Here is a 57,671-nt window from a genome sequence, read left to right on the forward strand (position 1 = left end):
TGTCGACGATCTGCTCCGGCGAAAACGAAACTTTACCGATCGATGTGTGAACAATACCGAACTTGTCGACCTTGAAGTCGATCTTGCCGGCTTTAACTTCGCTTACAGCTTTGGCAACGTCCATCGTCACCGTACCCGTCTTGGGGTTCGGCATCAGGCCGCGGGGACCTAGAATGCGGCCCAGCGCACCCACCTTGCCCATGACGTTCGGCGTGGTGATGATGACATCCACGTCGGTCCAGCCGCCTTTGATCTTCTCGACGTATTCGTCCAGACCGACGTAATCGGCACCGGCGGCCTTGGCCTCCTCCTCCTTTTCAGGAGTGCAGAGCACCAGCACGCGCACCGTCTTACCCGTACCGTGGGGCAGCGTCACGACGCCGCGCACCATCTGATTCGCCTTGCGGGGATCGACGCCCAGACGGACGTCGATGTCGACCGAAGCATCGAATTTCGTAAAGGTAATTTCCTTCAGAAGAGCTGCGGCCTCAGCGAGCTTGTACGCCTTGTTGGGCTCGACCTTCGCGTAGGCATTTTTCTGATTTTTCGTTAACTTGCTCATGCTACGTTACTTTTTAGGAAATTCGCCTTTTACGTTGATGCCCATACTGCGAGCAGTACCGGCGACCATACGCATGGCAGCTTCGACGGTGAAGCAGTTCAGGTCGGGCATCTTGTCCCTGGCGATCGCCTCGATCTGTTCCCACGTGACCTCGCCGACCTTGTCGCGGTTGGGCTGCGCGGAACCGCTCTTGACCTTCGCGGCTTCTTTGAGCTGGATGGCTACGGGCGGCTGTTTAACAACAAAGTCGAACGACTTATCGCTATAAACCGTGATGATGACTGGAAGGACCTTCCCCGCCTTGTCCTGGGTACGTGCATTGAACTGTTTACAGAAGTCCATGATATTGACTCCCTTGGAACCCAACGCAGGACCCACTGGGGGTGAAGGATTGGCAGCACCACCTTTAATCTGCAATTTGATAAATGCAGCGACCTCTTTTGCCATAATTTTCCTTGGTTAATTATTCTTTTTCTACTTGTGTAAAGCTCAACTCCATAGGAGTCTTGCGACCGAAAATCTTCACGGAGACCGTCAGTTTCTTGCGTTCGTTGTCGACTGCCTCGATGGTACCTTGGAAGCTCGAGAAAGGACCGTCCGTAACCTTGACGGTCTCGCCGACAAAGAAGGGAACCTCGTTCTCTTCCTCCATTTCGCTGAGTTCGTCGACCCGGCCCAGAATGCGGCTCACCTCCTGTGGACGTAAGGGAGTCGCAATCATCTTCCGGCTCTCCTCCTTGGTATCGCCCAGGAAGCCCAGCACATTGGGAGTGTTGCGAATGATGATCGGAATTTGCCCTACGAAGGCCGCCTCGATGAGGACGTAGCCCGGATAGGACACTTTTTCTTTCGAAATCTTCTTACCGTTGCGGATAGTATAGACTTTTTCGGTAGGAATCAGTATCTGAGAGATGTAATCTTCGAGGTGGTTGTGGCGAATTTCGGATTCGATGTACTCCTTCACCTTATTCTCCTTACCGCCCACGGCGCGGATCACATACCATTGTTTCTTAATCTCGCTCATAGCCAGTCAGTCGCATTGAAGATTAGTGACCGATATTGCCGAGGAAACTGTATATGCCTTTCATAAGGTTCTCGAACGAAATGTCCATGACCAGCACGACCAAAGCAAAAATCAACGACGCCACCATGACGACGATCGTTGAACTCTGCAATTGTGCGAAGGTAGGCCAAGACACCTTCTCGACGAGCTCCTTGTACGATTCTTTGATGTAGTTAAGCATATTGCGAACTTTTATCTTTTAGCAGGAGCAGAGAGATTCGAACTCCCATCAACGGTTTTGGAGACCGCTATTCTACCCTTGAACTATGCTCCTAAAAAGGGGTGCGGAACCGGAATTCCGCACCTGTTATCGGTCGTATTACTCAAGAATCTTGATAATCTGACCCGCACCTACCGTACGGCCGCCCTCGCGGATAGCGAAACGCAGACCCTCGTTCAGTGCAACCGGGTAGATGAGCGTTACGGTAATGGTAACGTGGTCGCCCGGCATCACCATGTCTACACCCTCCGGCAGAGCGATCTCGCCGGTTACGTCCATCGTACGCAGGTAGAACTGGGGACGGTATTTGTTGTGGAACGGCGTGTGACGGCCACCCTCCTCCTTTTTCAGGATATAGACCTCAGCCTCGAACTTGGTGTGGGGAGTGATCGAACCCGGCTTGGCAACGACCATACCGCGCTTTACCTCCTTCTTGTCGATACCGCGCATGAGCAGACCCACGTTGTCGCCGGCCTCGCCCTCGTCGAGCAGCTTGCGGAACATCTCCACGCCCGTGCAGGTCGAGGTGAGCACCTTCTCCTCCAGACCGATGATCTCGACGGGATCGCCGACCTTGATGACACCGGTCTCGATACGGCCGGTAACCACCGTACCGCGGCCCGTGATCGAGAACACGTCCTCGACAGGCATCAGGAAGGGCTTCTCGTTCTCACGCAGCGGCAGCGGAATGTACTCGTCCACGGCATTCATCAGCTCCATGACCTTCTCCTCCCACTTCGGCTCGCCGTTGAGGGCACCCAGAGCGGAACCGCGGATGATGGGAGCGTTGTCGCCGTCGTACTCGTACTTGTTGAGCAGGTCGCGTACCTCCATCTCGACGAGGTCGAGCATTTCGGGATCGTCGACCATGTCGCACTTGTTCAGGAAAACGACAATCTTCGGCACGTTCACCTGACGGGCGAGCAGCACGTGCTCGTTGGTCTGAGGCATAGGACCGTCCGTAGCGGCAACTACGAGGATGGCACCGTCCATCTGAGCGGCACCCGTAACCATGTTCTTCACATAGTCGGCGTGTCCGGGGCAGTCCACGTGAGCGTAGTGACGGTTAGCGGTCTGATACTCGACGTGCGACGTGTTGATCGTGATACCGCGCTCCTTCTCTTCGGGTGCGTTGTCGATCGAGTCGAACGAGCGAAGCTCCGACAGACCCGCTTTTGCAAGTACGGTGGTAATTGCGGCGGTCAGCGTCGTCTTACCGTGGTCTACGTGTCCGATGGTACCGATGTTCACATGCGGTTTCGAACGGTCAAATTTCTCTTTTGCCATAGTTGTAATGTATTAGAATTCAAAAAATCTCTTAACAGCCGTTTTCTTCGCAGAACAACGGTGCGACGCATGCCGCACGACGGCTACATCACCCGTTTTCTGAATCTTGGAGCGGAAGACGAGGCTCAAACTCGCGACCCTTAGCTTGGAAGGCTAATGCTCTATCAACTGAGCTACTTCCGCAAAAATATACCGTATCAGAGTCCACCCTCCCTCCTCGCGACGAGCGCCCTGAGCCCTGCGTCGCACCGAGGTTTTGCATCCTCCAACCGGCACGCTCTTTTTAAAAGTGGGAAGTGATGGATTCGAACCACCGAAGGCGTAAGCCAGCAGATTTACAGTCTGCCCCATTTGGCCACTCTGGTAACTTCCCCTGTTGGTTTGCGATGTAGAGCCGATGGAGGGATTCGAACCCACGACCTGCTGATTACAAATCAGCTGCTCTGACCGGCTGAGCTACATCGGCATGAACCGTTTTGGATTGCAAAGATAAGAATAATATTCCGAACCGCCAAATATCGGCGCAGGATTTTCCATTCCTATCTGTCTCAAAGAACCTTGCGTCAACCGATTCCGCTTATTCGGCGAAATCGAGTGCAAAGATAGAATAGTTTTGCGAATTAAAAAATAGTCGGGCTCTTTTTTTCAAAAAATAAATGGTTTTTACCACCTCCGGCACCCGAACGGGAAGAATCGCTCCTCTTTCCGCACAGCCGATACGGAAGAGAGGATGGGTTTTAACTTGATCCGGAAGACAGCCCCCATCGCGCCGGAAGATCGCCGGCCGGCCAAAACGGAACGCAACCAAATGATCATGGTTGCGCGCAGCGCATACGATAAATGGAGACATTCTTTTTATAGTTGCGCGGAGCGCACCGCAGCTTCCGCCTTGCGAAAACGCGGGAAGAAGAACGGGCGGCGGATGCGCCGGCGAAAACGCGGGCGCGAGCTTGTCCGCGTAGCGTTTCAGGCGCAAGCCGACGGCCGTTCCCCGACGTTTTCGCCTGGCGGACACTTTTGGCACCACCTTTCGGTGACAAAAGGTGGTAAAACTGCTCCTCTCAAGAAATGCCCAATCGAAGGTCGGGATATTTCTGACATGTTCACAGTCAAATTCTGCTAAAAAGATTCGCTCTTCGGTCAAAACCCGAAGAGCGGCAGCCCGCAGCCGCCCCATGCGGAGGGCTGCATCGTCCCGCCACAGGCGGCCGACGCATCCTCCGCCGGCCGCGGACTGACAAAGAAAAATCGTACTTTGACTGCGCCGTAGATACTCCGCCTCGGCAAAACCGCAAACTCCGTTTGCTTTTGCCCGCGGCTTGTGCACTTTGCGGAAGACGAGCTTCCGCTTAGATAGGCGGCGCCTCGGCAAAGCCGCAAACTTCGTTTGCTTTTGCCCTCGGCTTGCACTATCTTTGTCCGCATGAAAACGATTCCGATCCTGCCCGGCATCGCGCTGCACGAACTCCGGACGGCCGACGCGGCCGACATCTTCGCCGCCATCGACGGCGAACGCGCCTACCTGGGACGCTGGCTGCCCTTCGTGCAGTTCACCCGCAACGAGGAGGATTCGCTGCGCTTCGTCCGCTCCGTACTCGAAGCTTCCTACCGCGAAACGGTCTTCACGATCCGCGACGGGGAGCGTTTCATCGGACTCATCGGTTTCAAGTCGACCGATCCGCTTGCCCGCACCACCGAAATCGGTTACTGGCTCCGCGAGGCGTGGCAGGGGCGCGGCATCGTCACGACGGCCGTCCGGGCGCTTTGCCGCATGGCGCGCGAGGAGCTGGCGATGCGCTGCGTCGCGATCAAATGCGCCACGGGCAACGGGCCGAGCAACCGCATCCCGCAGCGGCTCGGCTTCACGCTCGACCACGTCGAACATCGCGCCGAACTGCTCGAAGACGGCCGTTACACCGATGCGAACGTCTATCTGCTGAATCTCGCGGATCGGAACACGTCCGTTCGGCCGTGATCCGGACGGATCGCACGAAACATAAATATTAAGGTATCGAATGAATCGGGACAATTCTTCGGAACTCTTCCCCGTCGTCGACGAGACGGGACGGGTCGTCGGCTGCGCCACGCGCGGCGAATGCCACGACGGGCGGCGGTTGCTGCATCCGGTCGTACATCTGCACCTGTTCAACAGCCGGGGCGAGCTCTATTTGCAGAAACGCCCGCTGTGGAAAGATATTCAGCCCGGGCGCTGGGACACGGCCGTCGGCGGCCACGTCGACTACGGCGAGACCCCCGACGAAGCGCTGCGCCGCGAAGTACGCGAGGAGCTTGGCGTCACGGAGTTCACGCCCGAACGGCTCACGCAGTACATCTTCGACTCGGTGCGCGAGCGTGAACTGGTCTACGTCAACCGCACCGTCTACGACGGCCCCGTCACGCCGAGCGACGAGACCGACGGCGGACGGTTCTGGACGATCGGAGAGATCCTCCGCACACTGGGCACGGGTCTCTTCACGCCCAATTTCGAGAGCGAATTCCGCCGCGTCTTCCTAACGGACGACGGGATCGCCTAAACAGAAGATCTTCCCCTCGATAAAGGTCACCCACAGCCGGTTGTCGGCATCGACGAAGAAGTCGTTGGCAGCCGACGAGGCGAATTTCTCGGCCCAGAACAGCCGTCCGTCGCCGCTCACCGACGCCACGCAACCCGTGCGGTTGGCCATGTAGGCCACCCCTTCGCGCACTTCGACGGGGCAGGGGTTGTGGTCGTAGCCCCAACCGGCGTCGACCGTCCACAACTCCATGTAACAGTCGGCATCCGTCGCTACGGCCAGCAGTTCGCCGTCCATAGTCTTGGCGTAGACCGCCGAGCCGTCGGCGCTCACTCCGGTCGTCTCGCGCACCTTGCGCCGCTTGACGCGCCAGATCTCGCGGCCCGTCGCCAGGTCGAGCGCCGTCATGCAGCGGTCGGGCGCCACGATGAATACCCGCCCGCCGACGATGCGCGGCACGATGTGGCCCGGCGAGTAGAGCTTCTGCGGGCTGCCGTTGTTCCAGCTCCACAGCCGCTCGCCCGTCGCTTCGTCGAGGCAGTAGAGGTTCGTGTCCCACGCCCCGAAGACCACGCGCCCGCCGGCCACGGCAGGGCGCCCCTGCGGCTGCCCCTCGCCGAAACGGAACTCCCAGGCGATACGGCCCGTGCGCAGCTCGATCTTGGCCATCGACCCGCTGCCCAGCCCCATGTAGAGCCAGCCGTCGGCCACCAGTCCGTCGCCGATCACGGGCGTTTTCGCCGCGATCCGCCACAGACGGCGGCCCGTGGCCGCATCCAGCCCCCACACGGCCCCCGCGGCGTCGCCCGCCACGACCACGCCGCCGGCCGCGAGCGGCGTCGAGTAGACCGCATTGCCGAACTGCCGCCGCCACACCTCGCGGCGGTTCTTCACGTCATAGGCTTTCAACACACCCAGCGACGTACCGTAGAAGATCGTATCGCCCGCCACGGCGACGCCCGTATAGATCGACGCCTCGTCCTCGACCACGAGCGCCGCACCCGTCCGTTCGTAGGTGATCGGCGCAGGCTGCGGATCGCACGGCAGCGCGGTCAACGCCGCCGAATTGCCCTGCGGGATTGCGAACGAGAGCCGCGGCGCCTCGCCCAGCCGCTTCTCGTAGAGGGCGACCGAATCGCCCCACACCCGCACGAGGTTGTAACCCGCCGCAGGCTCCTGCCTGCGGTTCTTCGGGATGAGCGAACGGCCCATCAGCCCGGGAATCGAGTCAAAGTTGCAGAGACGCAGCGTATGGTAATGGCCGCACAGGTCGAAACGCACGTCGTAGCGGCGCAGCAGTTGCGTGACAGCCGTGCGGTTGGTCACGTCGTTCGTCAGCGGATAGTGGCAGAACGTGACGATCCGCTCGCCGGGACGCGCCGCCCGCATCCGCTCTTCGACCCATTGCAGATCCTCGCGCCGAACCGAACCGTCGGCCATCTTCATGTAGGGTCCCGCCGTGAAGCCGACGAAGAGGTAGCCGCCCGCACGGAACGCCAGCCGGCCGTCATTGCCGAACAGACGGCCGAAGGTCGTGCAGGCACTCTCCGACCATGTCGTCTCGTGGTTGCCGGGCACGGCGAACCACGGCTTGCGCAAACGTTTGAGGATGCCGTGCACGCAATGCAGTTCGGCGTCGCTGCCCATGTTGCAGAGATCGCCCGTGACCAGTACGAAATCGACCGCCGAGGCGTTGATCTCGGCCACGGCGGCCCGCAGCAGCGAGTCGGACTCGCCGCGGGGCGTCACGTGCACGTCGGTCAGAAAGGCGAAATTGAGCTCCGCAGCGCGGGGTACGACGTGGCGCGGAGCACGGCGGGCCAGCACGCCGGAACACAACAGCAGGGCCGCAGCGAGCAGCAGCACGATCTTTTGTTTCATATACGGAATCTTTTTCCCGCAAGATAGCCAATTTCCGGCAGACGGTCAACCCTGCGGCACAAAAAACGGACTGTTCCGCAAGGGAACAGTCCGCACCACCTAATTAAAAACTAACCTTTCCGGTAAGCGGGCGCGTAAGTCGCCCACGGACTATGCCGAACGCAGAAAAGGACCGCCGAAGGCGAACCTGTCCCGATCGGGCGAGGGTAAAAAAGGGTACCGAAAAACCGATCCTACCCTTTCGTCAGAGGCCGAAGACCTCTTTGAGTTCCTGCATCTCGGCGTCGCTCATTCCCGTGGGGACGAATCCCATCGAGCGGGCCGATTCGTAGATCTTGGCCGATTTCGACAGCACGTCGATCTGGTCGAACGCCTCGATCAGGTCGGTGCCGATGGCCAGTGCGCCGTGTTTGGTCCACATCACCACGTCGTAGTCGTCCAGCAGGGCGATCGTCCGGTCGGCCAACTCCTGCGAGCCGGGCAGCGTGTAGGGAACGATGCCCAGCCCCTTGGGACAGAAGGCGCGCGTCTCGGGGATCATGCTCCACAACAGCCGCGTGAGCACGTCTTTGCCCAGAAATTCGGGATTGTGCGTCATCGCCACCAGCTCGATGGGATGCGTATGCACCACCGCCCGCTCGGGACGCCCCGCGCCGATCAGATAGTCGTGCACCGAGAGGTGCGCGGGCAGTTCGGAGGTCGGACGCACCGGCTCGTCGGCGACGATCTCGTAGGATGCGCCGTCGGCAGCCACGCGGATCAGCGCGACGTTCGCCAGCGGCTGCGATGCCACGTAACGCATGCGGCGTCCCGTGCCCGTGACCAGAAAACAGCCGCCCGCGATGTGCGGCACCGGTTTGGGAAGGGGGTAAGGCCCGTCCAGCGCGGGCAGTTCGCAAACGGCATCGGCGCAAAGTCCGGTGACGTTGACCGAGATGTTGCCGCCGTTGCGTTCGGCCCAGCCGCGCTCCCAGAGGTAGCCGGCCACCTCGGCCACTACCCCGATCTGGCGGTCGAGCGATTCGTTATCAATCAGTTTCATCGTTTTCTCTATTTTACCAGTTGCGGATATACGGTCGAAAAGATCAGGATCAGCAGACCCGTCACGAGCACCGCCGCCGTACGGCGGTCGACGCCGCGCCACTCGTGCAACAGGATGCCCCACAGATTGCTGAACAGCACGTTGAGCGACATGAGGATGCTCCACGAGAAGGCCAGCATCAGCGGCGCCTCTGCGAAGAAGCTCTTGCCCATGCCCAGCCCGAAGAACTGCGAGTACCACAGCACGCCGGCCAGCGCGCAGAAGAGCACGTTGTTGACCCACACGCCCGCCGGTACCGAGAAGTAGTCGCGGCCCGTGCGGTTTTTCACGTTGCAGAAGATGCAGTAGGCGGCATTGGTCGCGAAACCGCCGAGCGTCACGAGCAGAATCACCGGATTCAGCGCGAAAAGCTCCTTCACGCCGGCTGCGACGGCCGCCGCCTGAATGGCCGCGCCGCTTTCGAGGCCCAGACTGAAACAGGCGCTCATCGCACCGGCCAGCAGCGCCACCAGCAACCCCTTGGTCAGCGCGAAATCCTTCACCGCCGCACGGCGCTCCTCGTCGCTGAGCAGACGCGAACGCAGCGAACCGGCATAGCCGATCACGGCGATGCCCGCCAGCGTGATGCAGACGCCCAGCAACAGCGCCAGCCCCTCGCCGCGGAAGAGATTCTGCCCCGCCAGCAGCGCGGGGAAGAGCGTGCCGAACGCTGCGCAGGTACCCAGTGCGATCGACTGTCCGAGCGCCACGCCCAGATAGCGCATCGACAGGCCGAAGGTCAGTCCCCCGACACCCCACAGCACGCCGTAGAAGACCGACTGCCAGGCGCCGCCCGCCGCCCACAGCGCACCGAGCGTCACCCCTTCGGGCAGCGCCAGACTCGCACCCAGCCACGGGAAGACGATCCATGCGAAGATGCCCTGCACCAGCCAGAAGCTCTCCCACGACCAGTCGCGCACCTTGCGGATCGGCACGTAGGAGCTCGACTGTCCGAAGCTCCCGACGGCGATAATCAACAATCCGATCAGAATTTCCATGTCAATAGGCGATATGGTACAACCGCTCGATCTCCTCGACGGACGTCGGACGGGGATTGCCGCCCGTGCAGACGTCGTTGAACGCAGCCACCGCCAGCGCCGGAATATCCTCCTCGCGCACGCCCAGCTCGTGCAGACGCTGCGGGATGCGGATGCTCAGCGAGAGGGCTTTCACCGCGTCGACGGCAGCGCGCACCCCCTCGTCGACGCTCATGCCGTCGGTCTTCACGCCCATGGCGCGGGCGATATCGAGGTATTTTGCACGCGACGGCGACTCGGCGTTGTACTCCATGACGTAGGGCAGCAACGTGGCGTTGGCCACGCCGTGCGGCGTGTCGTAGAAGGCTCCCAGCGGGTGAGCCATCGAGTGGACGATGCCCAGCCCCACATTCGAAAAGCCCATGCCGGCGATATACTGCGCCTCGGCCATGCCCGCGCGGGCCGTCTCGTCGCTGCCGTCGTCGACGGCGTTTTTCAGGTGTCGCGCGATCAGCTCGATCGCCTTCAATTCGAACATGTCGCTCATCGTCCACGCCCCCGGCGTGAGGTAGCCCTCGACGGCGTGCGTCAGCGCATCCATACCCGTGGCGGCGGTCAGCCCCTTGGGCATCGAGTACATCAGTTCGCAGTCGATCACGGCGCACATCGGGATGTCGTTGGGATCGACGCAGACCATCTTGCGCTTGGCCTCCTCGTCGGTGATGACGTAGTTGATCGTCACCTCGGCCGCCGTACCCGCCGTCGTGGGGACGGCGAAGGTCGGCACGGCGCGGTGCTTGGTCGCCGCCGTCCCTTCGAGCGAGCGCACGTCGGCGAATTCGGGGTTGTTGACGATGATCCCCACGGCTTTGGCCGTGTCGATCGACGAGCCGCCGCCCAGCGCGACCATGAAGTCGGCGCCCGAACGCTTGAAGGCCTCGACGCCCTGCTGCACGTTGCGGATCGTGGGGTTGGCCTTGATCTCGCTGTAAATCTCATAGGGGATGCCCGCATCGGCGAGCACGCGCTCGATCTTTTCGGCCACGCCGAAACGGATCAGATCCTTGTCCGTGACCAGCAGCGCCTTGCGGAAGCCGCGCTTGCGAACCTCCTCGGCGATCACCGAGCGGCAACCCGCACCGTAGTAGGAGGTTTCGTTCAATACGATTCTGTACATGGCTCTATCGTTTGGAGGTTACTTCGGCTTCGTAGCGCTGGACGTCGGCGATGAACTCCTCGCCCACCGGCACGTCGTTTTTCAGGCAGAACATGTCCCACACGGCGTTCCACGGCAGCGACTTCGACTCTTCGAGCAGCGCCAGACGCTCGAAGCCCTGTCCGTCGGCCTCGTACGCACGCAGCTTGGCCAGCGGTTCCAGCAACGCCTGCATCATGCACTTCTGCGTGGCGCGCGAACCGATCACGTAGGCGCCGATGCGGTTGATCGAAGCGTCGAAATAGTCCAGACCGATGTGCACCCTATCGAGCGCGTCGCAGCGCACGATCTCCTTGCACAGCTCCAACGTATCGTCGTTCATGATCGTCACGTGGTCCGAATCCCAGCGCACGGGACGCGAGACGTGGAGCATCACCTCGGGCGTGAAGAGCAGCAGCGACGAGAGTTTGTCGGCCACCAGCTCCGTGGGGTGGAAGTGGCCCGTGTCGAGCGTGACGATCTTGCCGCGGCTGGCGCCGTAGCCGATGTAGAAATCGTTGCTGCCCACCGTATAGCTCTCCAAACCGATGCCGAAGACCTTCGACTCGATGCAGTCCTTCATGTGGTCGTACTTCTGCTCGAAGATCCGGTCGAGCGAGTCGCGCAGCAGTTCGCGGTAGAGCATCCGATTCACCGTCAGGTCTTTCGACCCGTCGTGAACCCACAGGTTCATGATACAGGGATCGCCCTGCGCCTCGCCCATCGCTTCGGCGATGGCGCGGCAGCGCCTGGTGTGCTCGATCCAGAACTCGCGGATCTCGGGATCGGGGTTGGAGAGCGAAAGCGAGCCGCTCTTGGGGTGCGAGAACGACGTGGAGTTGAAGTCGAGCTTCATGCCGTGGGCGCGCGCCCACTCGATCCATCCCGCGAAATGTTTCACCTCCACCTCGTTGCGGTCGACCTTCTCGCCGCCGAACTCGCCGTAGATCTCGTGCAGGTTCAGACGGTGCGTGCCGGGAATGTAACTGGCGGCTTTGAGGATGTCGGCGCGCAGCTCCTCGACGTTGCGTGCCTTGCCCGGATAGTTGCCCGTAGCCTGAATGCCGCCCGTCAGCTCGCCGCCCCGATTCTCGAATCCGGTGACGTCGTCCGCCTGCCAGCAGTGCAGCGACAGGCTGACGCGCTGCAATTTTTCCAGGGCTTCGTCGGTATCGACTCCGACGGCCGCATACCGCTCGCGAGCGATGCGGTAAGCCTCTTCGATCAATTGGGTCTTCATCGTTTCAATGTATTTTTAGTTAAGATTCATTTCGTTCGCGGCAGAAACTCCCTGACCTCCACCGAGCGGCGGATGTAGTCGCGCATCCGGGCGAGCGACCCCACCAGCCCCAGCGCACGCGCCTGCACCATGACGTTGCCAATGGCCGTCGCCTCCGACGGGCCGGCCACGACGGGAATCCCGCAGGCGTCGGCCGTAAGCTGGTTCAGCAAATCGTTCTGCGCGCCGCCGCCGATCACGTGCAACCGCTCGATGGCGAAGGGCGCCACGCCGCGCAAGTTGCCCAGCACCTCGCCGTAGCGGGCGGCCAGGCTCTCGAAGATGCAGCGCACGAGCGCCGCATCGTCCGCCGGCGGGACCTTGCCCCGGCCGCGGCACCAGTCGCGGATCGCCGCCGGCATGTCGGCCGGATGCGCGAAGGCCTCGTCGTCGGGATCGATGCGCGTCCGGCCCGGCTCGGCGGCGGCAGCCATGGCCATGATCTCGGCGTAGGTATAGGTACGCCCCTCCTTCGCCCAGATGCGGCGGCACTCCTCCAACAACCACATGCCGGTGATGTTTTTCAGGAACCGCGTCGTACCGTCCACGCCGCCCTCGTTGGTGAAGTTCATCGCGCACGACTCCTCCGTGATGACCGGAGCGGGCAACTCGATGCCCATGAGCGACCACGTGCCCGACGAGAGATAGGCGAAGCGCTCGTCGGCAGCGGGCACGGCGGCGATGGCCGAAGCGGTATCGTGTCCCGCCACGGCGAAGACCTCCACACGCCCCAGTCCCGTGCGGCGAGCCACCTCGTCGCGCAGCACGCCGACACGCTCGCCGGGCATCACCCGTCGGGCGAACAGCGATGCGTCGACGCCGGCCGCACGCAACAGCTCCCCGTCCAGCTCCCGCGTGCGGGGATTCATCAGCTGCGAGGTGGAGAGGATCGTATATTCGCACACCTGTTCGCCCGTAAGCAGGTACGACAGCGCATCGGGCATGAAGAGCACATGCTCGGCGGCCGCCAGCGCGGGGTTGTGCTCGCGGTTGAGTGCGTAGAGTTGGTAGAGCGAATTGAAATTCATCACCTGAATGCCCGTCTTCGCATAGACGCTTTCGCGAGGCACCGTACGGAAAAACTCTTCCGGCACTCCGTCGGTATAGGGATCGCGGTAGGCGCGCGGAAGCCCCAGCAGATCGCCGTCGGGATCCACGCAGGCGAAATCGACGCCCCACGTATCGATGCCGATCGAGTCGATCCGTTCGCCGCGGCCGCCCGCGACGCTCAATCCCCTCAGAATCTCCTCGTAGAGGGCGTGAATGTCCCAATAGAAGCGGCCGTCGATCTCCCGCATACGGTTCGGGAAACGGTGCAGCTCCTCCATTCGGAGCCGGTCGCCCCCCGCACGGGCCAGAATCACCCGGCCGCTGGTAGCGCCCAGGTCGACACCGATTATATTTTTTTGCATAACGTGAAAAAGCGGTTTGAGGTTAGAGTCTTTATTTGATACAAAAATACCGAAGAAAGTATTATCTTTGTTATAACATTTGACAAATTACTTTTCAAATCTGACACGTTATGGGCTCTTTCCCGCAAAGCATCGTCCACTACCTGCCCGTCACCGACCACGACGAGCGGTGGGGCATCGTCTGCACCACGGCGGGGTACCAGAACGTTCCGCCCGGCAGCCCCTATCCCCTGACGCAGCATCCCGACAGCTACTCGTTCACCCGCTCGCGGGGGCGCGTGCTCGGCGAATACCAACTGCTCTACATCGTCTCGGGACAGGGCGAATTCCGCTCGGCCTCCTCGCCCGCCGCGCCCGTGAAAGCCGGCACGGTGGTGATGCTCTTCCCCGACGAATGGCACACCTACGCACCCGACCCCGAAACGGGCTGGGAGGAGTGGTGGGTGGGATTCCGCGGCGAAAACATCGACCGCCGCGTGGCGGAAGGCTTCTTTTCGCCGAAGACGCCGCTGCTGCATATCGGCCACAGCGCCGGCATCGTGAGCTGTTATCAGGAGATCATCCGCTCGGCCGAGGAGGAGCGCAAAGGCTTCCAGCAGCTCGTCACGGGCATCGTGCTTCACCTGCTGGGTTCGGTGCTCTTCAAACGCGACAACCTGCAATACCTCGACAACCCGATCGTCGAGAAGATCAACCGCGCCCGCGAAATGATGCGCCGCCACATCGGCGACAACCTCCCGCCCGAAGAGATCGCGCGGCGGCTCAACATCGGCTACACGTGGTTCCGCCGTACGTTCCGCGCCTACGTGGGCATCGCCCCGGCGCAATACCAGTTGCAACTGCGCCACAACAAGGCCCGGGAGCTGCTCACCACGACCGACCGCACCGTTTCGGAGATCGCCGCCGAGCTGGGATTCGAGAACGTCAGCCAGTTTTCGGCCTTCTTCCGGCAGCGCGAAAAGATCACCGCCACGCAGTACCGCAGCAAATACGGATTCTGACCGCAGCAGGCGACCGCTTTTCGGCAAGCGCATCTCAGCACCTTCCGTCGAAAAGGGGTACCGAAGACCGCGAGGCGAAAATGCGCGGGAATTCGCCGCGCACCTCGCAGAACGATCACGAAAGACTGCGCCGTTGCGGCGCAAAGGATTGCGCAGCTTCGACTACGGCGGCTCGGAAAAGTCCGCGAACGGCCTCTGCGCTCGCCTGCTGAACGTCGTTTTGCGCCCGCTCAGTGAGAACCGCTGTCCGATCCCGACGGAGGTGCCCTGCGGACACTTTTGGCACCGCCTTTCGGTGACAAAAGGCGGTAAATGCGATCGGCTGCAATCGAAGAGCGGCCGCGGACTGACAAAGGAAAATCGTACTTTGGCTGCGCCGTAGATACTCCGTCTCGGCAAAAAGCAAATAAAATTTGCTTTTGCCCTCGGCTTAATCGTATCTTTGCCGCATGAAAAGCATCAAAGAACTCTATCGTATCGGCACCGGCCCTTCGAGCAGCCACACCATGGCGCCCCGCCGCGCCGCCGAACAGTTCCTCGCACGCCATCCCGAAGCGGCGGCGTTCCGCGTGACGCTCTACGGAAGCCTCGCCGCGACGGGCCGCGGCCACATGACCGACCGTGCCATTATCGACACGCTGCTGCCGACCGCCCCCGTCGACATCGTGTGGCAGGCACGCGAGTTCCTTCCCTTCCATCCCAACGGAATGCGTTTCCAGGCGCTCGACACCGCCGGCACCCCCACCGACACATGGACGGTTTACAGCATCGGCGGCGGCGAGCTGGCCGAAGAGGGCGTACCGCCGCGGCAGGCGGAGGAGATTTACGAAATGAACACGCTCGACGAAATCCTCGCCTGGTGCCGCCGCACGGGCCGCACCTATTGGGAATATGTCGAGGAGTGCGAGTCGGACGACATCTGGGACTACCTGGCCGAAATCTGGCAGGCGATGCGCGAAAGCGTCGAGCGGGGGCTTGACCACGAAGGCGTCCTGCCCGGTCCGCTGCACCTCACGCGCCGCGCCGCGACCTACCACGTGCGCGCTTCGGGCTACAAGCAGAGCCTTCAATCGCGCGGTCTGGTCTTCGCCTACGCATTGGCCGTAGCCGAAGAGAACGCTTCGGGCGGACGGATCGTAACGGCCCCGACCTGCGGGTCGAGCGGTGTGGTGCCGGCCGTGTTGTACCATCTTCAAAAGAGCCGCGGTTTCTCCGACGCACGCATCTACCGCGCGTTGGCCACGGCCGGCCTGTTCGGCAACGTCGTCAAACACAACGCCTCGATCTCGGGCGCCGAGGTGGGTTGCCAGGGCGAGGTGGGCGTCGCCTGCGCCATGGCGGCCGCCGCAGCCAACCAGCTTTTCGGAGGCAGCCCCTCGCAGATCGAGTATGCCGCCGAAATGGGGCTCGAACACCATCTGGGCATGACCTGCGATCCCGTATGCGGACTGGTGCAGATCCCCTGCATCGAACGCAACGCCTACGCTGCGGCCCGCGCGCTCGACGCCAACCTCTATTCGGCCTTCACCGACGGCGGACACCGCGTCTCGTTCGACCGCGTGGTCGAGGTGATGAAACAGACGGGGCACGACCTTCCCTCGATCTACAAGGAGACGGGCGAGGGCGGACTGGCACGGGAGTACGATCCCGACAAGTAACAATGCGGGGCGGAACTCTCGACAGAGTTCCGCCCTGCTGCCTTGTCCGAAAAAATCAATCCTTTCCGGGGAAATACTTCATGTACTGCACGCGCTGGAAAAACTCCGAGTCGCTCTTGCCGAAACCGAGCCGGCCCTTGAATTCGTCGAGCGCCGTGATGCCGTGACGCGCCGCCCAGGCGTCGATCCACTCATTCATGCGCGCGATCACATCGAAACCTTCGCGGTGGATCGCCGTGCAGACCTCGACGGCCGCAGCACCGCAAAGAAGCGCCTTGACCGCCGCCTCGCCGTCGTGCACGCCCGTCGAAACGGCGAAATCCATACGCGGCAGCGCACCGACGCAGATCGCCGTCGTGCGCAATACGTTGCGCAACTCCGACGCTTCGCTGTAAGGCGACCCTTCGACGAAGGTCATCCGCTCGACATCCACGTCCGGTTCGAAGAAACGGTTGAACAGCACCGCACCCTTCACCCCGACGCTCTCCAACGCGGCAGCCATCGCCACGACGTTCGTGAAACGCATCGCGAGTTTGACCGAAACGGGAATCTTCACCTCGGCGCAGACACGCTGGGCGATCGTCACATAGAGCCGTTCGAGCTCCTGCGACGAACGTGCGGCGTCGACGGGCTGGATGAAGATGTTCAGTTCGAGCGCCGAGGCTCCGGCCCGAGCCATCGCGGCGGCGTATTCGATCCACTCTTCGCCCGCGGCCACGCAGTTGATGCTGGCGATGACGGGAATCCGCGTCGCACGCCGCGCATCGGCGATCAGTTGCAGAAATCCCGCTTTGTAATCCTCGCCCAGATAACGTTGCAGATAGTCGCCCGCATCGCCGTAGGGCGAATCGGAATATTGTTCGAGCGAAGCGGCGTGGTGCAGGATCTGCTCCTCGAAGATCGATTTCAGAACCACCGCGCCCGCTCCGGCGGCGGCGCACTTCTCGATATTGGCGAGCGTCGCCGTATAGGGCGAACTGCTCACGACGATCGGGCTGTCGAGTTCCAGTCCGAGATAGGTAGCTTTCATGGGCTTATGCTGTTGCTGTTTGATTTCGACCCTCCAAAGGTAGCGATTCGCCCCCGCATTTCCAAATACCACCTCTAAAAACCGCGGCAGCCAGCCGATGTTCCGTATCGACATGTTCAGCAGGCACGCTCCTGAGTCGGTCCGACTGCGACCGGACAAATACCTTCCCCCGAAAACAGCACTACACGCTGATTCCGGGGGAGGCCGGGTGTTGGAGCCCGAGAAAAGAAGATTAGAGAGAGAGTATTGTTTAACCAAACAGTTCGTTGAGCACCTTAGCCAGCCGGTACGAAGCCTTGATGAGCTGGTGATCCAACAAACCGATCGCTTTGTTGCAGAAGGACAGGCCCAACTTGTCGCCGGGTGCGGCCCAGTCGTAGATGACCGCACACTCGCGCCGGCTCTCGGCGAACCAGTCGTCGGGCGTACCGGCAGCCAATGCTTCCCGCTCCCGCCGTGAATAACGGTCGAGCTGGTGTTTGTATTCCATGTAGCCCCAGCGGTGCTTGCGGTCGAGGATACCGCCGTCGAAGAGTGCATGGTACTGCGTATCGACGCCGTAGAAGAGCACGCGCATACGGCTCTGCTGGTAGTTGACGTGCGACGGACAGTGCATGTCGCCTACCAGATGGATCACGTAGCGCAGGTTGACCACGACGGTCGAATCGTCGAGATTACGGTAATCCCTCAACCGTTCGATCGCACGGTTCAGTTCACGCAGCACATTGGGTTCGAGTGGGTTGCCGGCGGCATCCTTCGTGGGTTCGCCCTTGCCGTAATCCACGTGCCACCAGTTGGTCATCTCGTAACCGGGTTCGGCACGGTAGTCGTCCATCCACGACGCGTCGTAGACGATCGAATGGCCCAGATACCGTTCGATCACGGCTTTCGCACGTTTGGTCAGATGCGTCTCGGCGATGTAGGCCACGGCGTCGTGGCCCGACTTGCCCCACGCCAGCGCACTCTGCACGAAGCAGAGCGCCGCAAACGCGAGCAACAACGTTTTTTTCATAACGGGGTTCTTCATAGTTATCGGTTATCGTTCTTCACCCCGCCCGCCGCCGTTCTCCGACGGCGGCGCGGGCAGGACAAAGATTAGGAAAAGTCGAATACAGAAGCAGCTAAGGCAAAGATAGCAAAAGTCGAGCGCAGAAGCAAGCGTCAGCTTGATTATGCCGAGACGAAGTATCTAAGGCCAAGCCAAAAATAGCAAAATGTCGCAGCCGACCGCTATTCGACGTCGCATTCGTATTGCAGGATCGACGCCAGTCGGTTGCCCGACGCAGCTGACGTATGGGTCGCAATGCCCAGATAGAGCTTCCGCCCCTGTTTGAGCTGCATCCCCTCGCCTTCGCAATAGCAGTTCTTCGCATCGAGCAACGTGCTCAGGCTCGGGAAGTCGGAGCAGGCGGCCACCCGCGTGCGGGGGCAGACCAGTTTGCCGGTATAGTCGAACACGGCCACATAGGCCACCGAACCGTCGTACAACTCGCCCGTCTGCTGGATCGCCTGTCCTTCGTACCAATAAACGTAGTCGCCCCACACGGCCTGTCCCTGGTGGCTGTACGAATAGACCTGGTGCGTCTGGCCCGTATTGAGATAGCTGGGCAGACGGAACGATCCGAGCGGCGTCAGGCGGTTGAGATTGCGTACCTCGACCGAGGTCGTCTCGGTCTTCTTCTCGGTGACGCCCTCGGCAGCCGTTTCACCACCCCACGTGCGGGTGATCTCTACCGTCTCCTTGCCGAGCGCCAGCACGGCGTCGAGGTCGTAGATCACATTGTGGCGCATGTCCGTCGTGCGGCAGCCGATAAGCAGACGGCGGTTCACAAAGTCGATCGAAGGTTGCACGTCGCGCACCGTCCACGTCGTACCCGCGGCGTCGACATACTCGCTCATGTAGAACGTGTCGCCGGCGTAGTGGCTCAGCACCGCGCCCTTCTGGTAGCGGATGCGCGAGAAGGTGAGGTTGTTGGTGTAGTCCGTTCCCGAAAGCGTACCGTTGGAGTTCACCCACACGTAGTCGCCGTCGTCGGCCCGCTCGGCCACGAGCAGCGTGCCATGACCGAACCATTGGAGTTTCATGTAGTCGTCCGACGGGGCTTCGTTGCGTTTCTGGCGTCCCAGCGCCACCATCCACCTGTTGCCGGTCTTCGTGTCGCCGACGCTCTGCGTGTAATAGATGTAGCCGTTCTCGTCGTAAAAGTCGAAGCACTGCATGATCGTTCCCTTGTAGGGCAGCTGATTGCTCGAAAAGATCATCTGCTGCGACAGCCCCTCCGACAGGGCCGCCGTCGGATCGGGCAGCGACGAGGTGCTCTCCACCACCGAAACCAGGCACCGCGCCAACCGGTTGTCGCCGTAGAAGGCGCGTACCTCGGTCGAACCGGCACTGACGCCCGTCACCACTCCCGACTGGTCGACGGTGGCCACCCGTTCGTCGACCGATTTCCATTCGTATTGTACGTCGTCGTAGAAGGGATCGGAGATCGGCACGAGACGGTAGCTCTTCCCGATACCGAGCGTGATGCTGTTGGGTTCGAAACGCAGGGAGTACATCACGAGCTCCTTGTCGTCGTCGCTGCAACCGATCGCTGCGAAGAGCGTCGCCAGCAGCAAAACCATGCGATTGATCGTTTTCATCGTTTTATATCTGGTTTTTTCATTCGACGTTACCGGACGGAGCGGAACCGGTCCGCTCCGCCCGGACGTTTGTTATTCGGGAAGCGACACCTTGACGATCCCTTTGAGCCGTTCGGAGCCTGTCTTGGAGATGGTGTAAGTAGTGGCCGAAGCGTTCAGGCGAATGTCGAGCGAGACGCGCAGACGCACGTAGAACAGGCCGTCGGTCACGGAACACCCTTCGACGGGGAAGGTATAGCTGGCCCAACCGCATGCAGGCGTCTTGTCGTTGGGAAGCGCCTGGTCGGTCATCACCGTATAGTGCGCCGGCCCCGTCGACCCGTCGACTCCCGTGACGGTTTCGGCGCCTTCGGCCAGGAACCAGTTCGTCCCGTCGGCCGAATACTCCAACGCATAGTAGCGTGCGCCCGACCCCGAACAGCCGACGGCCGCCTCGAAAGCGATGCGCGTTCCCTCTTTGAGGTTCTTCACAGGGAAGGCCATGAGCCAATAGTCGTCCTTCTGCAACCCCTTCATGTAGCAGTGGCCTTCGCCGTAGCCCCAACCGCTGGCCGTCGAGCAGACGACGGTGAGATAGCCGCCGCGATCGCTCCAATCGAGATACTTGTGGTCGGTCGAAGGGGCAGAATCCTCGCAGGGATACTGCGAACCGGCTCCCCAACTGTAATTGTGCGGATCCGCCATCAACGTCGGTTTGCTCTCGGACGAAAAATCCCACCAGACGGGGAATCCGCCGACGATCGACGAGGGATCGGCCACGACGGTACTCTTGACCGTGCCTTTCGACTCGCCGTCGACGAGCAGTTCGAAGAAGACTTCGCCCGTCTGCGCCGGCACGCCGGTCACAGGCATCGTAATCGTGCCGCTGCCCTTCTGGAACTTATCGAACGTGCAGTCGGCCGCCACGAGTCCCTCCGAAGCGCCCGTCATCCGGCAGCTCAGAGCAACGGATTCGTCGCCGTTGGCGTTCGCATAAGCGAGGATCAGCGTGAAATCGCTCTCGACACCCCGCACCAGCGTGCCCGCCGACGAGAGTGCTCCGTAGGCGAAGTCGCAGGCACCCTGCGTGATATGGATAGGATAGGCGTGTCCGGCGAAATCGATATAGATCGTACCCGTGCGCTCGCCGCCCCGGTTGTAGGCCACGCCGACCGTAATGAAGTCCAATTCGCCGTTGCCGACGCCGCTGTCGGGCGTGACGGCGATCCAGTCGTCGTTGCCGTCGTAGTCGATGCTCCACGCGCCGTCGCATTGGAGGCTCTGCTCGACCGTCTGTTCGTTACAGTCGAAAGTAAGGTAATCGTTCTCGCGGGCGAAAAAGGGATCGTCGTCGGAAGAACACGCCGCAAAGAACGCAGCCGAAGCGGCGACCGCCAGCCCGATTTTATGGAATAGGTTCATGGATGTTCGGTTTTAAGGATTAAACGCAGACTACCATTCGGGGTTTTGCGTGAGGTTGGGATTCTCCTGCAAAGCGGTAGTCGGAATCGGTTTTACATACTTATAGTCGTGCCACTTGCGCTCGATGGCCGTAGCGGGCAGAATATTGCCCGACGTACCCTGCGAAAGCTTGTGCCCCGCTTCGGAAGCGCCGTCGATGAAAAGGATTTTGAGCGGCGACTTGTTGTTGGGGTCCGACGTGACGATGCAGTCGTTGACGCCGTCGCCGTTGAGGTCGATCGGTGTCTCCGACGCCGCGATCCAGATGCCTTTCCACGGCCGCGCGAACAACTCGCCCTGATGCCAACGGATGATGTCGTCGTAACGTACGTTTTCCATCGTAAGTTCGATGCCCCGTTCGCGGCGCACCTCCAGGATGAAAGGATCGGTCACCTGATTCTGGAAATACTCGACCATGTAGGGATCGGCCGTCGTGGGATAGATGCTCGTCACTCCCGCACGTTCGCGCAGCGGCTTGATCGTCTTGTTCCACACTTCCTCCGACATTTCGTTCAGTTCGGCCTTCGCTTCGGCATAGTTGAGCAGCACCTCGGCGTAGCGCATCAACGGCACGTCGTTGTCGCACTTGGAGGTGTTCGTATCCTTCGACGAATCGTCGGTGAGCCACTTGATCGGTTGATAGCCCGTTTTCGAGAAGGTCACGTCGGGAGCCCACTGCGTCGTGCCGCCGTCGCGCGTGAAACCCGGCGTGCGGATCGTCTGCGCGAGACGGTAGTCGCGGCCGCTACACTCGGTCGTGAAATCGACGCTGTCGTAATCGGGATATTTGTCGGTGAACGGCGTACCGTCGGTCATCAGATAGGTGTTGATGAACTGCCGCGTGAAGGCGTAGTTGGCATACTGTTGATTGATGAAATAGGAGTTCATGTAATGGGTCACGTTCAGCTCCGAATCGTAGTTGCGCGCCCAGATGATCTCGTTGGCGTAGGCCGTCGTGGCGTTGCTCTCGATGAACATCGCACGGTACTGCGTGCGGCGGTCGGCGGCATTGTCGGTCAAATGGTAGACGCCGTCGCCTATGATCGCCTCGCACGCCTTGACGCACTCGCCGAGGTACATCGCACTCTCGTCCGACTGCCACGGCCGGCCCGTCGAGGGATCGAGCGTGTGGTATTTGCGCATCGTCCCCTCGTAGAGGCAGAAACGCGCTTTGAGCGCGAGGGCCACGTAACGATGGATGTACGACGCCTGGTTGCGGTAGGAAGCCGCCGTCGAGCAGTAGGTGCAGGCGTAGTCGAGATCTGCGAGAATCTTGCGGCAGACGTATTCGCGGTTGTCGCGATCCTTGAAGAGCGCCTCCTGGTCGGTCGCCTCGATCGATTTCTCGTACCAGGGCACGGCACCGAAGGTACGCACCTTGGCGTAATAGAACAGCGCGCGGAAGAAACGCCCCACACCCTCGTAGTGGTTCAACACAGCTTCCGGTGCGTCGGCCTTGCGCATATTGTCGAGATAGAAGTTGATCGAACGCAGCTGCGACCAGTTGCTCGTCCCCCAGTTCGACGCATCGGAGGCCGAATAGTTGTCCTTGAAATAGGCCGCCGCACCGTCCCATGCGTGTGTATCGGCGTTCTTGTCGCCGTTGACGAAGTTCTTGATGCCCGTGGCGAAACTCCGCGTCAGACCGTTGGCATAGATTTCCAGCGACGATTCGTCTTTGAAGTAGTATTCGCTCTCGATCTTGTTGGGGTTCTCCTGTGTCAGGAAATCCTCGCACGCGCAGAACAAAACGCATGCGAACAGGATTGCAATGTATTTTTTCATAATGCTCTTCCTCCCTAATTAGAATGTGATGTTGACGCCCAGCGTCACGCTTTTGAGCACGGGATAGGTATATCCGTCGCCGGCCGTCGAAGAGAAATCGGTGTCGTATCCCAGTGCTTCGGGGTCGAAGTTGGGGGCGTATTTATGCAGCGGCGTGAAGGTGAAGAGATTCTCGCCCGACAGGTAAATCTTCAACCCGCCCAAACGGATCTTCTGGCACAGCGCCTTAGGGAAGGTGTAGTCGACCTGGATATTCTTCACGCGCAGGTAGGCCGCGTTTTGCTTGTAACGGGTATTGGGAATTTCGAGCAGTTTGGTCCACGAATAGGAACTGTTCGACTGGTAGGTCGTCATGCGCGGCCAATAAGCCGTATCCCAGTTGTTCTTCTCCTCGCTGTACATGTCGTCCGTATAATTGTGAATGCCCAGTACCCACATGAACGGACGGGCGTACTTGCCCCAGAAATAACCCGAATCGGGCGAGGGGTACCAGTCACGCTTCATCACGCCTTGCAGGAAGACCGACAGTCCGATGCCGTTCCAGTTGGCCGCCAGATTGACGCCGAACATGTAGTGCGGATTGATGTTGCCGATGATCGACAGGTCGCCGTGATCGTCGGCGGTGAAAGCGCCGGGATCGATGTTGCCGTTATGATCGAGATCGGCGATCTTGACCTGCCCGGGGCGCGTCACCTTGTCCGACGCCTGCGTGAAGTCGTGCGTGGCCGAGGAGTCGATGTCGGCCTGATCGCGGAACAGCCCGGCTACGGTATACCCCCACATCTCGCCCAGCTCCATGCCTTCGTAGAAGTCCGAGGGCGAACCGCCGTTCTGGATATAGCCTTTGAGCGTACCGAGCGAACGGGTGGCATTCTCGTACTTGGTCACCACCGTACGGTTGTCCCACACCATCGCCTTGATGCTGTAATCGAACGGCTTGCCGCCCAGCTTGAACGAGTCGCGCCATGTGAACGACAGCTCCCAGCCCGTAGTGCGCAGTTCGGCGTTGTTGCCCTTGGGCGACGTGGTGCCGTAGACCGACGGCAGCGAAATGCTGGGCGTGTACATGTCGGTGGTGTAGCGGCGGTAGTAGTCGCCGCTGAACGAGAGACGGTTGTTCAGGAAATCAAGGTCGAGCCCCAGGTCGTAGGTCGTCGACTTCTCCCACGTCAGCGACACGGGCACCGTACTGCCGACCGTCGTATAGGAGGGCAGCCCTCCGCCGAGCACGATGTCCGAAGCGGTAACCACGGTCATCTCCGACGTGTAGGAGTAGGGATCGACGTTGCCGTTGCCCATCGAACCGGCCGAAAGGCGGATCTTGAAGTTGTCGAGCCACTCCTCCGACCACTTCATCCACGGCTCCTCCGACACGCGCCACGCCACCGATGCCGAGGGGAAGAATCCCCATTTGGAGTTGGTCGGGAACTTCGACGAACCGTCGTAGCGGCCGCTCACCTCGGCCAGGTACTTGCCCTTGTAACCGTAATTGAGCCGAAAGAAAGCGCCCACGTAAGACCAGATGTATCCACCGACGGTCGGGTCGGTCGTCGTACCGTTCATCAGTCCGAACGACGGTTTGGAAGCGGTGACGAACCCTTCGCGTTTGATCGTCAGCGTCTCGTATTTCTGTTTCTCGATATTCCAGCCTGCGAGCGCCTTGAACGTGTGGTCGTCGCCCAGCTTGGGCGACCAGTTCAGGTAGGCGTTGGCCGACTGATAGCGCGTCTGGTATTCGACGCTTTGGAGATTGGAGCCCGCAGCCTCCGACTCGTAGAGAATCTCGCCCGGCTTTTTCGAGTATTCGATCACCGTCTGGGCGTCCATGCGCTTGCGGTTGGTGTAGTTGTAGGAGTAGTCGGCCGAAGCGGTCAGCACGTCCTTCACCAGATCGATGTTCACGTCGAACTTGTTGCGCAGGTAGACATAGTCGTTCGTGCGCCACGAAGTCCCCTCCGAGAAGGCGGCATAGCCCGATTTGGCTGCCGCGGCCGTCCACGTACCGTCGGGGTTCTTCACCGGCGAAAGCGGCATAGCCGTGTGGTTGATCAGACGCGGGATCTGCGAGTTGTTCTTCTGATGCTTGGGTTCGTAGGCATCGATCACCGAGACCGACATGTTGTTGGTCAGACGCAGCCACGGACGCACTTTAAGCGTTCCCTTGGCGCGCACGTCGTACTTCTTGTAGCTGTCGTTGCCCACCTTGTAGATGCCGTCCATATCGTAGAAACGGCCCGAAATATAGTAGTCGGCCTGGTCGCCGCCACCCGAAATCGAGAGGTTGTGCTCGGTCGACCAGTTGTAGTCCTTGTAGAAGAGCGAATGCCAGTCGGTCGAGTCGTAATAGGCCCACCCGAACTGGTCGTGCCCCGAAAGCGCCGTCGTGCGCGCCAGCGAAGGGTCCTGCGAACGGCGGATCAACTCCTGATAGATCGTCTCGGTATAGGGAATCGTCGAATCGACATGGTTCAGGAGCGCCTTCGAACCGTTGTAATAACCGTTGTAGCAATCCTTCCACCAGTTGATCCACGTCAGACCGTCGGTCACCACATCGGGCGTCACCGTGCGGCGGTTGATCGTCACCGAACCGTTGTAATTGATGACGGGCGTCCCTTTCTTGGCGCTCTTGGTCGTAATCAGCACGACGCCGAAAGCACCGCGTGCACCGTACACCGCCGACGACGAAGCGTCTTTGAGCACCGAGACCGACTCCACGTCCTGCGGGTTGATCGCATTGATGCTGCCCTCCACACCGTCGATCAGGACGAGCGTCGAACCGCCCGCACCGATCGAACCCGATCCGCGGACGTTGACCGACGCCCCGCGCGTGGGTTTGCTGTCGGTGAAGGTGATGTTCAGGCCCGGTAACTGCCCCTGCAAGGCACGGGCCAGCGTTCCGGTCGAACGGTCTTCGATGACCTTCCGGTCGACCTGATCGACCGCACCCACCAGATCGCGCCGCTTGACCGTGCCGTAGCCCACGACCACCACGTCATCGATCGCCTTCGATGAAAGCGCGAGCCGGATGTCGAAGGTCGTCTGCGACGGCGAAACCCGCAACTCCTGCGGTTCGTAGCCCAGATAATCGACTTTCAGGACGGGATCAACAGCATTTACGCGCAGCGAGAAATTCCCGTCGAGATCGGTCGTCGTACCCTGCGAAGTGCCCGCCACGACCACGGTCGCCCCTACGAGCGGGCGGTTCTGGTCGTCGGCCACCCGTCCCGAGACAACGGTGTCGACATGCAAGGACTGTTTACCGGCCGAAAGCAGGATTTTGCGGTTCTTGATCGCATAGTCGATCCCGTTCCCCGACGGGAAAAGGCTCTGCAACGCCGCATCGATCGGCGCGTCTTTCAGATCGATACTGACGATCCGGTCGGCATCGACCACTTCGCGGCTGTACGCGAAACTCAGGTCGCACTGCCTCGTGATTTCGTCCATCACGGTTTTCAGCTTCGCCCGCTCGAAGCGGAGCGTCACGTTCTGCGCGGAGAGACCGGAGAGGGCGAACAGACAGGCCAGCGTAAGCACGAGCCGTCTCGCCCCTCCCCACGGAATTCCGCAAGGAAGTCTAAATAGATTCATAATGATAAAGTTAGGTTATCTGTTCAGTCGGGTATAAATCATCGGGCGGCTTGGACGGTAATCCGGTCGTTGACACGCGAATAGCGGATCGGCGTGATCTGCGACATCACCGAAAGCACCTCGTCGATCGTCTCGTTGTAGAACTCCATCGTGTAGCTGTATTGGAGAATGCGCGCGTCGGCCACCTCGATCTCGACGGCATAATGCCGTTCGAGGAACTCCACGACATCCTCCAACGGCGCGTTCGTGAAGGCATAGTTGTTGTGCAGCCATGCTTCGGGAGCCGACTTCCCGGCCGGCCGCACGGCACGGCACGTGCGGGCGTTCCGGTCGACGGCCAGCATCTCGTCGGGCGCCATGAGGTACCGGTTCTGCCGCCCCGTCACCCGCTCGGTCAGGCGGACCTTCCCCTCTTTGAGATAGACGGTCGTCACCTCCTTGTCGTAGGCGTTGACATTGAATTTCGTTCCGAGCACCTCGACCGACACGTCGTCGGTCTCGACCGTGAAGGGTGCCGAAGCATCGTGCGCCACCTCGAAGAAAGCCTCGCCGCGCACCAGCCGCACCTCGCGGCGACGGCGTGCGAAGCGTTCGGGATAGCGCAGCTCGCTGCACGCATTGAGCGTCACGGCCGAACCGTCGGCCAGCAACACCCGCAGATGCTCGCCCGCCGGCACCTGCACGCTCCGCATCACGGGTTCATGCCCCCAGCCGTACAACTCCGCAAACGCCGTCAAGCAGAGCGCGACGAGCGGCAGGCACACCGCCGCGAAGGCACCTGCGACCGACCGACGGTTGCGCCGGCGGATCTTGGCGTCGATCGCGTCGAGCAGTTTGAGCGACGGCACATCGACTCCGCCGGTCTCCCGTTCGGACGAAAGCGCCTGCGCGATGTCGGCGTCCATCTGCCGGATGCGTTCCGGCGAAAGGCCGCCGGCTTTTTCGAAAGATTTTCTTCCCATATGGTCTGTTTTCAACGCCCCTTTTCCGCACCGGCATAATCCGCAGACGGCTTCCGCTCCCGCTTACCGAAAAGGTTGAATTTCATTCTTCGCTTGTTTTCAACAGTCGTTTTCCCGCCTCGGCACAGCCTGAACAAGTTCGGCTCTGCGCTCGGCTTATCGAAAACGTTCATTTTCATGCTCCATTTCTCGCCTCGGCAATTCGAGTAAACTCGATTGCACTCGGCTTAACGAAATGGTTCCTAATTTTTCTTCAATCGTTGGCACAGGTGCTTCATCGTCCGCGCGTAATGCACCTTGACGGTGTTGACCGAGACGTTGAGCATGTCGGCGATCTCCTGATTGGAACGGCTTTCGTAAATTTTCAGGTTGAAGATCGTCCGCTGCCGCGCCGGCAACTCCCCCACGGCCAGCCGAAGCCGCCGCATCGTTTCGTCGGAATCGCTCTCGCCCGCCGGCTCCTGCCTCCCCTCATGCAGATCGTAATAACGGACGTTGCCCGTCTCGACGATCTTATGCTTGCGGATCGCATTCACGGTCAGGTTCTTGGCCATGGCATAGAGCAACGCGGCCAGATTTCCCTCCTCCCGCAGTCCGCGGCGGTTGCACCACAACCGGAAAAACACCTCCTGCACGATATCCTCCGCCAGCGCTTCGCAGCGCACGTATTTGAGCACGAAGAGATAGATCCCCCTGTGGTATCGGTCGTAACACAGGGTGAACATCAGTCGGTTTCCGTTTTTCACGCCGGAAAGAAGAGCCTGAGGTTCGAGCAGCATAGGTTCGGTTCTGGTTGGTAGTTCCGTATCAATATACAATCTATTCCCCGAAAAGTATTACCGAAGAAAAACTTTTTTTATCATTTTTATCCCTCTATGCGCAAAAAATCCCCCGCCTCCGGCGACGATGCGTCGGTTGCGGGGGAGGCCGGGTGTTGGAGCCCGAGAAAAGAAGATTGAAGAGGAATTCGTTTTGCGCCGCGGCCTTTCGAATCCGGCCGTCAGCCGGTCGCGAAGCCGAAAGGGCGGGCGCATCCGTGCCGCCGGTCGGTTCGGCCGCTGCGTCCGCAGCGGTTCGCCGCCGGAACGGCGGGCGTCAGTCGGCGTATCCCTGCGCCCTGAGTTTCTGAATCAATTTCGAAGGATAGTTCGTAAAGATCGCCTTCAATTTGGGATAATAGGGAATGACGGCATCCATCGTCTCGTCGTCGTCGACGTTGTAGACGCTCAACGGTACGCCCGCACTGATGTAATCCATCGGCCCGTAGGCGGTATTGTCGCCGAAAATCTTGTCATACGACAACTGCGCCCAGGCCTTCCCGTAGTTGTCCGGATGCGTGCAGGTCATCCACGCAAGGTTGATCCGGTACTCGTCGATGACCTTATCGCGCACGACGTCGAAGATGCTGCCGCCCGTCGGAATCAGGAACTCGCACAGACTCTGCGCCTTCATCTCCTTGATGATCTCGCAGGCACGGTAGCAGGCATTGATGCTGTGGTTCACGTCGATCTCTTCACCATTCTTGGTCAGGCGCTTCACATCGAGCCAGAGCCGCATTCCGTGCGGATTCAGTTCGGGGTCCTGCAACACGCGGATGAAATCGCGCAGCGTCGGGACCGGTTCGCCGTTGGCGAGCGTTCCGGCCGCACGGATCTCGGCCACCGTATGGTCGAACGGTTCCAGCCCGTTGACCAGATATCCGCTTTGGGGATGCGCCACCAGCACGTCGTTGTCGCCCGTGAGTACGATATCGCACTCCGACGCGAAACAACGCAACATGATCGCATATTTGAGCGACGAGATCGAGCAGTCGGGACGGGCGCACTCCTGGTAACCGCCGCGGTGCGCCACGACTTTATAGACGCCGGTACCGTCGCCCGACGGCTGGTTTTTGTTGGGCGGCGTTTCGAGTTTGGTGCATCCGCATACAACGGCCAGTACGGCGCACGACCAAAGGATCTTTTTTACACTTCTCATAATCTAATGTTTCTGTTGAGGGCGCCCCGGCCGGGGATTCCCCTCCGGGGACGCCCGATGATTGTTTATTCTTCGACCAGGGCGACTTCGAAGCCTTTCAGGTCGGCCCATGCCGAGGCGATCGTATTCGTGCTTTCGGAGCCGTTGGCACGACGGTCCATGCAGATGCGCAGACGCAGGTAGAGGTTGCCTTCGTAGATGGTCTCCATACCGGTCAGCGGGAAGACGTATTTCCGATACCCCTTGTCGGTGGACTTGTCGTAGGTTTTCCGATCCCCGCTGGTATTCTCCTTGGGAACGTAGTAATGTACCTGCGCCGACGTCCCGAACACCTCCATGAGCGTGCTGCCTTCGGCCAACATCCACGTTTTGTTGTCGGCCGAATATTCGAGCGCGTAATATCCGGGACCCGAACCCGCGGCGCCCATCGAAGCTTCCACCGAGAGTTTGTGCTCCGCCTTGATGTTCCTGACCGGAATGACGAAGAGGAAGTAATCGTTCTCCATCAGCCCCTTGATCTGAATACCCGGATTGAACGTATAATTCCCGTTATCCGAAACCACCCCGCTCGCCGTCAGATAGGCATTCTCGTTGCCGGCCGTAGGCAGCAGCCGGTGCGCATCGAGCGGATTGGTATCGGTCGCGGGATGAATCGCATCGGTCGTCCAGCTGTAATCCCACTCCGAACCGCGCGGTGCGGTGCCCGTCATGCCGAGCGCATAGAAATTCCACCCCACCGGGAGCCCTTCGGGCACGGCGTCGGGATCGCTGATGACATTGGCGCGGCAACTCCCGACCGACACGCCGTCGGCGAAGAGTTCGAACGCCACGGCACCCGCACGCGTCGCCGCCCCCTCGACGGGAATCGTCAACTCGCCCGAACCTTTGGCGAATCCGGTGTAGACCTGTTTCGTCACCGAGAGTCCGTCGGCCGCCGCACCGGTGATCGTGCAGGAAATTTCGACCGACTCGCGTCCCGAAGCGCAAACGTAAGGCAGACGGAGCGTGGCCGTGCTCTCGATATTCCGGAAGAGATTGCCCTCGACGCGCGGCTCGCCGTAGGCGAACTCGCACGCGCCCTGCGTGACCGTAATCGGATAGGCCGCGCCGTCGTAGACCAGATGGACGGTCGCCGTCCGCTCGGCCCCCGAATTATACTGGATGTTCAGTGTGAAGAACCCGTAGTCCTTCCCGTTGCCCGAACCGCGTTCGGGCGTGATCGCGATCCACCCCACGTCGCCGCAGTCGGCGACCCACTCGCCGTCGCAAAGGACGTTCTGCGAAATAGACTGCTCCGTACAGTCGCAGGCGATCGCATCGTTTTCCCGCATGAACACCCCTCCGTCCTTCTCGCAGGAACCGGCGAACAGCAGCAGGGCGAGGAGCGGAACGAAGCTTAATTTATCGATTGTTTTCATTGTTTTCTCGTCGTTTACAGCGTTATTACCATTTGGGATTCTGCGTGAGGTTGGGATTCTCCTGACGGGCCGTCGTCGGAATCGGCTTCACGTATTTGTAGTCCTGCCATTTGCGTTCGAGCGCCGTCGAGGGCAGGATATTGCCCGACGTACCCCGCGACAGTTTGTGCCCCGCCTCGGAGGCGCCGTCGATCATCAGGATATTGAGCGTCGACTGCAACTTGGGATTGGCCGTGACGATCGTTTCGGGCGTGCCGTCGGCGTTGAGATCGAGCGGCGTATCGACGGCCGAGATCCAGACGCCTTTCCACGGCCGCGCGAACAACTCGCCCTGATGCCAGCGGATAATGTCCTGGTAGCGGCTGTTCTCCATCGTCAGCTCGATACCCCGTTCGCGGCGCACCTCCAGAATGAAAGGATCGGTCACCTGATTCTGGAAATATTCGACCATGTAGGGGTCGGCCGCCGTGGGATAGATGCTCTTCACTCCCGCGCGTTCGCGCAGCGGTTTGATCGTCTTGTCCCAGACCTCCTCCGACATCTCGCCCAGTTCGGCCTTCGCCTCGGCATAGGCGAGCAGCACTTCGGCGTAACGTATCAGCGGCACGTCCGAAGCGATGGCAGCCACATTGGTATCCTTCGACGAATCGTCGGTAAGCCACTTGATCGGCTGGTAACCCGTCTTGGAGAACTTCACGTCGGGAGCCCACTGCGTCGTGCCGCCGTCGCGCGTGAAACCCGGCGTGCGGATCGTCTGTGCGAGACGGTAGTCGCGATCCGTGCACTCGGCCACGAGGTCGAGGTCGTCGTAATCGGGATACTTGCTCGTGAAGGGCGTACCGTCGGTCATCAGATAGGTGTCGATGAACTGCCGCGTGAAGGCGTAGTTGGCGTGCTGCGGATTGACCATGTAGTTGTTGATCGCATAGGTCACCTTCAAATCGATGTCGTAGTCGCGCGCCCAGATGAATTCGTCGGTATAGACGCCGCAGGCATCGGCGTTGGTGAACATGTCGCGATACTGCGTCTGCCGCTTCGCAGGGTCGTCCGTGAGTTTATAGACGCCGTCGCCCATGATCGCCTCGCAGGCCTTGACGCACTCGCCGAGATAGAACCGGCTCTCGTCCTTCGTCCACGCCCGTCCGGTCGACGGGTCGACCGCGTGGTACTTGCGCATCGTCCCTTCGTAGAGGCAGAAACGCGCTTTAAGAGCGAGGGCCACGTAACGGTGGATGTACGACGCGCGCACCCTGTATTTGTCCGAGGTCAGGCAGTAGGTGCAGGCGTAGTCGAGATCTTCGAGGATTTTGGATGCGACGAATTCACGGTTGTCGCGATCCTTGAAGAGCGCCTCCCTGTCGGTCGCGTCGATCGACGTGTCGTACCACGGAACCGCCCCGAAGGTCTGCACCTTGTCGATGTAGAACAGCGCGCGGAAGAAACGCCCCACGCCCTCGTAATGGTCGAGGATCGCGTCCGAAGCCACCGCATTGCGCATATTGTCGAGATAGTAGTTGATCGAACGCAGCTGCGACCAGTTGCTCGTCGTCCAGTTGGTCGCGTCGTCGGCCGAATAGTTGTCCATGAAATAGGCGGCCTGACCGTCCCACGAGTGCGTGTCGGCATTCTTGTCGCCGTCGACGAAGCTCTTGATCGCCGTGGCGAAGCTGCGGATGAAACCGTTGGTATAGATTTCGAGCGACGATTCGTCGGTAAAGTAGTACTCGCTCTCGATTTTGTTGGGGTTCTCCTGCGTCAGATAGTCTTCGCACGAACAGAGAGCCAGCGCACCGATCAGAATTGCGATATGGTTTTTCATTGTATAGTCCTCCTTGCGTTAGAATGTGATGTTGACCCCGACGGTCACGCTTTTCAGGATCGGATAGGTGTATCCGTCCGCTGCGGATGCGAAGTCCGAGTCGTAGGACAGCCCTTCGGGATCGAAGTTGGGAGCGTACTTGTGCAGCGGCGTGAAGGTGAAGAGATTTTCGGCGTTCACGTAGATTTTCAGCCCTTGCAGCCGAATGGCCGAACAGATGTGCTTCGGGAACGAATAGTCGAGCTGGATATTCTTCACGCGCAGGTAGGCCGCGCTCTGGATGTAGCGCGTATTGGGGATTTCGAGCAGACGCGTCCAGTTCTTCGTCCCGTTCGACTGGTAGGTCGTCATGCGGGGCCAGTAGGCCGTATCCCAGTTGTTGCGCTCGGCGCTGTACATGTCGTCCGTGTAGTTATGGATGCTCGGTATGAGCGCGAAGAACGGCCGGCCGTATTTTCCCCAGAACATGCCCGCATCGGAACCCGGATACCAGTCCCGCGCGCCGACGCCTTGCAGGAAGACCGACAATCCGATGCCGTTCCAGCGGGCCGAGAGATTCACGCCGTAGCGGTAGCGCGGCGACTGGTTGCCGATGATGCGCAGGTCGCCGTGGTCGTCGACGGCGAAATTGCCCGGATCGATGAAGCCGTTGCCGTCCAGATCGGCGATCTTGACCTGCCCGGGGCGCGTCACCTTGTCCGACGCCTGTACGAAGTCGTGAATGGCCGAAGAGTCGATGTCCGCCTGATCGCGGAACAGACCGGCCACGGTGTACCCCCAGATCTCGCCGACGGTCATGCCGACATAGTAGGAGGAGGGCGAACCGCCGTTCTCGATAAAGCCTTTGACGGTTCCCAGCGAACCGGTATCGTTGACATACTTGGTAATGACAGACTTGCTGTCCCACACCATCGCCTTGATGCTGTAATCGAACGGTTTTCCACCCAGTTTGAACGAGTCTCGCCACGAGAGCGACAGCTCCCAGCCGTCGGTCTTCATCTCGGCATTGTTACCCTTCGGCGAACCCGTTCCGTAGACGGCCGGAAGCGCGACGCTGGCCGTATACATGTCGGTGGTGTAGCGGCGATAGTAGTCGCCGCTGACCGAGAGACGGTTGTTGAAGAAATCGAGGTCGAGGCCGACGTCGTAGGTCGTCGACTTCTCCCACGTCAGCGACACGGGCACCGTACTGCCCACCGACGTATAGGAGGGATACGACCCGCCCAGTACGATGTCGTCGGCCGTCGAGACCGTCATCTCGGAGGTATACGAATAGGGACTCACGTTGCCGTTGCCCATCGAACCGGCCGAAAAGCGGATCTTGGCGTTGTCGAGCGCGCGGCGCGACCAGCCCATCCACGGCTCGTCGGAGATGCGCCACGCCACCGACGCCGAGGGGAAGAAGCCCCATTTGGAGTGGATCGGGAATTTCGACGATCCGTCGTAGCGGCCGCTCACCTCGACCAGATATTTCCCCTTGTAGCCGTAATTGACACGGTAGAAGGCGCCGACGTACGACCAGGCGTTTCCGCCCGCCGTGGGGTTCTCCGCCACGCCGTTCATCAGCGAGAACGAGGGCTTGTTGGGCGTGACGAAACCCGTGCGCGAAACGGTGAGCGTCTTGTAGACCTGATCCTCGATATTCCAGCCGGCCAGCACCGTCAGATCGTGGTCGGCGCCGAGTTTGGGCGTATAGGTCAGGTAGGCGTTGGCCGCCTGGTAGCGCGTGTCGTAGTCCACCTGCGACAGCGACGCACCGGCCGACTCCGATTCGAGCAGATAGACGCCCGGCTTCTTCGAATATTTGACCGGATTCTGAACGTCGATCCGTTTGCGGGTCGTATAGTTGTAGGAGTAGTCGGCCTGCACTTTCAACACCTCCTTGACGATGTCGATATCGGCCGAGAGTTTGTTGCGGAAATAGACATAGTCGTTGTTGCGGTAGGAGGTTCCCTCCGAGAAGGCGGCGTAGCCCGAAATGGCGGCGGCCGTCGTCCACGAGCCGTCGGGATTCTTCACCGGCGAGAGCGGCATGGCGGCATGGTTGATCGCGCGCTGCACGGCGAAATTGTTGCGCGAGTGCTTGGGTTCGTGCTGGTCGATGATCGCCAGCGAGGTGTTGTTCGTCACCTTGAACCAGGGGCGGATTTTCAGCGAACCCTTGGCACGCAGATCGTATTTCTTGTAGGATTCGTCGCCGACGCGGTAGATACCGTCCATGTCGTAGAAACGGCCCGACACATAATAATCGGCATTCTCGTTGCCGCCCGAAATCGAGAGGTTGTGCTCGTGCGAGAGGTTCCAGTCCTTGTAGAACAAGTCCAGCCAGTCGGTCGACTCCATGTAGGCCCATCCGAACATCGAATCGCCCTCCAACGTCGTGGTCCGCGAAAGCGACGGGTCGGCCTGCCGCCGGATCAACTCCTGATAGATCGCCTCCGAATAGGGCACCGTACTGTCGATATGGCTGAGCAGGGATTTCGAGCCGTTGTAATAACCGTTGTACGAATCCTTCCACCAGTTGACCCACGTCAGGCCGTCGGTGATGACGTCGGGAATCACCGTACGGCGGTTGAAGGTGACCGAACCGTTGTAGTTGATCTCGGGGGCACCCCGCTTGGGGCTCTTGGTCGTGACCAGCACCACGCCGAAGGCGCCGCGCGCACCGTATACGGCCGTCGACGAGGCATCTTTGAGCACCGAGACCGACTCCACGTCCTGCGGGTTGATCGCATCCATGCTGCCCTCCACGCCGTCGATGAGCACCAGCGCATTGCCGCCCGCTCCGATCGAAGTCTCGCCGCGGACGTTGAACGACGCCGAACGCGACGGCTTGCTGTCGGAGAAGGAGATGTTCAGGCCCGGCAGCTCGCCTTGAAGCGAGCGCGCCAGATTGCCGTTCGAGCGGTCGCCGATCACCCGGCTGTCGACCTGATCCACGGCTCCGACCAAATTGCGCCGCTTCATCGTACCGTAGCCCACGACCACCACTTCGTCGAGCGTCGCGGCGTCCTCTTCCAGACGGATGTCGAGCGACGTGCGGCCGGCCGTGGCGATCTCCTGCCGGGCATAGCCCAGGAACGACACTTCGAGCGGACTGCCGGCGGGGATCGTGAGCGAGAAGCGTCCGTCGACATCGGTCGTCGTACCGACGGTGCCGCCCTTGACGAGCACCGTGGCGCCGACGACGGGTTTGCCGGCCGTATCGGTCACCGTACCCGTGACGGTCTGTTTCGCAGGCGAAGCCGCGGCGGCGTTCGCGGCCGTTTGAGGCTGCCTGCGCAGCACGATATGTTTTCCTTCGAGCGTGAAACGGATCGGCGTGCCCTCGAAGATACGTCGGAGCACCGTCTGCACGGGTTCGTCGTGCGCGGTTACCGAGACGCTGAAATCGACCTGTTCGCTGCTGTATACGAACAGGTAGTCGGTCTGCCGTTCGATTTCGTTGAGAATCTCCCTGACGGGAGCTTTTTTCCTGTCGAGCGTCACCGGAGCGCTCTGGGCGTAGGCCGCACCTGTCAGCGACACGAAAACCGCACAGGTACACAGGATTCTGGTCAGGCGCCCGCATATTTTTTTCATCGGGATGCCGACACTGGCGTTTTTATTCATACTTTTGCAGAATAAAAGATTAATACTTGGATAGGTAAGTCGCAGGTGTTAGTCTGCCGGACGGGGCGGTGTTGGCGCATCGCTCCGTCTCTTTTTTTCGGGATCGTTCTACTTCATAGGCTATCGGGAGTTCAGGTTGAATTTCATTCTTCGTTTTCTCGCCTCGGCATAGCCTGAACAAGTTCGGCTCTGCGCTCGGACTTAACGAAAACGTTGGTTTTCTCTCTTCGTTTTCTCGCCTCGGCATAGCCTGAACAAGTTCGGCTCTGCGCTCGGCTTAACGAAAACGTTGGTTTTTCAATCGGTTTCATGTTCCGCCGTCCGGCAGACGGCGTTTATCGGATTTCGATCGTATGCCGCTCTTCGTCGTGCGTGTAACGGAAGTTGACGAAGCGCTGCAACACATGCAGCGAGTAGTCGATGCCGTCGCTCTGCCGGAACTTGCCCGTACAGCGCACGTCGTAGAGTTTGGGATTTTTCAGCAGGATGCGGATGTCGTAGTAGTCGCTGAAACGTTCGAGCAGCTCGCCGAAGGGAACGTCGTTGAGACAGATCAGCCCTTCGGTCCAGCGGAAACGCCCCATATCGGTCAGGCGCGTCCGCACGAGGCGGCCGTCGGCGGCCATGACGGCCGCCTCGTTGGGTTGCAGCACGAGCCGCTGCGAAGCGTCGCTGCGCGACGAAACCTCGACCGACCCCTCCATCAGCGCCGTCTCGAACGCCGCACGGTCGTTGTCGTAGGCATAGACGTTGAAGGTCGTACCGAGCACCCGCACGTCGTACTGCCCGGTCTCGACGACAAACGGCTTGCGCTCATCGTGCGCCACCTCGAAATAGCCCTCGCCGCAGAGCGTCACCCGACGCGAACGCCGTCCGAACGACGACGGATACTCCAACCGGCTCTTCGAATTGAGCCACACCTTCGTACCGTCGGCGAGCCGCAGCTCGACACGCTGTCCGGCGGGAACGACCACCTGCTGCATCCGCCCGTCGGGAACCATGCGGCCCGCGAAGAAGATTCCCGCGAGGCCGACCAGCAGCAGGATGCAGGCCGCCGCACCGCTCACGCGCCATGCCGCCAACCGTCGCCAGAGCGCGGGACGGCGCGCCGTCCGTCGTCCGGCATGGAGCAACAATGCGCACCACAACCGCCGCTCTTCGAGGTAGAGGCGGTAATTTTCGGGCGAAGCCTCCGCCCACTCCATGATCCGCCGCTCCTCGTCGGGGGTCGTGTCGCCGTCGAAATAACGATATAACAGGTCGCGTTCCATACACATCTTCACTATGGCGCCGCACCGGAGGCGGGCGCTTCTATCTGTAATAACACGCACGGCGGGAAATACCCTAACGGGAAATCCGCCTCAACGCAAAATAAATACGAAAAAGAAAAGCAGATAGTCTTTCAGTCGCACGCGCAGTACTTTGAGTACCTTGCCGATATGGAATTCGACGGTCTTGATCGAAAGGTTCAGTTCGGCGGCGATTTCGGCATTGCGGCGGTTCTCGAAGCGGCTCATCTCGAAGATGCGGCGCGTTTGGGCCGGCATCTCGGCAAGCGTCTGCCGGACGATTTCATGAATCTCGGACGAAAAGAGCGACTGCGTGGTGAAATCTTCGAGCGAGGAGATACGGAAGTCCAGTTCGCTGCGGGCGCGGCGCATCAGCTCGTCGGACGACCGTTCGCGGATACGCTGATGGCGCAGGTGATTGAGCGCCTTGTTGCGCACCGACGTGAGCAGGTAGGCCGGGACGTTCGTATCTTCGGGCAGCGAACCGCGCCGCTGCCAGTAATCGACCAGCGCGTCCACGAAGAGGTTCTCCGAAACGGCGCGATCCCTGACGAACGAGTTGGCGAAGCGCGTAAAGGGCTCCCTGTACTGTTCGAAAAGAACAGTAAAAAGACCGCAATCCCTATTTTCCGAACCGTCCATACTACAAAGATAACTTTTTTTTCATTCGATGTTACCTTTTTCTCCGGATTGCAGCCCTCTCCGGACAAAAGCTCGGGACAGAATCCGAACCTCCTTTGCGGCAACTCCGCCGAAGCACGCGTCCGACCCGATGGAACGCCCCCGCGACAGAGACAAATATATTTGTCTCTGAACCCGCTTCGTATTATCTTTGTGAACGTTTTCGTTAAGCCGAGCGCAGAGCCGAACTTGTTCAGGCTGTGCCGAAGCGAGAAAACGAAGAGAGAAAACCGACGACAACCCGCCACCGGCGACAAATTTCCGACCATGAAAAATACGCTCCTGTTCCTTTTCGCCGCGCTCGCATGGAGTGCGACGGCCCTGTGCCAAACCCCCGCCGACTCCGCGGCACGCCCCCGCAAACGGGTGTTCATCGCCCACCGCGGCGTGAACATGCGCAGCACCGTAGCGGGCGAAAACTCGCTGGAAGCCATCCGGCTGGCAAAGGCGGCGGGATTCGGCGCCATCGAGACCGACGTGCGGCTTTCGGCCGACGGGGCGCTGGTGGTCATGCACGACAGCACGCTCAACCGCACCTGCCTGCATGCCGACGGCACACCGCTGTCGGAACCGGTCGCAGTCGCCGGCAAGACGCTCCGAGAGCTGCGGTCGGACTACATCCTCAAAGCCGCCGACCCCGCCCGCCGGACGCGCATCCCCACGCTCGAAGAGTATCTGGCCGAGTGCGCCCGCAACGGACTCTACACCTTCATCGAGCCGAAACTCTACGACCCGACGGGACGGCATTACCGCGACATCGTCGCCGCGGCCGACGCCGCACTGGGACGCGACCGCTACGTCGTCACCTCCAACAACCGCGCGAACGACGTCATCCGCCGCACCGGCATCGACGACGTGCGGCTGATGGGCATTCTCTACCAGACTACGTTCGAACGGATCGAGGCGCTGGGCGACGTCATCGTGGCCGTCAGCGCCACCCGCTTCGACGAAGCGGACTACTCCCGTCAGGTCGCACGGGCCAAGGCAGCGGGGCTGATGTGCGAATCGCACGCCGACAAGTTCGTGCATTTCGACCGGATCAACCGCCACGACATCGATTTCGTCTCGACCGATTTCCTGGCGCCCGACTACCGCGGGCAGGGCCGGCTGCTCGCCGAGTACGCACGGACCGACGGGTTCGTGCTCCCCGCATCGGCCGGCGAGGGCGCGATCCGCCTCGGCGAGGGGCAGAGCATCGTCCCGAAACGGCAGCTGCCCGCCGTACCCTTCGGCGCCCTCTACCTGGAACTGGAAGCCGAAGGCAGCGCCCGCATCGAGCTGGGCGGCCAAACCTTCACGCTCGACGTCCCCGACAAGCGCACCGTCACGCACCAAGTGCTGCTCCACGACGCCGCACCCGCCCTGCGCATCACGGCGCTCGCCGGAGGGATCACCCTCACGGCGATACGGGCGAAGGTCGTAGCGTTCGAACAATAACGCCCCATCCGGCGAGGAAACAGGAGGAGCGCAGCATCCCGCCCAACTACGCCAGAGGCCCGGCGAATCGCCGGGCCTCCTTCGCTGGAACTAAATACTACCGACCGTAGCGAGCGGTCAATAGGCGTCGGGATAGTCCGCTTCGAGCGGCGTCGTGATCTCGGTCTGCTCGAAGACGTTGCCGTAACCGTCGCGCGCCACGACGCGCAGCGCGGCACCGGGACTCTTGACCGTATAATAAAAGATATGGTCGTTCTTGCTGGCGTAGCTCTCCTTCAAACCGCAGAAGCCGCAGAAATAGGCCGACGACCACGGATCGATCATCGATTTCTTCGCCATGTCGCCCGTCTTCACGCCGTTCTCGTAGACCTCGATCGTCCACGTATCGTCGGCATTCCAGACGTTGGCCATCAGCCGGTTCTTCGGCTGTTGCAGATCGAACTTCCACGACTTGGCCGTACCGCCCGTAAAGACGTCTTCGCCGTTGTAGAGACGGATCTGGAAGGTCTCGTCGTAGCGTGTCGGCTTGTAGATCATGTTCGTGAGCGACGTGCCGTCGTACTCGAAGACGCCGTAGCCGTTGGGCGCTCCGTCGGTGCAGACCGTACCGTGCCACCACGCGCCGCACGACGTCCCGAGGATATACTCGCGGATCTTTTTCGAACCGACCGCGTGCGTGTAGTTCGTCTTGTTGTTGTGCGTATGCGCCGAGAAGATCCACGCCCGGTCGAACTGCGCCAGCAGCTCCAGCACCTCGTCGAAATAGGTCTCGCCCGCGCCGTTGAATCCGCCGCGGAACGGAATGTGGACGCACAGCACCACGGCGCACGTCCTGGGCACGTAGCTCAGATCTTGTTTCAGCCACTCGAACTGCCAGTCGAGAAAACCGCTCGTGTAGGCATCGCTGCCCGTCGCCTTGTGGATAATGTCGTCCATCGAGACGAAGTGGACGTCGCCCCGCGTGAAGGAGTAGTTGACCGGCCCGAACGAGGCTTCGTATCTACGCTGCGCCGAGAGGTCGGTCACCTGCGGAAACTCGTGGTCGTGGTTGCCGATCGTCTGGAAGACGGGAACCGACGTCTTGCTCCGCGCCATCGCCTTGACCATATCGGGATAGAGTTCCCATTTGTTGCCCACGATGTCGCCCAGCGTGATCGCATAGGTGGGCAGTCCGTCCGTCTGGGCCGCCACGTAGGAGTTGATGTCGGCGACGGTCTCCGTCTCGAAACGGTAGACCTGCGCCGTGGTGGTCACCTGCGGGTCGCCGATGGCCAGCATGCGGAATTTCGTCTCCTCGGCCTGACGGGTAAGGGTGAAATCGTACTGCGGCTGCGATTTCCTGATCTTCTGGTAGAACAGCGGCAGTCCCGTCGACGGGTCGACCTCGACCTTGCAGTCGGCCGGCGTCGAATAGTAGACGTAATAGGCGTTCGGATGCCGCTGCATCGCATAGCGTCCGTCGGCGCCGGTGACCGTACAGGTGTAGCCGTCGGAGACGACGACCCCCTCGATCGCACTCCCCGAAGCGTCCCGAACGTAGCCGTAGAGATCGCCCGAACCGCCGCCGGGCGCGTCGCCTTCGCCGGAATCCGACGAACATCCCGCGAAGAGCGCCAGAAGCAGAATGCCCGCAATGAAATATCTGGTTCTCATATACATGTTTATTGAAATTTATACTGTTCATCGGTAAAAACCGGTGCGGGAGAGCGCCCGAAAGCGGACTCCGCACCGGTGGAACACCGTCAATAACCGGGATTCTGGTTTTCGACGCCGATCGCCGGATTCGTCACCAGCTCGGTGTAGGGGATCGGCCAGAGGTAATCCTTTTCGGGATTGAAGACCATCGTCTGGAACACGCGCAGATTGCCCGTCTTGCCGTCCCACGTATCGGAAAGATCGTAAGTCACCACCCAGTCGTCATCGAACGAAGGCTTGACGTTGGAGATGTAGTTTCCCGGATTCTGCACCGTCGAATACCCCGGAGCGTACATCGGGCCGTTGACCGCCTTGGAAGCGATCTTCCAGCGGCGGATGTCGAACCAGCGGAACCCTTCGTTGCACAGTTCGGCCTTGCGCTCGTAGCGCAGCGCCTTGCGCAAGCCCTCGCGCGAACGGTCGGTCACGGGAGGCATGTTCACACGGGCGCGCACCCGGTTGATGTTCGCCTCGGCGATCGCCAGATCGCCGCCGTCCCACTCGATGTTGGCCTCGGCCTCGATGAGCAGCAGTTCGGCGAAACGGATGATTCCCGCATTGATGTCGTCCTCCGTCTTCGTACCGTTGACCAGTCCCATCATCCCCTTGTCGGAGTACTTGCGCCACAGATAACCGCCGGGCCCCTTGCTGCCGTTGGCCGCATACTCGCTCTTGTTGCCCACGGCGTCGGCGTTGCTGATGAGCACCTCTTTGCCCGCCGTCGACTGGTTGTAGTCCTTCACCTTTTCGACACGCACGTCGGTGTCGTACTGGACTCCCCACAGGCGGGTGTCGGGACGCAGACAGAACAGATCGAGACGCGGATCGCGGTTCGCCCACGGATTCTGCCAGTCGTAGAGCGGCGATTCGGTGATCGGCTTGCCGTCGGTGCACTGGAAGGTGTCGATCATCGCCTGCGACGGGCCGAGCCAGCTGCAACCGCCGTGGATACGAGGCGCTTCATAGTAGGTGGCAGACGTGTAGTTGATCAGACGGTTATACTGAATCGCCCACAACCATTCGCGGCTGGTCTGGCCGGCGAATCCGAACAGATTGGCCGCCGAAGGTTCGCCGTCGGCGTGGGTAGCGTAGTAGGTGCAGTCGAGCGGTTCGAGATCGTAGACGCCCTCGGCGAGCGTCGTGGCGATCTTCGAACAGCGTGCGGCCTCCTCCCACAACCCCCAGTTCAGCGCGATGCGCGCTTTGAGGGCGTAGGCGGCCACACGGCCGATGCGCGTCGTACCGAAGGTGCCCGGATTCCACTGCACGGGCAGGTAATCGAGCAGGTCGTCGTCGAGATCCTGCAACAGCCGCGCGGTCACCTGCTCGCGCGGGATACGCGGATAGTCGGAGTAATCGTCCAGATCGAGCTGGTGGTCGATGAAGGGGATGTCGCCGTAGAACTGGCACCCCAAATCGTAGTAATAGGCGCGGATACAGAGCAGTTCGGCTTTGATCTGGTTGAACCTATCTTCGGGGATGACGCCCCGCAGTCTGTCCAGATTGTCCAGCACCAGATGCACGCGGCCGGCGATTTTGTAGACCGTCTTGTATACCTTCTCGCACATCGTGTTGTCGGCCGTCAGCGTCGAGCTCATCGCCTTGATCTGATTGCCCGCACCCGTACGGTAGGTGCCGATGTCGCTGATGCAGTCGTTGATCCGCATGGGGAAGGGGGTCTCCTTGACCGTCATGTTCGCCAACCCCTTGTAGGCGGCGTAGAGCCCTGCCATCGCCTCCTCCTCGCTCGCGGGGAACGATCCCGAAGAGGGGCCGTTGAGCGGTTCGTAATCCAGCGAGCAGCCCGACAGCAGCAGGCCGCCCGATACGATCAGATAGATTATTTTCTTTAACATGATTCTGCTTTTTTAGAATTTCAGTTCGACACCCATCGTAACTACTTTCACCTGCGGATAGTTGTAGGCCACGGCGCCCAGTTCCACGCCGTCGCCCGATCCCGAATAGGCCACCTCGGGATCGAAGCCCTGATAGAAATCGGTGATCGTGAAGAGGTTCTGCGCATTGACGAAGACCATCGCCGACTTCATGCGCAGCTTTTTCAGCCATGTTCTGGGAAGCGTATAGCTCAGCTGGATATTTTTCAGACGGCAATAGGCCGCGCTGCGCATCCAGAACGACGACTGCTTCCAGTTGTTGGCGTCGGTCATCGTCAGACGGGGATACTTGCCGTTGGGATTCGTCTCGTTCCAGCGGTCGAGATGCTCCTTGCGGAAGGTTCCGCCCTGCTGGCAGGGCTGCACGTAATAGGAGCTCAGATAACCGTCGACCTTGCCGACACCCTGGAAGAAGGCACTCAGATTCAGTCCTTTCCATCCGAAGCTGAGATTCACGCCGTAGGTATAGCGCGGCACCGTGCTGCCGATGATCGTCATGTCCTTGTCGTCGATCGTACCGCTGTCATCCATATCGGCATAGATCAGATCGCCGGGCTTGGTCGTCACGCCGTACTGCGGACAGTTCTCGTTCACCCAGTCGGCCTCCTCCTGCGTGCGGGCCATTCCCACGCATTTGAGCCCGTAGATCGAGTTGATGGCCGATCCCTCCTGATTGCGGATCGCGCCGCTGCCGCCCGTGGTGCCCTTCATGTCGATGATCTTGTTGACCACGTCCGACAGGTTGGCCTCGACGCCGAACGAGAAATCGCGCCACTTGTTATGATACCCGACGGCGACCTCCCAACCCACGTTGCGCACCGTTCCGGCATTCTGATAGGGGGCGCCGAGACCGATGATCGACGGGATATCGAGCGTAAGCAGAATATCGTGGGTCTTCTTGTAATACCAGTCGGCCGTGACGCTCAGCTTGTCGAAAAGCGTGGCGTCGATACCCACGTCGTACATTTCGGTCGATTCCCAGGTAATGTCGGGATTGGCCAGCGTCGTCTGCGTGACGATCGGGGTGATGACGTCGTTGACCGAAATCGAGCTGACGTCCAGCTGTTGGATCGTGGGATAGTTCGAGCCGATGTTCTGGTTGCCCAACTGGCCGTAGGAGGCGCGGATCTTGAATTCGCTCAGCGTCCGGCGTACATCCTGCATGAAAGGCTCCTCGGTCAGACGCCACGCTCCGGAGAACGAGGGGAAGATACCCCAGCGATTCCCCTTGGCGAAACGCGACGAACCGTCGAAACGGACGTTCGCCTCGAAAAGGTAACGCTCCTTGAAGTTGTAGTTCAGACGGCCGAAGAAGGACTGCAACGCCCACTGCGCATGACCGCCGCCGTTGTCCTTCGTCTCGTTGTCGGCGCCGGCGCCGATCACCTCGTAATCGGGATAGGCGAAGTCCTCGCGGTGCGCCGAAAGGGTCTTGTTGTCGTAGGTCTCGCGCGAAGCGCCCAGCAACAGTTTGAAATTGTGGTTCTGCGCGAAGGTATGCTGCAAGGCGGCCGTGAACTGGTAGTTGCCGTAGAACGAGCGGTTAGCCGACTCGTCGAGGTAGTTGAACGCGACGTTGGAGCTGTTCGACACCGTGCCGAAAGCATCGGAGTAGAATTTCATCTTCTTGACGAAGGTATGGTTGTTGGTCGTCACGTAGCGCGGGGCGACCATGCCTTCGAGCGTCAGCCACTTGACGGGCTTGAAGGTGAGCGTCACGGCTCCGTTCAGGCGGATCGTGTTGTTCTTCACGTTGCCTCCCTCGCCTTCGAGCGTCGGCAGGACGTTGGTGCTGCCGCCCGACAGACCGGCCCAGTAGCCCGTCGACCAGCGCGACAGGATCAGCGGGTCGCGCGTGTTCATGTAGTTGAACAGCGTATTCTGCTGCGGGATGCGGCGGCGGTCGCCGTTGACGAACGAAACGTCGAAGCGCATCGAGAGCTTGTCCGAGAAGTCGATGTTCATGTTGTTGCGCACGTTGTACCGCTGGTAGTCGGTGCGCTTGATGATGCCCTTCTGGTCGAGGTAGCCGAACGAGGTCATGACGCGCACGCGTTCGGTGCTGGCCGTCAGCGAGAGATTGTGGTTGTGGGTGAATCCCGATCCGGTGAGAATCTGATCCTGCCAGTCGGTGAGCGGATAGTTGTCGGGATCGATGCGGTTGTTCTCGCGGTAGCGGGCGATGTAGTCGTCGGTATAGATCGACTCCTTGCCGTCGTTGAACGACGTTTCGCGGCTGAGGATCATGTACTCCTCAGCGCTGACCGTTTCGGGCGTGTCGGTGGGCGACTGCCAGCCGACGTAACCGCGGTAGGTGACCGACGTCTGCCCCTTCTTGCCGCGCTTGGTCGTCACGAGGATGACGCCGTTGGCCGCACGCGAACCGTAGATGGCCGACGAGGCGGCGTCCTTCAACACCGAAATCTGGTCGATCTGCGTGGCGTCGACGGCATCGAGGCTGCCCTCCACCCCGTCGATGAGCACCAGCGGCGCGGCGCTCGAACCGCCGAAGGTTCCGATACCGCGCACGCGGATCATGCCGCCGTCGCCGCCCGGAGCTCCGCTCTGCGTGGTAACGGTCACGCCGGGGGCGATGCCTTGGAGAGCGGTCGACGAGGATACGATGGGACGGTTGGCGAGGTCTTCGGCCGAGACCGACGCGACGGAACCGGTCAGATTGACCTTTTTCTGCGTGTCGTAGCCGACGACCACGACTTCGTTGATGAGTGAATTGTCGCTTTCGAGTATGATGTCCAGCGAGGTCCTGCTGCCGACGGTTACGGTTTTGGACTTGTAACCCAGATAGGAGACGGTGAGTCGCTGCCCCGGAGCGGCAGGAAGGCGGAAGGCTCCGTCGGCGTCGGTCGTAGTACCGACATGCGTTCCCTCGACGATGATCGAGGCGCCTACGAGCGGGATATTCTCCGCATCGCTTACAGTACCGCTAAGCTGCGATTTCTGCGCGTACAAATTCCCCCCCCCTACTGCTACGAGCAGGACGACGAGTACGCTACGGACGATTATATGCTTGATTTTATTCATGATAGGTCTTGTTAAGTAGACGGATTACTTCGTGATTTTGATGTTATCCAACAGACAGCGATCCGACGCGGAGTCCTTGCCTCTCGAACCGTCGAACTTGATCTGCGTCTCGGCCGTCGCACCGGCGATCGACAACTCGACATGCGACCACGGCTTGTTTATTACGGTATTGGCCTGCTTCGAGCACAAGTCGTTCGTCACTACGAAATCCGTTCCCGAAGCGGCGACGGTCGTCGCGGCGGCAGCGCCGTCGATATTGACCGCAGCGGCGGTATACGTTCCGGCGCCTTCGACGGTGATGTAAATATCGCCGTCGCCCGCGAAACGGCAAATATCGAATTCGAGCGTGATGTTCGTCGGGGCGGTCAGGGCAGCCAGTTTCGGCGTTTTGAGATAACCGCTGTACTTATGAGATCCCGATGCAGACTTGTTCAGACGCACCGTCCCGGGATGCTCGGCGATGCGGCGGACTTCCCACCCCGTCATATTCCGGTTTTTCAGATAGAGATCGCCGGCGATCACATCGCCGTCGGCGGCACCGTCCGCCGTGCTCCAAATATCGGGTTTGGGAGTCGTGTAGGTCGCACCGCCCTTGGTACCCTCTTCCGTACCGTCGAGGTCGGCCGCCGATTCGCTGTCGGCAACGGGTGCGGTCCCCTTGCCGCCGGAGGCCAACGTATAGTCGCCGCCCCAGACGAAGAGATCGAAATTCTGTTCGAGCAGCAGATTCGGGTCGTCGGCCTCGACCAGTTCCAACCAATAGCGCGGCGTGCCGTCGGCATAAGTCAGATCGACGCGGACGAGGATCTGTGCATCCTCCGAAAGATTCGTCCAGAAATCATTGCCGCCGTCGGCCGTCGCGGCCATCCGCCCTACGGCCATCTTGCAGTCGTAACCGCGCGAATCGGCGATCGTACTGCTGCTGTAATAGGGTGCGGCCGACATCATGTTCTCGACCTTGCCCACGCCGCCGTTGCCGCTGTAAGGTGCGAATCCGTAGGCGACCTTGTTGATTTCGACCGTAAACCCGGACTTGGCCGGCACGGCGACCTTTCCTTCGAAGATGTCGACGCCCTCGGTCGGACGGGCCAGCTGCGTCTCCTTGCCGTCGACGATCACCGACGCCATGTCCTCGGTCGAAACGAACGTACTGGTGAATTCGCCCGGACGGTTCGCATCGTCATAAGAGAGAACGGCCAGCGTGACGCCCGTCTTGTCCGACTTGACGAGTTCCAGCTCCTTGACGCCCTTGTCGGTCTTCACGCCGCTGCCGCCGGCTTCGAGCAGCTCCCTGAGCTCGGCCTCGGTGGCTTCGTTGTGGTCGCTGTCGAAAATGTAGCGGTAGGAGACCGTGTAAGCGTTCGGCGTGATCTTGCCCGTGAAGGTGAAGGTCTCGTCGGGATTCGTCTCGAAGCGGGCTTCGACCAGCGACGAAGCGTAAGCGGTCGTGAAACGTGCGAACGTGGGAGCTGTAATCCGCTGGCCGGAGGCGTCGAGTCCCACCACGGCGAAGGAGTACTCCACCTTGGGCATCAGGCCGGCCAACGTCTGCTCGAAAGGAGCCTCGGCCGCTTCGCCGCGCTCCTCGATGAAGGCCAGACGGTCGATGGCGTCGTGGGCCGCATACTCGAATTCGGAGATCGGCGTCGGCTTGACGATCTTGTAGGAGGCCACGTTCTCCTGTTCGGTCGTCAGCCTGATCTTCGCGGAGCTCGGCGTAACCTCCTCCACGCCGATCTCGATAGCCGCCGAAATGGGTCCGTAGTCGACGTCGTCGCTCTCGCACGACGACACGGAGAATGCCGCCAGAAGGCATCCCGCCGTCCATGGTAGTAAGTTTCGGATCATACGATAAGTGTTTGGTTAGTAATGTGAATTGGTTAGTCGGTTCATAAAGGTATGAAAAAAAGTGAAAATTGAAACGTTTCAATAGGGAATATAATTTCTTAAAGTCAGCTAATTCTTATCGCAGCAGAATTCGTTTTAGTTGTAACGTTTCAACAAATCGGGTATAAATATCGCTAATCGGATATAAAACAACCGATTAGCAATATTCAAAAAAGAACGGAGAGATTACCGCGCCTCCTTGTCGAATTTCTTGGGACGTTCGAGCGTCTCCCTGTGCAGGAGAACGCCGTCGGCATCCGTAATCCGGATTTCGACGGGAGCCGTCGCCGTCCGCGCCCTGGCGGCGAACATGTGGTGGCTGACGACCCTGGCATCGCCCTTCTTGAAGACGGGTTTCCGTGCCAGTTCGGGCAGGTAGTGGCTGATGTTGTAGAGCGGGTCTTCGTCTTCGACCTGCACGACTTCGAGCGAGCGCCCCTCCTCGAACAGTTCGACCCGATGCCCCGGCAGATACCCCCAATAGTTGACGTAGACGCAGTTCGCATACTCCTCGCGACCGTAGTCGGCACGGTCGGGATAGAGCCGTCGCTGCACGCGGACGAGACTGTCGTTACGGTAGTATTCGCCCACGGCATTCATATCGTAGGCGCGCAACACCTTGCGGTCGTAGAGATGCGTGCGGTAGTCGCAGCGCAACTTTCCGCCGTCGACGCTCGCCACGACGAACCCCGCATCGCTGCCGTCGGGACACAACGCCTGAAAATCGTTGTTCGCCACCCACATGTCGCCCGACGTGGCGGGCAGCACGTACTGGTCGAAACGCGGGTAGTCGGCGTCCTGCGTATAGAGCGTCCGGTGAGCGTGTCCCGAAAAGATATGCACCCGCTCGAAGCGCGAGAAGAGCGCATCGAGCGAATCCACCTGACTGCGGTCGGTCAGCAGCGTCCGGCGGTCGCGGTCGAAGAAGACCGGACAGTGCGTGCAGAGGCAGACTGTTTTCGAGGCGTCGACCGTCGCCAGGTCGCGCCGAAGCCACGCCAGCTGTTCGGGCGTGAACCCCTTGTCGTAGTCTCGGGCGCCGACTACACCGACGTTTTTCTTCCCCTTGCCGGGCGTATTCTTATAGATGATGTTGTCCATCATGATCCAATGCACGTCGCCGATATTCATCGCATAGTAGGTCGGGCCGAACGTACGGCGATAAAGATGTTCGGCACGACGGTCGACACCGGCTCCGGCGGGCGTCGCCCCGTCGTTGTCGTGGTTGCCCGGAATGCTGTACAGCAACGTCGGAAAACCGTTTTGTTCGAGGAAACGTTTGGCCGAGGAAACGTCGAAATCGTACTGATACCAATAGAGATCGTGCGACAGATCGCCCAAATTGAGCGAGTAGACCGGTCCGCGCGCCGACGCCTGCGCCGCCTCGTCGGAGATCGACGCCAGCGCGATGCTGCGGTAGTGATCGAGATCGCGCTTTTCGGAGGAGTTGGTCAGATGTAGATCCGTGAAGAACATCACCGTGTAGCGCGACTGATCGACGCTTGCAAAATGGAAGTCGTGCTGTTCGTCACGGGCATCCGCCTCGTCGAGCGCCGCCCAGAAAAGCGGCTGGACGCCGTCGGCCTCGGCAGCGACCCAGTTCGACGGCGTGACGGCGAAGACGAAGCCCGCCGACTTGTCGGATTCGATGCGGTAGCGGCCGGCGGCGTCGGTCGTCGCGAACTGCACGCCGTCCGACACGCAGACGCCCGCCAGAGGCGCTCCGTCGCCGTAGACGACACCCGTGAGTACGGCCTTGCCGCGTCCGGCGGCAACGGTCCGGACGGTCGCCGCCAGCAGGCAGGCGACCGCCAGTGCGGCTGCGAAAAGCCGCATTTTGCGAATCGGTTTCATTTCGTGGCTTCGAGTTTAAGTCGGGCTTCCCGTACGATTCCGGCATAGAAATCCCGGAAATCCTCCCACCGGTAGTAGGGAGCCCGGTCGCCGGGAAGCGGAAGACGGAGTTCCTTTTCGTTGAGCAAGACCCGCACGAGAACGTCGTCGGGATTCTTCTTGTTGCGGTAGAAGACGAACTGCATGTTCGACGCCATGGGGATCCGGTGAACCTGCCATACGTCCTTGATCTTCGCCGGATCGGTAACGGGCGTCGTCCAGCCGTCGATCCGCATGAGCGTCAGCAGCGCCATGATGCAGCCGTCGTGGCCGAAACGCAGGCGCACCGACGGTTCGCCTGCGGCCATATCCTCGCCGGCGCGCGACACGATGTCGTCGAGCAACGTCTCGGCCAGCGCCGTGCCGCGCCCGCGGTTGCGCGGATCGGGCCCTTTCTCGACATAATAGGTATAGTTGTCGCACTCCCAGAAACGGCACAGTTCGTCGAACGTGAAGAGGTCGTAGAACGACTCGTCGAGATCGGTACACTGCATGTGGGCCGCCACGGAGAAGAGATCCTGTTCGAATTTCAGCGGATCGCAGATCGACCGCGCATAGGCCGTATCGGTAAACAGGCGCGCCAGAATGGTCTCGACGTCGATGCGCTCCTCGCAGAAACGGCGCCACTCCGGCCGCCAGGGGGCGTCGGCGCTCTTGTAGCGGAAATCCTCCGCCGTGCCCGCCGGATTGCCCGTCGAGTGCGGATTGAGGTAGTACATGTTCACGCTGCTCGTCTCCGTGAAGATTTCCAACGACGGATCGGCCTCCTTCAACCCTTCGCAGAAGGCCGCCATACTCATGATGCAACGGGGCACGACCGTCGAATAGGCCTCGATGCGCGGATGACGGCGGAAAATTTCGGGATAGGCGGCATACATCCGCCCGGCCAGCCGCCTGTGCTGCATCTGTCCCTTCGGCGTCAGATCGCCGGCGCGCCCTTTCAGGTGCGGATAGATCGCCAGAAACCGGTCGCAGGCGTCGATTCCCCGCGCCGTCAGCTTGCCGTCGGCGCGCGCCCGGCGCAGCACCTCGGCCACGTTGTCGTACTGGTCGTTCGAGAGGATGTAACGGGCGCCGTGGCGGCCGTAGTGGCTGATGTAGAAAGGCTCGTACCCTTTCGGAGCAGGCGTCGCCGACGGCGTATCGAAGGGGTACATGAAATAGACCCCTCCGGCCTTGTCGATGTCCGCCTTGATTTCGTCGTAGGCGCTCTGCGCATCGGCCGTTGCAGCCAGCAGCAGGACGACGAGCGGAAGGAACAGGCGGCGAAAAATGGAAATAAAGTTCATGGATCGGTTGGTTAACGGTTCGTAATTTCGGTTTTCATGAATTCGGACAGCGGCGCGATCGCCCCGTGCCGGGTGCAGACGAATGCGGCGACCGCGACCGCGCGGCGATGGCACTCCTCCATCGGAAGCCCCTGCATGAGCGAGGCGGCGAACGTGGCGGTGAATGCATCGCCGGCGCCGACCGTGTCGGCCACCTCGACGCGGGGTGTGGCGAGGTACGACGTGCGGCCGTCGGCGGCCGTCACACGGCTGCCCCTGCCGCCCTCGGTGAAGACGACGTAACGGAGCGAAAAGCGCTCGACGAGCTGCGCGACAACCCGCTCCGCAGCACCTTCCAGCCCGAAGAAACGGGCCACGACGGGGAGTTCGTCCTCGTTGAGTTTCAGGATGTCGGCCCGTTCGAGCGAGTCGCGGACGATCCGTTCGTCGTAATAGTTCAGGCGCAGGTTGATGTCGAACAGCCGCAGACACCCGACCGGCGCGGCGTCGACGAGCGCGAGAATCGTGCGGCGCGACACGGCGTTGCGCTGCGCCAGCGACCCCCAGCAGACCACGGCGGCGCCGGCTACGGCGGCATCGGCCTCCGCCGTGCGTTCGATGTAGTCCCACGCCACCTGCTCGCGGATGCGGTAGGCGGGAACGCCCGCTGCGTCGAGCGTCACCTCGACCGTACTCGTGGGATGCGCGTTGCGCTGCACGGCCCGCACGCCGAGTCCCAGCGCGGCGATGCCGCCGAGCAGTTCGTCGCCCGAAGCATCCTGCCCTACGGCGCTTACGATGCACGCCTCGGCACCCTGCTCCTGCGCATAGAAGGCGAAGTTGACGGGCGCGCCGCCGAGCCTCCGCCCGGCCGGCAGCACGTCCCACAACAACTCTCCGATACCGACGATCTTAGGCTTTCCCATCTTCCAGATCGATCAGCACCTTCATACAAGTTTCGCGGTTGGCGTCGATGAATTCGTAGGCCTCCCGATATTTCTCCAGCGGAAAACGGTTCGAAACCAGCGGCGCGAGCCGGATACGCCCCGCCGAGATCTCCTCGACGGCTTTCAGATAGTCTTCGTGGCGGTACATCATCGAGCCGATCAGGTTCAGTTCGTGCTCGCCCAGATGGAACATGCTCACGGCGGGATCCTTGGCATGGACGCCGACGATGACGACGTCGCCGCCTTTCTCGACCGTAGCCATGAGCGACCGCACCGACGACTCGACGCCGGCGCACTCGAAGGCCACCTGGTAGCCCTCGTCGCCGAACAACTCAGCGATCTTCCCGTCGAGCGGCTCCCTGGCGACATTGAGCGTACGCTCGATGCCGCATTCGCGCGCCTTTGAAAGCCGGTAGTCGCTCACGTCGGTGATGACCACCCTCTTCGCACCGCGCGCACGGGCGAACTGCGCCACCAGATTGCCGATCGTCCCGGCGCCCGAAACGACGACGTTGCGCCCTTCCAACGCCCGCGGGCGGCTGGTGGCGTGCGCTGCCACGGCCGTCGGTTCGACCATCGCGCCGTAGTCGGGCGACATCCCTTCGGGCAGCGCGACGACGCGCTCTTCGGGGATGACGAAGTAGTCCTGCGCCACGCCGTCGGCCTGGAAGGCCTCGACGCGCAGGTTCGAGCAGACGTTATACTGCCCGCGCTTGCAGGGGTTGCACTCGCCGCAGACGAGCTGCGGACGCCCCGTCACGCGGTCGCCCGGCTTCACCTTGCGCACCGCACCGCCCACGGCCACCACCTCGGCCGAATACTCGTGCCCCTGCACCACCGGATAGAAGGTGGCGGGATGCTGTCCGTGATAAGAGTGTATCTCCGAGCCGCAGATACCGATGCGCAGAATGCGCAGCAACACCTCGTCGGATTTCAGGTTTCCCGCCTCGGGGGCGGCGACCTCCCTGAATTCGATCTGTTTCGGGGCGGTCAAAACGACTTGTCTCATGGTTGTAAAGTTACTAATTATTTTTCATTTTTCTTCTTGCCGAGGCAGCAGACGGCGAAGCTGACGACACCGCCGATCGGGCACCACCACGGCCACGCGATGTTTACGCGGCGGCCGACGAGCCATTCGCTCAACGGGCCGAGCACATAGGGTTGCAGCAACAGGACGACCAGCAGGCCGACGACGAGCGCCGCGACGACGCTCCGCGTATTGCCCCGTCCGGTGAAAAGCGCGCACAGGAAGACGCCGAGCATCCCGGCGTAGGAGAAGCTCATCACGCCCGTAGCGAAATCGACCAGGTTCAGCCCGCTCTTCTCCTGCATGACGGCCGTGACGATCGCAAAACCGGTGAGCACGGTCCCCATGAGCACCACCATTTTCTTCGACGACGACATCTGGTCGCTGTCCGACGTGATCGCATGTCCCATACGCTTGCGCAGCGGCATGTAGATGTCGGCGACGAAGCTGCTGGCCATGGCGTTGATCGCCGAATTGAAACTCGACAGCGCGGCGGCCAGCAGGCCGATGACCATAATGCCCCGCACGCCCGTCGGGATCGAGCGGCAGATGTACTGCGGGAAGATGTCGCGCGCGTCGTTCTTGTACTGCATGATCGCCGCAGGGTCGGCGCTCGTCGAATAGGAGACGTAGAACAGCAGTCCGATCGAGAGGAAGATCAGCACGATGGGCAGGCTCAGTATCTGCGAATAGACCAGCGACACGCCCGCCTTCTTCACCGATTTGCAGGTCAGCTGCCGCTGCACGAATTCGTGATCGGTCGAAAACTGGGCGAACTTGAAGATCGTGCAGCCGACGAGCGCGCCCATCAGATTATAGGGCACGTCCATGCGCCACGACGCATCGACGATCTGCAACTTGTTGCCCGCGACCCACTCGCCCGCCGCATTCTTGACTTCGCCCGAAGCGAGCGTAGCGAAGATGTCGCCGAGGCTCATGTGGGGCGTCATCGAGAAATAGATGAACAACAGCGCCACGACGCCCGTGCCGATGACCAGCAGGATCTGGATCGTATCGATGTAGATCAGCCCCTTGATGCCGCCCGCCATGGTGTAAACGGTACTGACGACACCCAGAATGATGATCGAATACATCAGGAACTCGAACCGGATGCTGCCGTAGAGAATCACCGACACGGCGATCGCGGCGATGAAGAGCCGCGAACCCGACGTGAAGAGCTGCCCGACGAGGAACATGACGCTCGACGAATTCTTGGCCGAATCGCCGAAGCGGTCGCCCAGGTAGCCGTAAATGGTGATCGTATTGGCGTTGTAGAGTTTCGGCAGCACCAGCAGGGCCACGAGCGTGCCGCCGAGGATCGCCCCGACGCAGAGCATCAGGTAGGTCAGGTTGGTATTGAACCCCAGTTCGGGCGAGCCGACGAAGGTGCCCGCGCTGATCGAGGTTCCCGTGGCGGCGAAGGCCACGAGCCACGTAGGCATCGAGCGGCCGCCCAGAAAATAGTCTTCGAGATTCCTGTTGCTTTTCGAGAAAAGGAAGCCGATCAGGGTCAGTCCGATCAGGAAAACGGCGATGATGGTCCAGTCGATAAAAGTCATTCGGCAAGGTTTAGGTCGGATTAGTAGGTTGGTTCGGGGTGCGCGGCAAGACGTCGCGCGGACGGATGCGATCCGCCGGCGTGCGGTGTCATGCCGCACGCCGGCAGTCCGCTACCTGTCTTCGGCCTGATGGCCCGTACGGTCCACCTGGTGATAGAACTGGGTGTAGGGAACGTCGGTGCGTCCCGTCCCCTTGCGCATGAGTTCCTGCAAGTCGGCGAAATAGGTCGTATAGATGTCGCGCGGGAGCGCATTGCGCTTCATGCAGACCGAAGCGGCCATGCCGACCACCTCGCCGATCATGCCGCAGGTGCGCATGACGCGGGTCGAACCCAGCGCGATGTGCGTCACCGAAATGTTGCGCCCCGCCATGAACATGTTGCGCACGTCCTTCGAATAGAAGCAGCGGTACGGCAGTGCGTAGAAATCGATCGGCGTGAGCACGCCCTCCGACAGCCACTCGGCACCGGGATACTGCTGCGAGTTCTTCTCCATCGGATAGTGCTGGTCGATACGCCACGTGGTGGTGCAGGTCTCGTCCTCGTGACGGATCGGGCGCGTGAGATCCTGCTCGCGCAGGATGTAGTCGCCCACGACGCGGCGCGACTCGCGTTTGCCGGAGACGTGGGACACCCACACCAGATGCGTGCAGGTCCAGTCCTCCTTCTTCGAATAGCGGTTCTTGCAGTAGGAGAAGGTCGAATAGGCGACGTACATGCCGTAGTCGCGTATCTTCTCGGCGTCGGCCACCTGATCGTCGCGCATACCGACCTCCCAGTACCAGTTGGCGCGGTGCACCGGTTCGACGGTGTACTCGTCGAGCCGCAGCCCCCAGTCGAGCGAATCGGGGAAGGTGCAGGGGGTGTTCCAGTCCTCGCAGTACCACTCGATTGAGACGCCCATCGTGAAGCCGTCGGCCTCGACCGGAGCCAGACTTTCGCCGAACTCCGCGCGGGCTTCGCGGCCCATGCGGCACTCGGCACCCGCCATGGCAGCCAGATAGGCGTCGCCCGTGCAGTCCGAGAAGAGTTTGCCCGAAAGTTTGATCCGGTTCTGTTCGGTCGCCTCGACGGCTACGACCGAACGGATCGTGTCGCCCATCTTCTCGACCTCGGTGACGGTATAACCCAGGAAAAGTGTGATATTCTTCTCGGCGAGCACCACTTTGAGCTTCTTGTCATCCTGGTAGTGGTGGGCGCCGCGGGCGTTGCCGATGCGGTCGGGGCCGATCTCGTTGAGCAGGTAACCCAGCGACGGATAGGGATCGACGTTGATCTGGCCGCCCAGTCCGACACGCACCTCCGACGAGTTGTTGCCGCCCAGCACGTAACGATCCTGCACGAGCGCCACCTTGCAGCCCAGACGGGCGGCCGCCAACGCCGCACAGATACCCGAAATGCCTCCGCCGACCACGACGAAATCGAATTCGCCCTTGTCCACCGGCGTTTCGGGGCCGAGCAACCGTGCGCGCAGGGCGCGGTACTCATCGAGCGAATCGCCCGGCATTTCGTCGGAAGTGGTCAGCACGACGGCGTCGCAGCGGCCGTCGAAGCCCGTCAGGTCGTGCAGTGCGAGGGTGTGCTTGCCCTTTTTGAGAGCGATCTTGCCGCCCCGCTGCCAGTACCAGTCGACCTTGTCCGTGCCGAAGGTCGCCGCGTCGGCCACACCGTCGACGAGCACCTGAAAGATGCCCGGCGTCGGGCCGTCGGACCAGTGTTTCGTCCAGTTTTTGGTACGCACCAGCAGATTGTACTCGCCGTCGGCGGGTACTTCGACGGTCGTCACCGCATCGCGTTGAAGCGGCGTGCCGATGCCGTGCGCCAGCAGATAGGAGGAGCCCATCTGGAGGACGAACTGCTGTTCGACCGTCCAGTCGCCCCGATCGGCGAAGGTCGTGGCGAGCGCCATGACCGAATTGTTCGTGTTCATCGTATTAATTGGTTTTTCTGTTAGGGTCGGTTGTCAATGCGGATCAGCACTCTTCGCTGCGGGCGGCCGTCGTGTCGATCAACGTGTAGACTTGCAGGTAGGGCACGTCGGTGCGCCCCGCGCCCCGCCGCATCAGCTCGCGCAACTCCTCGAAGCGCGTATCGTAGACGTCGTGCGGCAGCGCTCCGTGCTTCGAACAGATCGACGCGGCCATGCCGACCACCTCGCCCATCATCGCCGTGGTGCGCATCACGCGCACCGTGCCCAGCGCGACGTGCGAAACCGAGATGTTGCGCCCGGCCATGAAGAGGTTGTCGACGTCCTTCGAATAGAAGCAGCGGTAGGGAATCGGATAGAACGACAGCGGTGTCAGGTGACCGCATGACAAATATTCGCGGCCGGGGAAGAGCTTGCTGTTTTCGGGATCGGGATAGTGCTGGTCGATGTACCACGACGTCGACGCCGTGCCGTCGGGATAGATCGTGAAGTTCATCAGATCCTGTTCGCGCAGGACGAACTCGCCCAGCAGCCGGCGACTTTCGCGCTTGCCCGCCACGTGCGCCACCCAACCCAGATAGCTGTTGGCATACCGGTCGCGCACCGACGAACGGTTTTTCAGATACGACCAGTTGGAGTAGGCGACGTACATGCCGTAGTCGCGTATCTTCTCGGCGTCGGCGATCTGGTCGTCGCGCATTCCCACCTCCCAGTACCACTGG

The 57,671-nt window shown here is 60.8% G+C and carries 42 protein-coding genes and 4 tRNA genes (2 of these 46 cut by a window edge); 5 read left to right on the forward strand and 41 right to left on the reverse strand.

Features of this window, described 5'->3' with window-relative positions; translation table 11 throughout:
- From rplA to FMF02_RS03580, 10 genes are all read right to left on the reverse strand, one after another.
- Window positions 1–562, reverse strand: the 5' portion of a protein-coding gene (rplA, locus tag FMF02_RS03535) for a 50S ribosomal protein L1 (protein WP_019131487.1). The gene continues 137 nt to the left of window position 1, outside the view; only the first 562 of its 699 coding nucleotides appear in the window; it begins with the start codon at window positions 560–562; its stop codon lies beyond the left edge, outside the window.
- A gap of 6 nt (window positions 563–568) precedes the next feature.
- On the reverse strand, window positions 569–1,009 hold the full coding sequence (rplK, locus tag FMF02_RS03540) for a 50S ribosomal protein L11 (protein WP_019131488.1): 441 nt from the start codon (window positions 1,007–1,009) through the stop codon (window positions 569–571).
- 16 nt (window positions 1,010–1,025) lie between these two features.
- Window positions 1,026–1,586: a transcription termination/antitermination protein NusG gene (gene nusG, locus FMF02_RS03545; RefSeq protein WP_026075119.1), complete on the reverse strand. Its 561-nt coding sequence runs from the start codon at window positions 1,584–1,586 to the stop codon at window positions 1,026–1,028.
- A gap of 22 nt (window positions 1,587–1,608) precedes the next feature.
- Window positions 1,609–1,806 carry a preprotein translocase subunit SecE gene (gene secE / locus FMF02_RS03550; protein ID WP_019131490.1) on the reverse strand — a complete coding sequence of 66 codons (198 nt, stop codon included), beginning with the start codon at window positions 1,804–1,806 and terminating at the stop codon, window positions 1,609–1,611.
- Window positions 1,807–1,828: 22 nt separating this feature from the next.
- Window positions 1,829–1,899: transfer RNA gene (locus FMF02_RS03555), tRNA-Trp, on the reverse strand.
- A 45-nt stretch (window positions 1,900–1,944) separates the two neighbouring features.
- Window positions 1,945–3,132, reverse strand: coding sequence for an elongation factor Tu (tuf, locus tag FMF02_RS03560; protein ID WP_019131491.1), 1,188 nt, complete (start codon window positions 3,130–3,132; stop codon window positions 1,945–1,947).
- Between the two features lie 107 nt (window positions 3,133–3,239).
- Window positions 3,240–3,315, reverse strand: a tRNA-Gly gene (locus FMF02_RS03565).
- A gap of 107 nt (window positions 3,316–3,422) precedes the next feature.
- A tRNA-Tyr gene (locus FMF02_RS03570) sits at window positions 3,423–3,505 on the reverse strand.
- 19 nt (window positions 3,506–3,524) lie between these two features.
- Window positions 3,525–3,598, reverse strand: a tRNA-Thr gene (locus FMF02_RS03575).
- A gap of 111 nt (window positions 3,599–3,709) precedes the next feature.
- Window positions 3,710–4,504, reverse strand: a complete 795-nt coding sequence (locus tag FMF02_RS03580) for a hypothetical protein (protein WP_141412233.1) — start codon at window positions 4,502–4,504, stop codon at window positions 3,710–3,712.
- A gap of 51 nt (window positions 4,505–4,555) precedes the next feature.
- On the opposite strand from FMF02_RS03580, the gene FMF02_RS03585 reads away from it, so the two are divergent.
- Both FMF02_RS03585 and FMF02_RS03590 read left to right on the forward strand, forming a co-directional pair.
- Entirely contained in the window at window positions 4,556–5,107 is a 552-nt protein-coding gene (locus FMF02_RS03585) for a GNAT family N-acetyltransferase (protein ID WP_141412234.1), read from the forward strand.
- Window positions 5,108–5,147: 40 nt separating this feature from the next.
- The gene (locus FMF02_RS03590; protein WP_141412235.1) at window positions 5,148–5,666 is read left to right on the forward strand and encodes an NUDIX hydrolase; all 519 of its coding nucleotides are present in this window, start codon (window positions 5,148–5,150) and stop codon (window positions 5,664–5,666) included.
- Here the strand turns inward: FMF02_RS03590 and FMF02_RS03595 are convergent.
- The 6 genes from FMF02_RS03595 to FMF02_RS03620 all read right to left on the reverse strand — a co-directional run bounded on the left by FMF02_RS03595 (window position 5,643) and on the right by FMF02_RS03620 (window position 13,470).
- Window positions 5,643–7,526, reverse strand: a complete 1,884-nt coding sequence (locus FMF02_RS03595) for an outer membrane protein assembly factor BamB family protein (RefSeq protein WP_141412236.1) — start codon at window positions 7,524–7,526, stop codon at window positions 5,643–5,645. The two genes, FMF02_RS03590 and FMF02_RS03595, sit on opposite strands and share 24 nt — an antisense overlap.
- A 244-nt stretch (window positions 7,527–7,770) precedes the next feature.
- Window positions 7,771–8,568, reverse strand: coding sequence for a rhamnulose-1-phosphate aldolase (gene rhaD / locus FMF02_RS03600; protein WP_141412237.1), 798 nt, complete (start codon window positions 8,566–8,568; stop codon window positions 7,771–7,773).
- A gap of 8 nt (window positions 8,569–8,576) precedes the next feature.
- A complete protein-coding gene (gene rhaT, locus FMF02_RS03605; protein WP_019131496.1) occupies window positions 8,577–9,605 on the reverse strand; it encodes an L-rhamnose/proton symporter RhaT in 1,029 nt (342 codons plus the stop codon).
- 1 nt (window position 9,606) lies between these two features.
- The gene (fucO, locus tag FMF02_RS03610) at window positions 9,607–10,761 is read right to left on the reverse strand and encodes a lactaldehyde reductase (RefSeq protein ID WP_141412238.1); all 1,155 of its coding nucleotides are present in this window, start codon (window positions 10,759–10,761) and stop codon (window positions 9,607–9,609) included.
- A gap of 4 nt (window positions 10,762–10,765) precedes the next feature.
- Complete coding sequence (locus FMF02_RS03615; protein ID WP_141412239.1) at window positions 10,766–12,019, reverse strand: L-rhamnose isomerase; 1,254 nt, start codon at window positions 12,017–12,019, stop codon at window positions 10,766–10,768.
- A 26-nt stretch (window positions 12,020–12,045) separates the two neighbouring features.
- Window positions 12,046–13,470: a rhamnulokinase gene (locus FMF02_RS03620; protein WP_141412240.1), complete on the reverse strand. Its 1,425-nt coding sequence runs from the start codon at window positions 13,468–13,470 to the stop codon at window positions 12,046–12,048.
- 110 nt (window positions 13,471–13,580) lie between these two features.
- On the opposite strand from FMF02_RS03620, the gene FMF02_RS03625 reads away from it, so the two are divergent.
- Window positions 13,581–14,471 (forward strand): AraC family transcriptional regulator, encoded by an 891-nt coding sequence (locus tag FMF02_RS03625; protein ID WP_019131500.1) that lies wholly within the window; start codon window positions 13,581–13,583, stop codon window positions 14,469–14,471.
- A 449-nt stretch (window positions 14,472–14,920) separates the two neighbouring features.
- Window positions 14,921–16,129, forward strand: a complete 1,209-nt coding sequence (locus tag FMF02_RS03630; RefSeq protein ID WP_141412241.1) for an L-serine ammonia-lyase — start codon at window positions 14,921–14,923, stop codon at window positions 16,127–16,129.
- A 55-nt stretch (window positions 16,130–16,184) separates the two neighbouring features.
- Here the strand turns inward: FMF02_RS03630 and FMF02_RS03635 are convergent, their stop codons facing one another.
- The 14 genes from FMF02_RS03635 to FMF02_RS03700 form a co-directional block, all read right to left on the reverse strand.
- Window positions 16,185–17,159 (reverse strand): dihydroorotate dehydrogenase-like protein, encoded by a 975-nt coding sequence (locus tag FMF02_RS03635; protein ID WP_141412242.1) that lies wholly within the window; start codon window positions 17,157–17,159, stop codon window positions 16,185–16,187.
- Window positions 17,160–17,409: 250 nt separating this feature from the next.
- The gene (locus tag FMF02_RS03640) at window positions 17,410–18,171 is read right to left on the reverse strand and encodes a S1/P1 nuclease (RefSeq protein ID WP_026075121.1); all 762 of its coding nucleotides are present in this window, start codon (window positions 18,169–18,171) and stop codon (window positions 17,410–17,412) included.
- A 218-nt stretch (window positions 18,172–18,389) separates the two neighbouring features.
- Window positions 18,390–19,802, reverse strand: coding sequence for an Ig-like domain-containing protein (locus FMF02_RS03645; protein WP_141412243.1), 1,413 nt, complete (start codon window positions 19,800–19,802; stop codon window positions 18,390–18,392).
- 72 nt (window positions 19,803–19,874) lie between these two features.
- Window positions 19,875–21,203: a BACON domain-containing protein gene (locus FMF02_RS03650; protein ID WP_141412244.1), complete on the reverse strand. Its 1,329-nt coding sequence runs from the start codon at window positions 21,201–21,203 to the stop codon at window positions 19,875–19,877.
- 30 nt (window positions 21,204–21,233) lie between these two features.
- Complete coding sequence (locus FMF02_RS03655) at window positions 21,234–23,027, reverse strand: RagB/SusD family nutrient uptake outer membrane protein (protein ID WP_141412245.1); 1,794 nt, start codon at window positions 23,025–23,027, stop codon at window positions 21,234–21,236.
- A gap of 18 nt (window positions 23,028–23,045) precedes the next feature.
- The gene (locus FMF02_RS03660) at window positions 23,046–26,615 is read right to left on the reverse strand and encodes a TonB-dependent receptor (protein ID WP_244611622.1); all 3,570 of its coding nucleotides are present in this window, start codon (window positions 26,613–26,615) and stop codon (window positions 23,046–23,048) included.
- Between the two features lie 38 nt (window positions 26,616–26,653).
- Complete coding sequence (locus tag FMF02_RS03665) at window positions 26,654–27,577, reverse strand: FecR family protein (protein WP_019131508.1); 924 nt, start codon at window positions 27,575–27,577, stop codon at window positions 26,654–26,656.
- 242 nt (window positions 27,578–27,819) lie between these two features.
- Window positions 27,820–28,302 (reverse strand): RNA polymerase sigma factor, encoded by a 483-nt coding sequence (locus tag FMF02_RS03670; RefSeq protein ID WP_162502211.1) that lies wholly within the window; start codon window positions 28,300–28,302, stop codon window positions 27,820–27,822.
- 370 nt (window positions 28,303–28,672) lie between these two features.
- Window positions 28,673–29,554 (reverse strand): glycerophosphodiester phosphodiesterase, encoded by an 882-nt coding sequence (locus FMF02_RS03675; protein ID WP_019131511.1) that lies wholly within the window; start codon window positions 29,552–29,554, stop codon window positions 28,673–28,675.
- 65 nt (window positions 29,555–29,619) lie between these two features.
- Window positions 29,620–30,972, reverse strand: a complete 1,353-nt coding sequence (locus FMF02_RS03680; protein WP_019131512.1) for a BACON domain-containing protein — start codon at window positions 30,970–30,972, stop codon at window positions 29,620–29,622.
- A gap of 25 nt (window positions 30,973–30,997) precedes the next feature.
- A complete protein-coding gene (locus FMF02_RS03685) occupies window positions 30,998–32,791 on the reverse strand; it encodes a RagB/SusD family nutrient uptake outer membrane protein (RefSeq protein ID WP_141412246.1) in 1,794 nt (597 codons plus the stop codon).
- A gap of 18 nt (window positions 32,792–32,809) precedes the next feature.
- The gene (locus tag FMF02_RS03690) at window positions 32,810–36,403 is read right to left on the reverse strand and encodes a TonB-dependent receptor (protein WP_244611623.1); all 3,594 of its coding nucleotides are present in this window, start codon (window positions 36,401–36,403) and stop codon (window positions 32,810–32,812) included.
- A 335-nt stretch (window positions 36,404–36,738) separates the two neighbouring features.
- On the reverse strand, window positions 36,739–37,674 hold the full coding sequence (locus FMF02_RS03695) for a FecR family protein (RefSeq protein WP_019131515.1): 936 nt from the start codon (window positions 37,672–37,674) through the stop codon (window positions 36,739–36,741).
- Window positions 37,675–37,764: 90 nt separating this feature from the next.
- On the reverse strand, window positions 37,765–38,334 hold the full coding sequence (locus tag FMF02_RS03700; RefSeq protein WP_019131516.1) for an RNA polymerase sigma-70 factor: 570 nt from the start codon (window positions 38,332–38,334) through the stop codon (window positions 37,765–37,767).
- Between the two features lie 306 nt (window positions 38,335–38,640).
- On the opposite strand from FMF02_RS03700, the gene FMF02_RS03705 reads away from it, so the two are divergent.
- Window positions 38,641–39,810, forward strand: a complete 1,170-nt coding sequence (locus FMF02_RS03705; RefSeq protein ID WP_141412247.1) for a glycerophosphodiester phosphodiesterase — start codon at window positions 38,641–38,643, stop codon at window positions 39,808–39,810.
- Between the two features lie 117 nt (window positions 39,811–39,927).
- On the opposite strand, the gene FMF02_RS03710 is transcribed toward FMF02_RS03705, so the two are convergent.
- The 11 genes from FMF02_RS03710 to FMF02_RS03760 all read right to left on the reverse strand — a co-directional run.
- Window positions 39,928–41,463: a calcineurin-like phosphoesterase C-terminal domain-containing protein gene (locus FMF02_RS03710; protein WP_229090173.1), complete on the reverse strand. Its 1,536-nt coding sequence runs from the start codon at window positions 41,461–41,463 to the stop codon at window positions 39,928–39,930.
- Window positions 41,464–41,552: 89 nt separating this feature from the next.
- On the reverse strand, window positions 41,553–43,361 hold the full coding sequence (locus FMF02_RS03715; protein ID WP_141412249.1) for a RagB/SusD family nutrient uptake outer membrane protein: 1,809 nt from the start codon (window positions 43,359–43,361) through the stop codon (window positions 41,553–41,555).
- Between the two features lie 12 nt (window positions 43,362–43,373).
- Window positions 43,374–46,442, reverse strand: a complete 3,069-nt coding sequence (locus FMF02_RS03720; RefSeq protein WP_244611624.1) for a SusC/RagA family TonB-linked outer membrane protein — start codon at window positions 46,440–46,442, stop codon at window positions 43,374–43,376.
- Between the two features lie 24 nt (window positions 46,443–46,466).
- Complete coding sequence (locus FMF02_RS03725; RefSeq protein ID WP_141412250.1) at window positions 46,467–48,290, reverse strand: hypothetical protein; 1,824 nt, start codon at window positions 48,288–48,290, stop codon at window positions 46,467–46,469.
- Between the two features lie 225 nt (window positions 48,291–48,515).
- On the reverse strand, window positions 48,516–50,183 hold the full coding sequence (locus FMF02_RS03730) for a metallophosphoesterase N-terminal domain-containing protein (protein ID WP_141412251.1): 1,668 nt from the start codon (window positions 50,181–50,183) through the stop codon (window positions 48,516–48,518).
- Window positions 50,180–51,511, reverse strand: coding sequence for a histidine phosphatase family protein (locus FMF02_RS03735; protein ID WP_141412252.1), 1,332 nt, complete (start codon window positions 51,509–51,511; stop codon window positions 50,180–50,182). The genes FMF02_RS03730 and FMF02_RS03735 overlap by 4 nt, the downstream gene beginning before the upstream one ends.
- Before the next feature lie 11 nt (window positions 51,512–51,522).
- A complete protein-coding gene (locus tag FMF02_RS03740; protein WP_019131524.1) occupies window positions 51,523–52,416 on the reverse strand; it encodes a PfkB family carbohydrate kinase in 894 nt (297 codons plus the stop codon).
- Complete coding sequence (locus FMF02_RS03745) at window positions 52,403–53,446, reverse strand: zinc-dependent alcohol dehydrogenase (protein ID WP_141412253.1); 1,044 nt, start codon at window positions 53,444–53,446, stop codon at window positions 52,403–52,405. The genes FMF02_RS03740 and FMF02_RS03745 overlap by 14 nt, the downstream gene beginning before the upstream one ends.
- A 17-nt stretch (window positions 53,447–53,463) precedes the next feature.
- Window positions 53,464–55,023 (reverse strand): sodium:solute symporter family transporter, encoded by a 1,560-nt coding sequence (locus FMF02_RS03750; RefSeq protein ID WP_141412254.1) that lies wholly within the window; start codon window positions 55,021–55,023, stop codon window positions 53,464–53,466.
- A 111-nt stretch (window positions 55,024–55,134) separates the two neighbouring features.
- Window positions 55,135–56,952 carry an FAD-dependent oxidoreductase gene (locus FMF02_RS03755; RefSeq protein ID WP_019131527.1) on the reverse strand — a complete coding sequence of 606 codons (1,818 nt, stop codon included), beginning with the start codon at window positions 56,950–56,952 and terminating at the stop codon, window positions 55,135–55,137.
- A 43-nt stretch (window positions 56,953–56,995) separates the two neighbouring features.
- Window positions 56,996–57,671 carry the 3' portion of an FAD-dependent oxidoreductase gene (locus tag FMF02_RS03760; protein ID WP_141412255.1) on the reverse strand. The gene runs 2,219 nt beyond the window's last position, so only the last 676 of its 2,895 coding nucleotides appear in the window; its start codon lies beyond the right edge, outside the window; its stop codon occupies window positions 56,996–56,998.

It is taken from the genome of Alistipes communis, assembly GCF_006542665.1.
In the GTDB taxonomy this organism is placed as follows: domain Bacteria; phylum Bacteroidota; class Bacteroidia; order Bacteroidales; family Rikenellaceae; genus Alistipes; species Alistipes communis.

Coding starts and splice junctions, on each gene's coding strand:
- FMF02_RS03730 (WP_141412251.1), bottom strand. CDS start 50,183: ATGAAACCGATTCGCAAAATGCGGCTTTTCGCAGCCGCACTGGCGGTC.
- rhaD (WP_141412237.1), bottom strand. CDS start 8,568: ATGAAACTGATTGATAACGAATCGCTCGACCGCCAGATCGGGGTAGTG.
- FMF02_RS03700 (WP_019131516.1), bottom strand. CDS start 38,334: ATGGACGGTTCGGAAAATAGGGATTGCGGTCTTTTTACTGTTCTTTTC.
- FMF02_RS03650 (WP_141412244.1), bottom strand. CDS start 21,203: ATGAACCTATTCCATAAAATCGGGCTGGCGGTCGCCGCTTCGGCTGCG.
- FMF02_RS03655 (WP_141412245.1), bottom strand. CDS start 23,027: ATGAAAAAATACATTGCAATCCTGTTCGCATGCGTTTTGTTCTGCGCG.
- secE (WP_019131490.1), bottom strand. CDS start 1,806: ATGCTTAACTACATCAAAGAATCGTACAAGGAGCTCGTCGAGAAGGTG.
- FMF02_RS03715 (WP_141412249.1), bottom strand. CDS start 43,361: ATGTTAAAGAAAATAATCTATCTGATCGTATCGGGCGGCCTGCTGCTG.
- rplK (WP_019131488.1), bottom strand. CDS start 1,009: ATGGCAAAAGAGGTCGCTGCATTTATCAAATTGCAGATTAAAGGTGGT.
- rhaT (WP_019131496.1), bottom strand. CDS start 9,605: ATGGAAATTCTGATCGGATTGTTGATTATCGCCGTCGGGAGCTTCGGA.
- FMF02_RS03640 (WP_026075121.1), bottom strand. CDS start 18,171: ATGAAAAAAACGTTGTTGCTCGCGTTTGCGGCGCTCTGCTTCGTGCAG.
- FMF02_RS03695 (WP_019131515.1), bottom strand. CDS start 37,674: ATGGAACGCGACCTGTTATATCGTTATTTCGACGGCGACACGACCCCC.
- FMF02_RS03735 (WP_141412252.1), bottom strand. CDS start 51,511: ATGAACTTTATTTCCATTTTTCGCCGCCTGTTCCTTCCGCTCGTCGTC.
- FMF02_RS03665 (WP_019131508.1), bottom strand. CDS start 27,577: ATGGGAAGAAAATCTTTCGAAAAAGCCGGCGGCCTTTCGCCGGAACGC.
- FMF02_RS03755 (WP_019131527.1), bottom strand. CDS start 56,952: ATGAACACGAACAATTCGGTCATGGCGCTCGCCACGACCTTCGCCGAT.
- FMF02_RS03710 (WP_229090173.1), bottom strand. CDS start 41,463: ATGAGAACCAGATATTTCATTGCGGGCATTCTGCTTCTGGCGCTCTTC.
- FMF02_RS03645 (WP_141412243.1), bottom strand. CDS start 19,802: ATGAAAACGATCAATCGCATGGTTTTGCTGCTGGCGACGCTCTTCGCA.
- FMF02_RS03660 (WP_244611622.1), bottom strand. CDS start 26,615: ATGAATCTATTTAGACTTCCTTGCGGAATTCCGTGGGGAGGGGCGAGA.
- FMF02_RS03675 (WP_019131511.1), bottom strand. CDS start 29,554: ATGAGAAGTGTAAAAAAGATCCTTTGGTCGTGCGCCGTACTGGCCGTT.
- FMF02_RS03590 (WP_141412235.1), top strand. CDS start 5,148: ATGAATCGGGACAATTCTTCGGAACTCTTCCCCGTCGTCGACGAGACG.
- FMF02_RS03585 (WP_141412234.1), top strand. CDS start 4,556: ATGAAAACGATTCCGATCCTGCCCGGCATCGCGCTGCACGAACTCCGG.
- nusG (WP_026075119.1), bottom strand. CDS start 1,586: ATGAGCGAGATTAAGAAACAATGGTATGTGATCCGCGCCGTGGGCGGT.
- FMF02_RS03685 (WP_141412246.1), bottom strand. CDS start 32,791: ATGAAAAACCATATCGCAATTCTGATCGGTGCGCTGGCTCTCTGTTCG.
- FMF02_RS03670 (WP_162502211.1), bottom strand. CDS start 28,302: ATGTTCACCCTGTGTTACGACCGATACCACAGGGGGATCTATCTCTTC.
- FMF02_RS03595 (WP_141412236.1), bottom strand. CDS start 7,526: ATGAAACAAAAGATCGTGCTGCTGCTCGCTGCGGCCCTGCTGTTGTGT.
- FMF02_RS03625 (WP_019131500.1), top strand. CDS start 13,581: ATGGGCTCTTTCCCGCAAAGCATCGTCCACTACCTGCCCGTCACCGAC.
- FMF02_RS03705 (WP_141412247.1), top strand. CDS start 38,641: ATGAAAAATACGCTCCTGTTCCTTTTCGCCGCGCTCGCATGGAGTGCG.
- FMF02_RS03620 (WP_141412240.1), bottom strand. CDS start 13,470: ATGCAAAAAAATATAATCGGTGTCGACCTGGGCGCTACCAGCGGCCGG.
- FMF02_RS03750 (WP_141412254.1), bottom strand. CDS start 55,023: ATGACTTTTATCGACTGGACCATCATCGCCGTTTTCCTGATCGGACTG.
- FMF02_RS03680 (WP_019131512.1), bottom strand. CDS start 30,972: ATGAAAACAATCGATAAATTAAGCTTCGTTCCGCTCCTCGCCCTGCTG.
- FMF02_RS03630 (WP_141412241.1), top strand. CDS start 14,921: ATGAAAAGCATCAAAGAACTCTATCGTATCGGCACCGGCCCTTCGAGC.
- FMF02_RS03615 (WP_141412239.1), bottom strand. CDS start 12,019: ATGAAGACCCAATTGATCGAAGAGGCTTACCGCATCGCTCGCGAGCGG.
- FMF02_RS03690 (WP_244611623.1), bottom strand. CDS start 36,403: ATGAATAAAAACGCCAGTGTCGGCATCCCGATGAAAAAAATATGCGGG.
- FMF02_RS03740 (WP_019131524.1), bottom strand. CDS start 52,416: ATGGGAAAGCCTAAGATCGTCGGTATCGGAGAGTTGTTGTGGGACGTG.
- fucO (WP_141412238.1), bottom strand. CDS start 10,761: ATGTACAGAATCGTATTGAACGAAACCTCCTACTACGGTGCGGGTTGC.
- FMF02_RS03745 (WP_141412253.1), bottom strand. CDS start 53,446: ATGAGACAAGTCGTTTTGACCGCCCCGAAACAGATCGAATTCAGGGAG.
- tuf (WP_019131491.1), bottom strand. CDS start 3,132: ATGGCAAAAGAGAAATTTGACCGTTCGAAACCGCATGTGAACATCGGT.
- FMF02_RS03635 (WP_141412242.1), bottom strand. CDS start 17,159: ATGAAAGCTACCTATCTCGGACTGGAACTCGACAGCCCGATCGTCGTG.
- FMF02_RS03720 (WP_244611624.1), bottom strand. CDS start 46,442: ATGAATAAAATCAAGCATATAATCGTCCGTAGCGTACTCGTCGTCCTG.
- FMF02_RS03725 (WP_141412250.1), bottom strand. CDS start 48,290: ATGATCCGAAACTTACTACCATGGACGGCGGGATGCCTTCTGGCGGCA.